We start from the raw sequence: 55092 nt of genomic DNA, 5'->3' as shown, positions 1-55092 counted from the left end.
ACTTCGCCGACCGTTCGCTGCTGCAGTTCGTGCCGGGGCCGCAGCCGCGCTACCTGATGCTGGAGACCGTCAGGGAGTACGGCCTGGAACGGCTCGCGGAGTCCGGCGGGCTGGCGGAGGCCAGGGCGGCGCATGCCGCCTACTTCGCCGAGCTGGCCGAACACGCCGAGCCGCGGCTGCGCGGGGCCGGACAGCTCACCTGGGTCCGGCGGCTGCGGGCCGACCGGGACGATCTGCTGGCGGCGGTGCGGTTCGCCGCGGATTCCGGGGACGCGGCCACCGCGTCGCGGCTCGGGGCCGGCCTGCGCTTCTTCTGGACGATCGCGGAGGATCCGGGCGAAGCGGCAGCCCTGCTGCGCGGGGTGCTGAACGTGGCGCCGCATCCGGAGGTCGCGGCGGCGTACCTGCTCAATCTGGTTCTGGCCGCGGAAGGGGGCCGCGCCAAGGGCGAGGCCGGCGGGCTGCTCGCGCTCGCGGCCGGGTGCGAGCGGCCCGCGACCAGGGCGATGATCGAGGCTCTTGTCGCGCTGATCACCGGTGACGCCGCGTCCGGGCTGGCCGCGATCGACGCCGGTCTGCCCCGATCCGCGGCGTGGGATCGGGGGGTGTTGTGGTTCGTGCGGTCGTTCCTGGACGGCGGCCTCGGGGACATGGAGGCGATGCGCACCGATCTCGGGCAGGCGGCGACGGCGTTCCGCGCCTGCGGCGAGCACTGGGGACAGGCGACCGCGCTGAGCTACCTGGCCTTCGCCCGCACCACGCTCGGCGACTTCGAGGCGGGCGCCGCGGCGCTGGAGGAGTCGATCGGGCTGGCGCGCGACCTCGGGACCGGCGACGGACAACGGGTCTGGCTGGCCATGGTCCGCAGCCACACCGGGCAGACGGCCGCGGCCCGCGCGGAACTGCTCGACGTCCTTCGCGGCAACCCGCCCGCGAGCCGGCTCGGGCTCGCCCGGGTCCAGCTGGCCAACCTCGCCCGCTTCGACGGCGACCTCGACGCCGCCGCCCGGCACCTGGCCGAGGCGGCCGTGAGCAGAGACCCGCTCTTCCTCCTGGCCCGCGCCCAGCTGGCGGTGGCCAGAGGCGAGGACGCCGGGCCCGACCTGGCCGAGGCGTTCGCCCTGGCCCTGGAGATCTGGGACATGCCGCTGGTGGCCATGGCCGCGGTCGCCGTGGCCTCCTGGCGCCTGGCCACCGACGCCTCGGAGGCGGCCGGAGTGCTCGGCGCCGCGCACGCGTTGAGAGGCGGCCCCGACGCCCGCCACCCCGACGTCGAACTGCCGGCCCGCGTCCTCCGCGCCGAACTGGGCGAGCCCGCCTACCACGCGGCGTACGAGCACGCCCGCCGCCTCGACCGCGCGGTCGCGATCTCCCTCGTCAAGGCCGCGCTCGCTCACACGCGCTGAGCGCTCCTGCGAGGGATCTGTGGGCGGTCTGCGAGGACCGCCGGGCACGGTGGCCCCCATGACGTACGCGTTCCAGGCGGAAGGCCTGGTCAAACGGTTCGGGAAGACGACGGCGCTGGCCGGCGTCGACCTGGCGGCCCTGCCGGGCACGATCTTGGGCGTACTCGGCCCCAACGGCGCGGGCAAGACGACGGCCATCCGGGTGCTGGCCACGCTGCTGCGCCCCGACGAGGGCCGCGCCGAGGTGGGCGGCCTCGACGTCGTCAGGCACGCGCCGCGGGTCCGCAAAATGGTCGGCCTGACCGGCCAGTACGCCTCGGTGGACGAGGACCTGACCGGCACGGAGAACCTCGTCCTCCTCGGCCGCCTCCTCGACCTGCGCAAACCCGAGGCCGAACGGCGCGCGAGCGAGCTGCTCGGCCGCTTCGGCCTGGCCGAGGCCGCCGGCAAGCGGGCCGGAACCTACTCCGGCGGCATGCGCCGCCGCCTCGACCTGGCCGCCGGGCTCGTCGGCGAACCGAGCGTCGTCTTCCTCGACGAGCCCACCACCGGCCTCGACCCCGGCCGCAGGGAAGACCTGTGGCGCATGATCCGCACCATCGCCGACGGCGGCGGCACGGTCCTGCTCACCACCCAGTACCTGGAGGAGGCCGACGCCCTGGCCGACGAGATCTGCGTGATCGACCACGGCCGGGTCATCGCCCAAGGCACCCCGGCCGAGCTCAAGCAGGTCGTCGGCGGGCAGACCATCGTGGTACGGCCCAAGGATCCGGCCGAGCTGGCGCGGGCGGCGGAACTGACCGCCAAGGCCACCGGCCGCGAGCCCGCGAGCGTGGCCGCAGGAGTGCTGACCGTCGCCGTCGACGGCGGCGCCGCGTTCACCGCCGTCGTCGGGGCGCTGGCCGAGGCCGGCATCGAGGTCGCCGAGCTGTCGCTGCGGCTGCCCAGCCTGGACGAGGCCTTCTTCGCACTGACCGGAGCCGCGTGATGCCGTTCGCCCTGCTCCGGCACAGCCTGCTCCTGGCCGGGCGCGGTCTGCGCAAGACTCGCCGCAACCCGGGCATCCTGTTCGACGCGCTGTTCCTGCCGATCGTCTTCCTGCTGATGTTCGTCTACCTGTTCGGCGGCGCCGTCGCCGGGTCGCCGCAGGCGTACCTGCAGTACATCTTCCCCGGCACGCTGGTGATGTCGACGCTCATGGCCGGCCTGCTGTCCACCGGCGTCAGCCTCAACGTCGACATCAAGAAGGGTGTCTTCGACCGGTTCCGCAGCCTGCCCATCGGCCGTTCCGTGCCGCTGATCGGCTCCGTCGTCGGCGATCTCATCAGGTACGGCGTCGCGCTCGTCACCCTGTTCCTCCTCGGCTACCTCCTGGGCTTCCGGGTCAGGACCGACCTGGTGTCGGCGCTGGCCGCCTGCGCCCTGGCGGTCACTCTCGGCTTCTGCATGAGCTGGATCAACGTGCTCGTCGGAGTGCTCATCAAGGAGACCTCGATCGTGCAGAGCGTCGGGTTCCTGGGGATCTTCCCGCTGGCCTTCGGCACCAACATGGTCGCGCCCACCGAGACACTGCCCGGCTGGCTCCAGGCCTGGGTCAACGTCAACCCCGTCACCCACGCCATCGACGCCACCCGCGGCCTGCTCCTTGGCGGGCCGGTCGCCACCGCGGCGAGCACCACCCTCATCTGGTCGGCCGGTTTCCTCGTCGTCTTCGTCCCCCTCGCCGTCATCGCCTTCAGGAGGCGCAACCAGTGAACATCGTCGAATCCCGCTCCCTCGACCCCATGGACCCCCTCGACGACCTCGAACCCCTGCTCGACCTGGTCGGCGACGCCCGGGTGGTGGCGATCGGCGAGAGCTCCCACCATGTGCGCGAGTTCTACCTGCTGCGCCACCGCCTGCTGCGCCTTCTCGTCGAACGCCGCGGCTTCACCGTCTACGCGCTCGAAGCCCCGTACACCGACGCGCACACCATCGACGCGTGGGTACGCGGCGGACCCGGCACCGTCGAGCAGGTCGCCTCCGCCGGCATCGACCACGGCATGGGCGACTGCCGGGAGATGCACGACCTCCTGCGCTGGATGCGCGAGCACGAGCGCCCCCTGCGCTTCGCCGGCTGCCTGGCCGGCGTCCCGCGCACCGCCCTGCGCGCGGTCGCCGCGTACATGAAGGAGGCGGACCCCGACGCGTACCCCCTGGCCGACCGGGCCTTCCGGCTGGCCGGCGGCGACCGCGAGGTGCCCAGCATGAAGGCCATGATGGACCACGCCCGCCGCCCGATCGCGGCGCAGGACGAGCTGACCGTGGCGATCAGCCGCCTGCTGGCGCGCATGGAGACGATGGCCGGATACCAGCGCGGCCAGGGCCGCGCCGCCCAGCACGCGGCCGCGTTCCAGCATCTGCGCAACGCCTGGTACCTGGACCACGGGGGCCGCGACCTCGGCGGGCGCGGCATGGCCGTGGGCACCGCGTGCCTGGACGCCTTCGGCGCCGAGAGCGTGCTGCGGCTCGTCGACGAGGGCGCCCGCGTCGTGGTGGCGACGCACAACACCCACATCCGCAAGACGGTGATCGAGCACGAGGGCGACTTCGGGCTGTTCCCGCAGGGCTACCACCTGGCCCAGGCGCTCGGCCCTGACTACGTCTCCATCGCCGCCACCAGCCTCGGTGGCCGCACCTCCGCCGGGCGGGTCGCGCCCGAGCACCCGCTGGGCTTCGAAGCGGTCGACGTCGAACTGCCCGCTTTGGCCGAGGGCAGCGTCGAGACGCTCTTCGACGGCGGCGCGCCCCTGGCCATCGCCGACCTGCGCGGCCACGACCCGGAGGCGTTCACGCGGATCAGGATGCTGGACTACTTCATGGACGTCCCCGTCGTCCGGGCCTACGACGCGGTCGCCTGTGTCCCGGAGACCCGGTCCGCCGAGACCTTCAGGCAGGCGTGAAAGTCGTCGAGCGCCCGAGGCACCCCCGGACAGGCTGATCCCGAGCGTTCAACCAACCTCTGGAGTGCCGATGACATCGCGACAACGCCGGCTGGCCGTCGGCGTCATGCTGGCCACGTTATGCACGTCCCTGCTGCAGGCCTTGCCGGCCGCGGCGGGCACCCCCACGATCGACAGGCAACCGGCGTCACCCGGGATCGTGCTCTCCGCGGCCGACTGGGATCGGATCCGCGCGGACCCGTCCCCTGCGGCAAGCCCTTCAAAGGACACGTCCCCGCTGCTGCCGAAGCGCGGCATCGCCGCCGTGGCCAGGGAGTCGCGGATCAACGCCGCACGCATGGAGGTGAACGGCCCGCGAACGGCGAAGACGCCGCTGGCGCCCCCACCGATCGGCGAGAACCCCGACCCCAAAGCGCTGGCCGACTGCTTCACCCCGGCGGCGGACAGCCGCACCGGCCACATCCTGAACCGCTTCGTGTTCTGCCAGCGCGTCAAGGCGGAAATGCCGGTCGACGTCTTCCAGAACGGCCGGCTGGTCCGCATCGGAACCACGAAGTTCACCTACGAGTTGATCACCCAGGGCGACAATCACCAGCGCAGGACCCGTATGTTCGGCCGCATCCAGAAGGGTTCGGTCCGTCATGAGGGGACGTTCTTGTGGCGGACGATCGCGCCCGCCTGGCCGTTCTACCTCGTCGGCAAGTGCGAGCAGAGCGGCGTCGCCTGCCCGGTCGCCCACGCGCCGGTCGTGTTGCCGTTCCGCCAATGGGACGATGAGACCCTCTGGTGGAAGTGGGACACCGTCAACCAGGCCGCCAACGCGGAAGGCCGGGACCGGATCACCCTGCACGACTCGTGGCTGGAGCTCGGCTCCGCCATTTCCGGCGGCCTCGTGACCCGGCCCGGCCACAGCGCCCCGCGCATCGTCCGCTGCGACTCGGCGGATTACTTCCGGCTCGGCGGCGGCCATTACGAGGCGGCGTGCGTCTTCGCCGAGACGACTCCGCGCCTGACGTGGGAGATCGGGAAGGCCCCCCACGCGGAAGTGGCCCTTCATATCGCCAACGCCCAGGACTTCCCCAACGCCACCTGGCCCCGCCTGGTGCCCGATGGGCAGCCCCCGCCCCGAGACAAGATCATCCCCGGCAAGTACAAGCCCGGCGACCCTGACGCGCCCGGCCTGCACCGCATCAGGACCGAGCAGTCGGGGACGATACCGCCCGACCCCGAGCACAGGAGAAACGGCGAGCGCAAGACCGGCGCCTGCTACGGAGAAGGTCCATACGCCGCCGAGTACTTCGGCCTGGGCCTGCCCGTCCGGCCGCGCCCCGGAGAGCAGTGTGACGAGTACCCTCCGGCCTCCACGTTGGAAGGCGCCGACCATCCTGAGTACGACTTCTCCGTCCGCGCAGTGCTCACGGACGGCAACAGCCGTGCCGGCATCGCGCTTCGCGACTACTACGTCCATGACCGGATGCTCCTGTGGGACGTCAGCCTTCCTCTGGAGCGAAACGACCGCTTCTACTTCGAGATCCTGACCCCGGCCAAGTGACGCGCCCCCACGGCCTCATTGATCCAGCCAGGACTTCCAGTCGATGCCGGGGTCCTCGGTGAACAGGTGGTGGGAGGCGATCATGGGGCCGTGGAAGCCGCGGATGAAGCGGTACAGGGCGGTGGGCGTGCGGACGGCGACGTTCTGGGAGTTGACGAAGTAGACGACTCCGTCCTCGCCGGCCAGCCGTACCCGATCGCCCTTCCGCGCCAGGCGGGGCAGGCCGAGCTTCTTGGCGAGGTCGTGCCAGGCCTGCTCCCAGCCGGGCACGGGCGGGCCGAAGACGGTGAGGGGGGTGGCGGTGCGGCCGGGGAAGTGGGTCAGGTACTCCACCAGCGTGGCGAAGAACAGCTCCAGGCCCGCCGACATCGCCTCGAACTCGTCCTGCCAGTCGTCGCCCGGCAGGAAGCCGCTGGTGACGGCGCGCAGCACGGTGGTGCCGCCGGACTGGGCCTCGATGAGGAACTCGTAGGCGACGAAGCGGCCGTCGGGGGCGGTCTCGGTGCCGTGGGCGAAGCGGGCGCCGGGGTCGGCCCCGGTGATGCGGGTGGTGGGGGAGTAGTCGCCGAACACGGTGGTGACGGCGCCGTCGGCGACCTCGTTGCGGCCCATGAACCAGGAGTCGATGCCGGGCCCGGTGGAGATGGCCGCCCAGATCTCCCCGGGCGTCGCGGGCACCTCGGTCCGCTGCTCGATCTCGAACTCGTGGCCCATGCTCACGACTCCCTCGTGCTGGGGTGGACGGCGACCACGATGCGATGGTCCCGCCCTGATGCGGCCTCTTCGTCGTGGTATTTCGAGACCAGCGTAGTGACGGCCTGCGTGAGCTCCTCCGCGAACGCCGCCCGCGCGGCCGGGGTGGCGAAGCGCACCTCGCCGTCCAGCGCGAACGTCGCCACCCGCTTGCCCGCCTTGGCCGAGCCCGTGATGAGCGCGCCCACGTCACGGACCAGCCGTGCGGCCAGCGCCAGCAGCCAGCGCGCCGACAGCCGGTCCGGCGACTGGGCCGGATCGGGCTGCACGGCGGCCAGCGCGACGGGGGAGATCACGTAGGAGGCCGCGGTGGCACGCAGCAGCCGCTCGGTCGCGTTGCCCTTGCGCCGTTCCTCGACGAGTTCGACCAGGCCGTGCCGTTCGAGCGTGCGCAGATGGTAGTTGACCTTCTGGCGCGGCAACCCGACGCGGGCGGCCAGCATCGCCGCGGAGGCGGGCTGGGCGAGCTCGGCCAGGAGCCTGGAACGCATGGGATCCAGCGACACCTCGGCGGCGGCCGGGTCCTCGATCACGGTCACGTCGAACATGCCTCTACGATCTCACCGACAACTAAATCTGACAAGACGGTGAAGATTGTCGGTACTACCAGGCGTACGCCTCGGGGGCCGGGCCGCCGGGACCCGGGAAGATGGCGTCCAGCGCGGCCAGCCGGTCCTCGTCCAACCGGATCGTCAGCGCCTTCAGCGCGAGCGTCAGCTGCTCGACCGTGCGGGCGCCCGCGATCGGAGCCGTCACGCCCGGCTGGTGCAGCAGCCACGCCAGGCCGACGGCCGCGGGATGCTCCCCGATCTCATCACACAGCCGCTCGTAGCGTTCCACCCGGTCCCTGTCCTCGCGCAGACCCGCCTCGGCGCGGCCCGCCCTGCCCCGCGCGATCTCCCGCTTGCGCAGGATGCCGCTGAGCAGACCGCCGTGCAGCGGACTGTACGGCAGGACGCCGATCCCCAGATCACGGCACGCGGGCAACACCTCAAGCTCGATCGTGCGCCGCATGAGGCTGTAGATGCTCTGCTCGACGACGAAGCCGAACTCGCCGAGCCGTTCGGCCGCCGACTGCCCGCGCACGATGTGCCAGGCCGCGTGGTTGCTGGTACCGAAGTACAGGACCTTGCCCTGCCGGCGCAGCAGCGACAACGCCGCCCAGATCTCCTCCCACGGCGTCGACCTGTCGACGTGGTGCAGCATGAAGATGTCGAGGTGGTCGGTGTTGAGGCGGCGCAGCGACTCCTCACACGCCCGGCGCAGGCGCCGCGCCGACAGCCGGATGTCGTTCACGCCCGGCCCCATCGCGCCGTAGGCCTTGGTGGTCAGCACGATCTGGTCACGGCGGGACGGCGTCTTGGACAGCCAGGTTCCGATGATCTCCTCGGTCCTGCCCTTCTCCGGCTCCAGCCCGTACACCTGCTTGTTGGCGTCGGCGCCGTAGACGTCGGCGGTGTCGACGAGGTTGACGCCGCTGTCCACGGCCAGGTCGAGCAGCCGGTGGGAGGTCGCCTCGTCGGTCAGCGGGCCGAAGTTCATGGTGCCGAGGGCCAGCCTGCCGACCTGGAGACCGGAGCGGCCGAGGTGGGTGTATTCCATGGTCATGCTCCGAAGCGGGTGGGGGAGAAGGCCGACAGGTCGAACTCCGAACCGCCGTCGAGGGCGAGCTGGGCGCAGATCTGGCCGACGGCGGCCGCGTGCTTGAAGCCGTGGCCGGAGAAGCCGCCGGCGAACACCACCCGGCCACCGGCGCCCACCGGGCCGATGACGAAGTCGCCGTCGGGACTCTTGGAGTTCATGCAGGCCATCGCCTTGCTGACCCGCGGGACGAGGCCGGGGAAGGCGGTCGCGCAGTACTCCTCGATCGGCGCCAGGTCCTCGCGCGCCGGGTCGCGCCAGTTGTCCTCGGGCCGTTCCAGCCACGCCTTCTTCGCCTGCGGGCCGCTGATGCCGACCTTGACGCCGACGCCGTCCACGTCCGGGATGCCCCAGCCGTGCGCCTCATGGCTCTCGCGGACGAACGTGGGGAATCGGCCGGGGCGATACTCCGCCGCGTCCCCGCGCGCCTTGAACCACGACAGACACGAGCGCTGGGTACGCAGCGGCAGCGACACCTCCGGCAGGAGATCGAGCGTCCAGGCGCCGGAGGCGAGGATCACCCTGGCCGCCGTGAACCGTTCGCCGCCCACGGTCACCGCGACCCGCCCGTCCTGCACGCGCAACTCCGAGACGGGCACGCCGGTGCGGATGTCGGCGCCGGCCCGCCGGGCGGCGCGCACCGCCGCCGTGACGCACGCCTCCGGCCGCAAGACCCCCGCGCCCGGCTCGAAGATCGCCACATCGTCGTCCAGCACGGCATGCTGCGGATAGCGCGCGCGCAGGTCGTCGGGCGTCAGCCACTCGTGGGCGACCTCGCCCGCGGCGGCGCTGGCCAGCGCGTCCTCGATGAGCTCGCCGCCGTCGGTGCCGATCACCAGGCCGCCGGACGGCTCGAACAGCCGCCCGCCGTCCCGCTCAAGCTCCTTGATCAAGTCGAGGGTACGGCGGGCCAGCGGCACGTACTCCTTGCCCTCGAAGAGGATCTGCCGGTAAATACGGGACCCGCCGTGCGAGGACCCGCGCGCATGGCCGACGTCGAACTGCTCGACGCCGAGCACCGAGGCGCCGCGCGCGGCGGCCTGCCAGGCGGCCATGGAGCCCATGGCGCCCAGCCCGATCACGATGACGTCTCTCATGGATGTGCTCCCATCTGTCACAACACCTTGGACAGGAATGTCTGGGTACGCAGGTGCCGCGGCCTGGCCAGAACCTCGCGCGGGTCACCCGACTCGACCACCACGCCGTCGTCCATGAAGACGAGCGTGTCGCCGACCTCCCGGGCGAAGGCCATCTCATGGGTGACGACGATCATCGTCATCCCCTCGCGGGCCAGGCCCCGCATGACGTCGAGCACCTCGCCGACCAACTCGGGATCCAGCGCGGAGGTCGGCTCGTCGAACAACATGAGCCTGGGCCGCATCGCCAGCGCCCTGGCGATGGCCACGCGCTGCTGCTGGCCGCCCGACATCTTGGCCGGATAGCTGTGCAGCTTCTCGGCCAGCCCCACCCGGCGCAGCAGTTCTTCGGCGTGCGCGGTGGCGGCCGCCTTGCTCTCCTTCTTCACCAGGCAGGGGCCGAGCACGACGTTCTCCAGCGCGGTGAAATGCGGGAACAGGTTGAAGCTCTGGAAGACCATGCCGATGCGGGCGCGCTGGCGGCAGACCTCCTTGTCGTTGAGCTCGTGCAGCGCCTCGCCGCTCTGCCGGTAGCCGATGAGCTCGCCGTCCACCCAGAGCCGGCCTCTGTTGATCGTCTCCAGGTGGTTGACGCAGCGCAGGAACGTGCTCTTGCCCGACCCCGAGGGGCCGACCAGGCACATCACCTGCCCTTCGTCCAGGGACAGGTCGATGCCTTTGAGCACGTGGTTGCGCCCGAAGTGCTTGTGCACCCCCTCCGCGCGGACCAGAGCGGACATCAGCGGTCCTCCTTGACGTGGGCGCGGCGGGCGGCCAGGTTGCGGCGCAGGCGGGAGCCGTACGAGTCGCCGGGGTCGCGGTCGGGGGAGAAACGGCGCTCGATCCGGGTCTGCACGGAGGTCAGGATCGAGGTCGCCAGCAGGTACCAGATGCTGGCCACGAGCAGCAGCGGGATGGTCTGGAAGTTGCGCCCGTAGATGATCTGGACGCTGTAGAGCAGTTCGGGGATGGCCAGCACGCTGATCAGCGAGCTGGTCTTGAGCATCGCGATCGTGTTGTTGCCCGTGGGCGGGATGATCACCCGCATGGCCTGCGGGAGCACGATCCTGCGCATCGTCATGCTCTTGGACAGGCCCAGCGAACTGGCCGCCTCCAGTTGCCCCTTCGGCACGGACACGATCCCCGCCCGGACGATCTCGGCCATGTACGCGCCCTCGTTGAGCGCCAGCCCGAGCACGCCCGCGATGAACGGGGTGATGAGCGTGTTGGCGTCAAGGGTGGCCAGCGTCGGCCCGAACGGCAGGCCGAGCTGGATCGTCGGGTAGAGCGCGCTCAGGTTGAACCAGAAGATGAGCTGGACCAGCAGCGGCGTACCACGGAAGAACCAGATGTAGGCCGCGGCCGTCCACGACAGCACCTTGTTGTCCGAGCTGCGCATGACCGCGAACAGCACGCCCAGCACGATGCCGAGGACCATGGCGATCGCGGTGAACTGCAGCGTGAGCAGCAGCCCGTTGAGCACGCTGCCGTCCAGCAGGTACCTGGCCACGATCTCCCACCGGTAGCGGGGGTTGGTGACCATGGACGTCACCAGCAGCGCCAGCAGGCCCAGCACCACCGCCGTGGCGACCCACCGCCACGGGCGCCGCACCGGGACCGCCTTGATGTCGGCGTCGGGCCGCCGGCTCTTCCGCACGGTGCCGGTCGCCATCGCTAGGCACACCCTTCCTTGATCGCCTGCGGGAAGATCTCGTCGCCGTCCTGCACCTGCGCGGGGTCGGTGAAGATCTCCGACTTCTCGATCGCGCCGTCCACGACGCCCCACTTGCCGGCTATGCGGGTGTAGTGGCCCTGCTGCAGCAGCCTGGTCATCGCCTCCTGCAGCACCGCGTTCATCGCGGAGTTGCGCTTGGGTACGGCGATGCCGGACAGGCTGTGCGGCGTCCGGTAGGTCCCCGTCACACAGAGCGTGCCCTCCGACTGCTTGGCCGCCCACTCCACAGCCGGCTTGTCGGCGCTCACCACGTCGGCGCGCCCGCTGGACAGTGTCAGCACCGCCTGGTTCTGGTCCGGGATCCTGATGATCTGGACGGGCTTCCTGCCCGCGCCCTTGCAGTAGGCGTCGGCCTTCTCCAGCCGCTCCACCTGCGAGGTGCCGCTCTGGACGCTCACCCGCAGGCCGCAGACGGTGTCCTTGAAGTCGTTGACCTTGATGCCGCTGCCCTTCTTCACCAGGAAGCCGCCGCCGTTGAGGTAGTTGGAGACGAAGTCGACGACGCCCAGGCGTTCCTTCTCGATGCCGAACCCGGCGATCCCGATGTCGTACCTGCCCGCCTCAAGGCCGGGGATGATGTTGTCGAAGGAGGTGTTGCGCCACTCCACCTTCAGGCCGAGCAGCCTGCCGATGGCGTCGCCGGTGTCGATGTCGAAGCCGACCAGCGTCTTGTTGTCCTCGGCGAAGAACTCCAGCGGCGCGTAGGGCGCGTTCGTGCCGATGATGAGCGTCCCGCGGTCGCGGATCTCCTTCGGCACGCCGGCGGCGAGCTTGTCGTCCTTGGCGATGTCGACGGCCTTTTCCGCCAGGTCCGGCGCTGTGTTGACGCCGCACGCGGTCAGCGGCAGCAGGGTCACGAGGGCGACGAAGAAGATGCGGTTGTTCATGGTGTCACCAACTTGCTGTGCGCGGTTCAGGGGCTGGGTGCGCCGGCCGACGGCGCCCGCCGTACGGCGGAGTCGTGGCCGGTCAGTGAGAGCGCGCTCGCCGTGCGAACCGTGAGGTCGCCCCCGATCAGGACCAGCTCCGCGGCGTGGATGGCCGACGACTGTCCCGACGTCGGCACCTCCTCGCCGAAACTGTCCCGTCCGGTCTGCGCGTAGTAGAGGATGGCCGCCCGGTCGTGCGCGACCGGATGGATGTACGGCTGCCGCGGCGCGTGGCCGGGCACGGTCAGGGCGCCCCGGTGTTCCCATCGGCGCAGGTCGGGCGAGCGGTAGACGGCCGGACCGGCGCGGGTCTCGGCGACCATCCACCCCTGGCCGCCCAGCGTGAACACCGCCGGGCCCTCGTGCCAGTCGGCCAGCGCCCGCTCCTCGACCTTCCACCCGTCGAGGTCGTCGCTGACGGCCAGCCAGACGGAGCCGCCGCGGTTCTCGTCCTTGAACCAGAGCCCGAAGCCGCCCTCGGGCAGCGGGTGCACGTGAGGGTCCACGGCGTGGTCGGTGCCGAGGTCCACGCGTCCCGCGTGCGACCAGGTCCACAGGTCGGGGCTGGTCAGGTGGTGGATCTGGCGGTGCCACGGGCTCGGCCTGCCGTGGGTGTCCCAGGCGGGGTCGTCGGGCACGCCTCTGATGAACGTGACGAACATGTGGTGCAGGCCGTCGTGCCGGATCACGTCGGGGCCCCAGAAGGTGTTGAGACCCGGTTCGACCGGGAGGTCCAGGGTGCCGCGGTAGAGCCAGCTCCCACCGCCGTCGGCCGAGCTGGCGGCGGCGACCCGGCCGCCGTGACAGCGGCCGATCCTGGGTGCTCCGCCGATCCGCGTGTTGGCCCGGCGGTGGACGAACAGGCACCACCACGTGGACTCGGCGCCGTTCCAGACGAGCACGGGATCGGTGGCACCGTCGTGGATCGGGTCGGTGATGAGGGTCATGGGGTGCCTGCCGCGTGGTTCAGGTCGGTGATGGGTGAGGGTTCCAGGGGAAAGTGGGTGACGGCGTAGGCGTGGCCGTGCTCGACCGCCGACTCCACCGCCTCGCGCAGGGAACCGCGCAGGTTGTCGCGGACCGCGTCCTCGTTCCACGCCATCCCGTCCAGGCACCGGGTGGCGAACAGCAGGGCCACGCGTTCCAGACGGCGCAGGCCGCGCAGGAGTTCCGCGGTGACCACCGGGGCCCAGGGGGTGACCTCGAGTTCGCCGGCCGCGCAGGCCAGGTGGACGGTGTGGGCGCCGCCTTCCAACTGGAAGGAGACCTGCATGACCAGTTCGGGGATGACCGGGTTCACCTTGCCCGGCATGATCGAGGAGCCTGCCTGCATGGGCGGCAGCCGTACCTCCGCCATGCCGCCCACCGGGCCTGAGGACAGCAGCCGCAGATCGCTCGCCACGCGGGCGAGCACGCGTCCGCCTCTGGCCATGGCGTCGGCGACGGAGGCCAGGCTCTCCAGCGATGCGATGCCCTCGGACAGGTTCGCGGCGGGCTCCAGGGCGAGTCCGGTCTCCTCGGCCAGCCGTTCCAGGGCCAGCTCCGCGAAGCCGGGCGGGGCGCCGAGGCCGGTGCCGATCGCGGTCGCGCCGAGCGGCACCCCCCGCAGCTCACCGGCCGCCGACTCCAGCAGCCTCGCGGCCGACAGGACCGCGCTCGCCTGCCCGTCGTGCACAAGTCCAGCCGGTACGGGCACCGCGTCCTGCAGGCAGGTGCGTCCCAGTCTGTCCAGCGACCGGTAGCGCGCGGCCTGGCGGCGCAGCGACTCGGCGACCACCCGCAGGGACCGCACGGTCGCCTGGGCCGTGGTCAGGACGGCGAGGTTGAGCGCGGTGGGCATCACGTCGTTGGTCGACTGCGACCGGTTCACGTGATCATGCGGATCGACCCGCATTGCGTGCCCGCGCGGCTCGCCGCCCGTGGCCTGGCCGTACGGATCCGCCCGCGCTTGGTGTCCTCTCGGACCCTCGTGCGCACCATGTCCTCTCGGACCCTCGTGCGCGCTGTGGTCTTTCGGACCCTCAAGCGTGTTGCGGCGGCCCGGGTCAGCCTCCGTGGTGTCGCCGCCCGGGTCAGCCCCCGAGGTGTGGCCGCCGGGGTCAGCCTCCGTGGTGTGGCCGCCGGGATCAGTCCACGCGCTGCCGTCGCCCGGATCCATCCTCGTGGTGTGGCCGCCCGGGTCGGTTTCCGTGGTGCGGCCCTCCAGGCCGGTGCCCGGAGTGCGCCCGTGCGGATCCATCTGCGTGCGGAGGGCCCCTGGGCCGGTCCGCGTGTTCTGGCTGCTCGGGTTGACTTCCGTGGGGTGGTCTCGCGCATCGGTCCACGGGTGTTCGGGTGGGGCGGCCGGTGGCTGGCGGCCGTCTGGGTCGGCGTGCGGGGTGTGGCTGTTCGGGGTGGGTTCTGGTGCTGTGGCGAGGAGTTCGGTGGCGCGGGTGGCCAGGACCTCGTTCATGTTCATGTTGGTCGAGGTGCCTCCACCTCCCTGCACCACGTCGAGCGGGAAGTGCTCGTGCAGGTCACCGGCGGCGATCTCCGCGGCCGCGGCCATGATGGCGTTCCCGATCTCCTCGGGCAGCACGCCGAGCTTGACGTTGGCCCATGCCGCCGCGCTCTTGACCTGCGCGAGCGCGGTCAGCAGGGCGGGGAACTGGCGCAGCGACTCGCCGCCGAGACGGAAGTTCTCGCTGGCCCGCGCCGTATGGATGCCGAACAGGTCGTTCGAGGAAAGTCTGATCTCGCCGAGGAGGTCGTGTTCGACACGGTTCTGATCCATAGCATCACCCCTCACTTGAAAGGTTGCCTGGTAGGTAGACAGCCAGACTCCATGGGGAAAGAGGGCGTGTCAATCCCTAAATATGCAGACAACGGACACCCTTGACAGGATTTCAGGCGTCAGGCAACCTGCCAGGCAACCTGACCTGTTCGCCGAAGGAGTGCCTGTGACCTTCCAGACGTTCGAGCTCGAGAACTGGCAGTCCGACCACGAGCAGACCGTGCGCTTCAACCTCGCCGACTCGACCGTCGACCCCGTCACCGTGGCCGACCTCGTCGAGGACGGCGAGGACCTGGAGCGGATCATGTCCGTGCCGCTCTACTACCCGGAGGTCAACGGCGAACGGTCCCTGCGCGGCCTCATCGCCGGTCTCCACGACGGCGTCGGCACTGACGACGTGCTGGTCACCGTGGGCGCGTCCGAGGCCAACGCCGCGATCGTCGACGCGCTCTGCGAGCCGGGCGACCGCGTCGTGGTCATGGAACCCGGCTACCGCCAGGTCTGGGGCCTGGCCCGCAACCGCGGCTGCGACGTGGCGGCGTTCGAACTGCGCGCCGATCGCGGCTGGGCGCCCGACCTGGAGCAACTCCGCCAGGTCGCCACCCCCGGCACCAGGCTCATCTACGTGTGCAACCCCAACAACCCGACCGGCTACATCCTCACCAGGGAGGAGATGGCCGAGATCGTGCGGATCGCCGAGGACTGCGGCGCCTGGCTCGTGGCCGACGAGGTCTACCGGGGCAGCGAACGCCTGACCGACGACGAGACGCCGTCGTTCCTCGGCATGACCGACAAGGTCATCGGGGTGGGCAGCCTGTCGAAGTCCTATGGTCTGTCCGGTCTGCGCATCGGCTGGGCCGTATGCGCTCATCCTGAGCTCGCCGACCTGTGGCGCCGGCACGAGTACGTCGCGATCGCGACCGGCCGCCTCGACAACCTCCTCGCCGAGTGCGCGCTCAGGCCCGCGGCCAGGCGGCGGCTGTTCGAGCGCAACCGCGCCTGCGTGCGCAGAGGTTACGACCTGTTCTCCGCATGGGCGAGGCGGCAGGACGGCAAGCTCGCCGCGCTCCCGCCGATGGCCTCCGCGCTGGCGTTCGTCCGCTATGACAGCGACCTGTCGTCCGTCGAGGTCGGCGACCTGTTCCGGCGCGAGGCGAGCGTGCTGGTCGCGCCCGGCGTGTTCTTCGGCAGGGAAGGATGGTTCAGGATCAACATCGGCATGGACACCGGCTACCTGGCCGAGGCCCTCGACGCGCTCGCACCCGTCGTGGCCGCCCTGCCGCCCGCCTCGGGAAGGTGAAGGACATGGAACTGCTCCTGCTCGCGAATGAGTACTCCGTCTGCCGGCTGCCCGCCACCACCTCCCCGCCCCCGCCACCAGTGGCGGCCGAGCTCTACACGCTGACGGTCACCGCCGAGGAGGTCTCGGTGGTGTGCCGCTCCGGTGCGGAGCCACCCGGGGCCAAGGTGGAGAGCGGCTTCAGCGCACTGCGGGTGGCCGACGCGCTGGACTTCTCGCTCGTCGGGATCCTGGCGTCGCTGACCGCGCCGCTGGCCGAGGTGCGGGTCTCGGTGTTCGTCCTGTCCACGTTCGACACCGACTATCTGCTGGTACGCACCGTCGACCTCCCCACTGCCAAGGCGGCACTGGAAGCCCACGGCCACGTGATCGGCACGGGAACCTGATCGCCCCCGACCCGCCTGGCCCCGACCGCTACCGAGGTCGGGGCCGTGGGAAGACCTGATGGCACGACCGGTGACCGCCGGCCGGCATGGCCGTGTTCCGTCATGCCGGCGGGCGGTGGCTCAGGCGAGATCAGTGGGCGGTTCGCCGAACCAGCGGGAGAGGTGGTCGTCCAGGTCCCGCTGATCGTCGCCGATCCAGGCGACGTGACCGTCGGGGCGGAGCAGGACGCACGGGACATCCAGCTCCGCGGTGGGATCCGCCAGGTGATCGACCCGGTCTGACCAGCCGCCGACGCTCAGCCGTTCGGTGCGGTCCAGCAGCAGGCCGCGGCCGCGATGCAACAGACCATAGAGGTGGCCCTGTTTGACGCCGATGTCACGCAGGCGGCGGCCGAGCAGGTCGGGACCCTCGCCGAAGTCGTAGCGGATGCCGGTCGCGGTGATCTTCTCGATCAGACGGCGGTTCACCTCGTCGAGGTCCATCAGTTCGGTGAGCAGCCTGCGCACGGCCTGCGCGCCCGGTTCGGCGGACAGCAGTTGCGTCTGGGCACGGGTGTTGTCCAGCACGTCCTCGGCGACCGGATGGCGTTCGGCGTGGTAGGTGTCCAGCAATGCTTCCGGCGCCCAGCCGCGGACCTGTGCGGCCAGTTTCCAGCCGAGGTTGAACGCGTCCTGAACGCCCAGGTTGAGGCCCTGACCGCCGATGGGCGGATGAATATGCGCCGCGTCGCCGGCCAGCAGCACCCGACCGACCCGATAATGCTCGGCCAGCCGGGTGGCATCCCCGAAACGCGACAGCCAGCGCGGAGAATGCACGCCGAAATCGGTTCCGGCGATGGCGCGCAACCGTCGTTGGAAATCCTCAAGGGTGGGCGCTTCCGCGCGGTCACTGACGCCCGCGGCGGGAACCACGACGCTGTAAACCCCTTCGCCGAAGGGCCTGAGCCAGAATCGCTGATGGGTCTGACCGATCTCGGCCACCTTGGCGGCGATCTCCTCCTGCGACATGCCTGCTTTCATCTCGCCCATGAGCGTGTCGGACCGTGAGGGCTCGCCGGGGAAAACCGACGCCGAGCAACTTGCGCACCGCACTGCGCGCGCCGTCACAGCCGACGAGATAGCGCGAACGCAGCCTTTCCCCGTCGGCCAGCTCGACGGTCACACCCTCGTCGTCCTGCTCGAAACCGGCGACCGCGCAACCGCGCCGGACCTGCGCACCCAGTGCGATCGCATGTTCTTCAAGGAGATTCTCGATGACCGGCTGCGGAATACCCAGCAGATAGGCGTACGCGGAATCCAGGCCCTTGGGCGCGGGTTTGGGGATGGCGGCGAAGACACCGCCGACCGGACGCTGTCTTCCCTGCCGGAGCAGGCGATCCAGCAGTCCGCGCATCGCCATGAGCTCGAGACTGCGAATATGCAGACTGACTATGCGAACGAACGACGTGGGCTCGGTCTCCTTCTCCAGAACGAGTACCCGCACGTCGTGCAGCCGCAGTTCGGCGGCCAGCATCGCACCGGTCGGCCCGCACCCGGCGATGATCACGTCGTGAAGGAGCGGCGCGCGCCCGGCTCCGGAGACCGGCGACCGGAGAACCTCGCCCGCCCCGTCGTTCGACGGTGGCTCGGCGATGGGCTGCTGAGAGTGCATAGGTGTTGCCTTTCGGGAGTGCCTTGTTGGCGAGGCGCTCCCGGCGACACCTACGTCAATCGCCCGACCGTGACGGTAAGGGGGAGCACCCACATCGCTTTTGCGTTCATGGGTCTCACCTCCTCGGACGGCGTCACGATCACCTGCAAGCTACAAGCCCGAGCATCATCCCGTCCAACCATTTCCCGGCCACGTGATCACGATTCCGATCGGGCCCGGGCGGTCGCAGGGCTGATCCGGCGTAGCGCACGATTGGTCCCGGCCTCCCCGCCGGGCGCTGCCCGATCTCCACGACCTGCCCACCGCCCTGATCACCCCTGTGAGGCAGTTCCAGCACGGCCTCTCCGGAGCCGGCGATCCAGCACGTTCTCGATCTCTGAAAGGGGCGCCGTCAGATTGAATGCCTGCTCGTCAGCGGCCCTTGGAGGCTGCTCAGCCGGCTTGGGCGACGATCACGCGTGCTTCGGTCAGGCGGGCGGGGAGCCGATGATCTCGCTGCGGTAGAGGAGGAGGTGCTGACGCCACACGTCCGCCGCCTCTTCAGCCCGGCCGGCCGCGATGTGCTCGAACACCAGACGGAACTCGGCCACGTGCCCGCCCCGCGCACCCGGCGCGGACAGCGCGCGGCGGCGCAGCTCCGACCACAGCGGGCCGTCGAGGTGGCGAAGCGCCTCCTCCAGGGACTTTTCGAGGATCGGGTTGCGGGCCGCGCGGGCGATGGCGCGGTGGAGGGGCAGGTCGCTGACGTACGCGCCGGTCCGCGCGTATTCGTCCTCCAGCTCCGCCAGCGTCGACTCCAACGCGTTGAGGTCCTCGGGATAGCGCTTCTCGGCGGCCAGTGCCGCCAGGGCCGGTTCGATGGCCAGCCGGGCCTCGAACACCTGCGGCGGCAGCACCTCGACACCCCACGTGGCCACGACGGCCGACGATCCGGTGACGATCGTCCCCCTGCCCTTGTGCGACTTGGCCAACCCGGCAAGCTCCAGCGCGGCCAGCGCTTCCCTGATGGTCGGGCGGCTGACGTCGAAGTTCTGCGCGAGCTCACGTTCGGGCGGTAGCTTGTCACCCGGCTTGAGATGCCCGTCGCGGATGGCCACCACGAGCTGGTCGGCCACCTGCACCGCCGCGCTCTTCTTGACCACAGGGGTCACCTCGAACTTCGAGCCGCCCGTCGCCATCGCCTGAAACCCCTCGTCGTGTGGCCGCCGTTGTTCGATCGCCATCCTAGCGTGCGGCTAGGCAACCTGACACCTTCTTGACAGGCCGATCCTCCCATCCAGCCCGATCCCGCGAACCGGACGCACCCGTTCAACGCTCGACATCCCGGGGGTCCGAGCCCTTGTGTGGCGGCAATCCGGGGCCTGAAGCGCCGCTCGGTGCTCGCCCATCCCGGGGTAGCACCTCCGCGCCGGGCCCGAAGGTTGCCTGGCCGCGCTGGGCCGTGTGGCAATGCACGTCGCGTGGCTATGCACATTGTGTGGCCAGGCAGGCAGGCCAACACACCTGCTTGGCCCGCCGCAGCGTGCGCCAGGGTGGTCACGCCACAGCTCGCCACGGGGTCGCGGCGCGTGGCTGCGGCGGGGATTGTGGCCCAGGAGGCTGGGGTGGTGGCCCAGGGGTGTGGTGAGGGACCGAGCCAGCGTGGCGAGCGCACGGGCCAGAGCGGGCCATGGCGCAGGCCAGGGGCGGTGAGGGCTCGAGAGTCGGGGTGGGGGCGCCGATCGGGATGTCGTGTCTGCTCGGGTCGGGTGGGGGCGTGAGGGTTCTGGCTCGGGTCGAGGTGTGGGGCGTGCGGGTTCGGCTCGGGCCGGGGGCGGGTGGTGACTCGGGGGTGCGTCTTGAGGTGGGGCGGGTGTCGGGGTTGGGGGCGTCTGGGCGGGTGTTGAGGCGGGTGGGTGCGGGCGGGGTCCCTTGACTTGGGTGTTAGCGGTTCAGGTTGGTGAGCATGGTTCGGGTGATGCGGTCGAGGGTGGCGGTGTCTTCGGGGGAGAGAGTGGTGGCCAGGCGGGTCAGGGTGGCGGCGTGTTCGGTGAGGGTTTCGTCGATCACGCGGCGGCCCTCCTCCGTGAGCGTGATGCGGAAGCTGCGCCGGTCGGCGACGTCAAGGGCGCGCTCGACGAAGCCGGCGGCCTCCAGGCGGTCGAGGCGGTTCGTCATGCCGGCGCGCGACATCATCAGCACCGCCGCCAGTTCCGACGGGATCAGCGTGTACGGCGGGCCGGATCGCCGTAGCGCCGCCAGCACGTCGAACTCGCCCTGCCTCAGCCCGTGCCGCGCGAACACCTCCTCGACCGCCGCCTCGATCCGCCGTGTCACCCCGGCGAGCCGTCCGAACACCCCGATGGGCGAAAGATCCAGATCGGGCCGTTCCCGTTGCCACGCGGCGAGGATGCCGTCGAACACGTCCATGCCGCGCAGTTTATTCGAGGCCCGATAGTCGGAAGCCGAAGCGTTGACACACTTTACTATACGGTTTAGTTAATCGGCCTGATCTGAGAGAGGACTGACCATGAACGTGCAAGGCACTGTTGAGGCCGGTTCTGAAGGGGTGCGCGAGGAGTTCGCGCGGGTGGCGAGTGCGGACGGCGCCCAACTGGCCGTCTACGCGCACGGACGGCGGGTGGTCGACCTGTGGACCGGGGTCAGGGGCGACTCACTGCACGCCCTGTACTCCTCGGCTAAGGGCGCCGCCCACCTGGTGACCGCGTTGCTCGTACAGGAGGGCGTGCTCGAACTCGACCAGAGGGTGGCCCACTACTGGCCCGAGTTCGCCGCGAGGGCAAGGCCGGGGTGACGTTGCGCCAGGTGCTGGCCCACCAGGCGGGCCTGGTCGGCGTGGAAGGCGGATTCACGGCCACCGAGCTGGCCGACGACCGGCTGATCGCCAAGCGGCTGGCCGGGCAGCGGCCCTTCTGGGAGCCCGGCACCGGCTACGGCTACCACGCCTTCGTCATCGGCGCCCTGACCGGCGAGGTGGTACGCCGGGTCACCGGCGCCTCCATCCAGGAGCTTTACGAGCAGCGGGTCCGGGCACCGTACGAACTGGACTTCTACCTCGGCCTGCCCGAGGCGCAGGAGCCGCGCTACGACCCGGTACGACCAGCGCAGCGGCAGCCGGAGCTCCACCCGCGCGCACTCATGGCCGTGGCCTTCAACGTGCCCACCGACCTGGTCGCCTTCGCCAACACGCGCGAGACGCGGGCGTTGGGCAGCAGTTCGGCGGGAAGCGTGGGTAATGCCAGGGGTCTGGCCGGGATGTACGCGGCGGCGATCGGCGTCCTGGACGGGCGGCCGGCGTTGCTCGCGCCGGGGACCGTCGCCGAGTTCAGCCGCGTGCACGCCGAGGGCGGCGACCTGGTGACGGGGGAGTCGCGGCCGTTCGGACTGGGGTTCGTGCCGATGGCGGCGCGCTACCCGTTCGCGGACCGGCGGGCATTCGGCCACAGCGGCGCGGTCGGGGCCCTGTCCTTCGCCGACCCCGGCCGTGGGCTGGCCTACGCCTACACCCGCCGCCGCTTCTCACCGGCAGGCGGCGCATGGGGCGCCCCGGAGAACGACGCCCTGGTCACCGCCCTGTACAACGCCACGACCTGACCGCATCGGTGCCGCTAAAGCACGGCACCAACAGCGGCACCGCTGAATTCACCCGGCCGTACGTGGGTACCCCGCACGCGCGTCCTTCTCCCGCAGTCCCGCCATCTCGGCCCGCGACAACACCGCCGTGAACACCCCGGGACCCGTCGCGGCCTGGGTGATCCGGGTCCCGTCCGGATGCCATGCGCCACTGCCCCCGCACGACACCCACCCCGGCCCGCTCCCGGCGTGATTGGCCACCACGGCGAACATTCGATGGTCCATCGCCCGCGCCCCGAAATGCAGGTCGATCCGGCGCGTCTCCTCCAGGGTGTACAGCGCCGAACCCGCATAAACCTCTGCACCCCGCCGAGCCGCGTCCTCCGCATGCCCAGGCACACCGGCGTCGTAGCAGATGGCCAGCGCGACCCGCCACCCGTCCACGTCGAGCAGCGCCCCCGGCCCGGCGGCCCGGAACAGCTCCCGCTCACGCCCGTGCAGATGGCACTTCCCGTGAACATGCGCACCGTCCGGCGAGAACGCCAGCGACGCGAGCCACGCCGTCCCGTCGGGGTGCCGGTAGGCCGCACCGACAACCGCCGTCAGCCCACCTTCCTGTACGGCCCCGCGCACGTCATCCAGCCGAGGGTCATCCTCACTCACCCAAGCGCCGGAATCATGGAGAAGGTCCAGGTCATACCCGATAAGAGACAGCTCAGGAAACATGATCAGACTCGCACCGGACGCGGCAGCGGCCTTGATCGCGACAGCGGCGTCACGAGCGTTGGCGGCCACGTCACCGGGCACGGCGGAGGTCTGGGCGAGCGCGACGGTCAAGATCTCATACGACACGCGGGCATCCTACTTGTCACCTTGGACTCGCCCCGTGACTCCAACGATGCCCCAGAGCGAGACCACCATCCCGGTCCTGCCGTGCGTGTCCCTCGACGAGACGCTGGAGTTCTCCCAGTCGCTCGGGTTCGAGATCACCTACAAGATGACCTGTACCTGGCGCCGCGGTGGAGCAACGTCGAGCTCCACGTCGGCAAGCCGCCCGAGGGCGTGGACCCGGCCAAGGAGGACGGCGGCGGCCGCCTCGTGATGATCGACGCGAGGGCGCGCAGGCCGTGGACCGTGCGCCGGCCCTGGCCACGATGATCGAGCCGGCCATCGCCCTGGACGAGCGCCACATGTCGACCTGAAGGCGCTCGCGCTGACACCGGAGGAGCGGGCCCGCGTCGCCGCCGAACTCCAGGAGGCCGGGAGTCCTGGCTGGGGGGACTAGAGGCGTGGTCGCACGCGGCTGTTGTGGAAGCTGGTGAACAGCCAGCCCTCGTCCGTCCGCACGGCCACGCGGGTCTGCTGGGACAGGTCCTCGGTCCTGCACTGGGTGGCGCCGTCGCGCAGGACGCAGTTGCCGATCGTGATCATGACGGCGGTGCCGGGGGCGGGGAAGCGGATGTGGGTGTGCTGGGCCTCTGACATGCGGGTGCCCTTCATGAAGCCGTCGAAGCCCTCCTGCATGCTGAGCGCCAGCGCCTCCCGGGTCTGGATCAGCTCGCCGTTGGCCGCGATGAAGTCGGCGTCGTGGGTGAAGGTGCCGGCGAAGGCCCGACCGTCGCCGTCGGCCCAGGCGGTCAGCTGCCGGTGCGCGAGGTCCTTGATCGCGTTCTCATCGTCAATCGTCATGAACCCGACCTTGCCGGGTGGCGCTCTCAGATCGCTCTCAACCGGCTTCCGCCCACGCCTGCCGTACCTGATCGGTGATGTTCAGGTCGTGGGCCAGGGCGAGAGCCTGGGTGCGGGCGGCGCCGGCCTCGTGGTGGTCGCCGGCTCTGGTGTGTTCTGCGGCGAGGTAGGCCAGGGCCATGGCCGCCTCCCAGCCGCCGCCTGCCTCGCGGAAGGCTCGCGCCGCCGCGGCCAGGTGGTGGCGCATCGCGGGGGCGTCGCCGGCGCGGTCGTGCAGCATGGCCTCCACCACCGAGAGCCTGCCGCGCGTCCACGGATCGGGATGCGGTCGCCCGCGCGCGAGGGCGGACAGGTCGCCGGTCGTCAGCGCGTGGATGATCGTGTCCTCCACCCGGCCGTTCGGGGACGGGGCCGGGGGGAGGTCCGCGGCTCTGGCGGGTTGTTCGCACAGGTGGGCGTGGAACAGGCACCAGGCCGTCGCGGCCGCTCGCGCGCTTTCTGGCGCCGGACCCGGCACCAGCAGGGCGGCGCGCAGGCGCGTGGCGGTCTGGGCGTGGTCGTCGTGGCCGGCCCAGAACGCCTCCAGTGCCAGCGCCAGGCGGAGCGCTGTGGCGGCGTCGCCGTGTTCGCGGGCGTGGTGGAAGGCCAGCAGCAGGTTGTCCCGGTCGGCGGCCAGGTCCGCCGTCCACCGGCGCTGCCCTGGGCCGCGGAGGTGCGGGGCGGCGCGTTCGGCCAGGTCCAGGAAGCAGGCGGCGTGCTCGCGCTGCGCCTCCTGCAGCTCGCCGCGCTCGTCCAGGCGTTCGCGGCCGTAGGCGCGGATCGTGTCGAGCATCCGGTAGCGGCCGGCGTGCGCGGCGATCAGCGAGCGGTCGGCCAGCTCGGTCAGCGTCTCCGCGGACACGCCCAGCCACGCCGCGCTCGGCTCGGAGAACGTCCCGGCGAACACCGCGAGCCTGGCCGCGTGATGGCGCTGGGGTTCGTCGAGGAGGTTCCAGCTCCAGTCGACGACCGCGCGCAACGTGCGGTGCCGGGGCGAGCCGGTACGGCTGCCGCCGACCAGCACCCCGAAGCGGTCGCCCAGGCGGGCGGCCAGCTGCTCCAAGCTCACGTGCCGGAGCCGGGCGGCGGCCAGTTCGAGCGCCAGCGGCAGCCCGTCCAGCTCCCGGCAGACGCCGACCACCAGGGCCAGGTTGCCTGACAACAAGGCGAAGTCGGGGTCGGCCTCGGCGGCCCGCTCGGCGAACAACCGCACGGCGGGACTGGCCGCCTCGTCCTCGCCCGGCCCGGGAACGGGCAGGGGGCGCACCGGCCACAGCGCCTCCCCGGCCAGGCCTAGCCGCTCCCTGCTGGTCGCCAGAACCGTCAGCCGGGGACAGCGCCCGAGCAGCTCACCCGCCAGCCGGGCGGCGGCGTCGACCACGTGCTCACATCCGTCCAGCACGATCAGCGCGGGCGGGCCGGCGAACGCCTCGGCCAGGCGCGCGATCACGTCGCGTACCGGGCTCGGCGGCAGTGACTCGCGCAGCCCGGCGGCGGTCGCCACCGCCGCGGGCACGTCGTCGTCACCGGCCACCGCACCCAGATCCGCCCACCACACGCCGCCGGGAAAGCCGGTGCGGAGATCCCCGGCCACGGCCGCGGCCAGCCGCGACTTTCCCACCCCTCCCGGACCGGTCAGCGTGACCAGCCGCGCGCCCGCCAGCCGCTCACCCACCCGGCGCCGGTCCTCCTCCCGCCCCACGATCGCGGTCAGCGGCGCCCGCAGGCTGCCACGCGCCCGCACTTCGGCGGCGCCGGGCGAGCCGCGCAACAACGCCGCGTGGATCGCCGCCAGCTCGGGGCCGGGATCGGCGCCGAGGTCGTCGGCGAGCCGTACCCGGAAGCGCTCGTAGGCCGCCAGAGCCTCGCTCGGCCGCAGGTCCGCGCGCAGCGCCCGCATCAGCAGCCCGTGCGCACGCTCGCGCACCGGGTGCGTGGCCGTGTGCTCCTCCAGCAGCGCCACCAGCCGGGACGGCTCCGCCCCCGCCACGAGCCCAGCCTCGATCCAGTCCTCCGTCGCCGTCAGCCGGGCCTCCCGCAGCCGCCGGGCCGCCGCACCGGCGAACGGCGAGTCGGCCACGTCGGCGAGAGCGTCACCCCGCCACAGCGCGAGCCCCTCGCCCAGGAGCCTTTCCGAGGTCCGCGCCCGGCCCTCCCGCAGCGCCCGGCCGCCTTCGAGGGCGAGCCGCTCGAACAGGTGCGCGTCCACCGAGGACGCCTCGACGTTCAGCCGGTACCAGCCCTGCCCGGACTCCAGGCCGTCCGGCAGCGCGCCGCGCAACCGCCACACCAGCGACTGCAACGCCCGCACGGGATGGTCAGGCAGCCTGTCCGGCCACACCGCCTCTGTCAGCGCGTCGACGGCCACCTGGCGGCCGGCGTCGAGCGCCAGCCGGGCCAGCAGCGTCCGGGGCCGTCCCGGCAGGGCGACGACCCCGGACAGGGTCGTCGGCCCGAGCAGGCCGATCCGGACGCCGGTCATCAGTAGGCGAGCGCCGCGGGGTCGCGTTCCGGTGCTCCGGAGGGCCACCACTCGCCCTCGCGCAGCGTGAACGGATACCAGCGGCCGTCCTTGCCCAGGCGCAACTGCAGAGAACCCAAAGTCCAGCGGTTGCGGGCGGCCTGGACGGGCGGCAGTTCCTCGCGCTGCCAGGCGGCCTCGGCCCTGGCCAGTTCCTGCCTGCCGGGGGTCCAGGCGTGTTCCAGCACCTCCAGGCCGGCCGGCCCGCCGTACTGCCAGGCGAGGACCGCGGGCGCGTCGCCGATGTCCAGGTCGTGCTCGGCGGCCAGCCGCACGCGGTCCTGGCGTTCGGTGAGGACGGCGGGGCTGCCGCCCGACAGCAGCTCGCGCGCCCGCGCGGACGCCGAGGCGGCCAGCACCTTCAGGGCCGCGACGTCCACGCCGGCGGCCTCCTCCAGCTCCAGCGGGACGTACTCCACCGCGACCGGCGGCGGCGCGGGCAGCGGCGGGACGCCGAGCGAGAACGCCGCCAACGCCGAGATGCCCGTCGCGGCGGGTGTGGGGGCGTCGCGCAGCTGAAGGGCCTCCAGCAGGTCGGTACGGCCCCGCCCCCGCAGCAGAAGCAGCATGAACGGATCGCCGTCCAGCAGCCAGGACGCCTGGTAGCACAAGGCGGCCGCGTGCTTGCACGGATGCCCCCAGTCGGGGCAGTCGCACTCCGGCTCCAGGTCGCCGACGGTCGGCAGCAGCGGGACGGCGGCGTCTTCGGCCGCTTCGACCAGGGCGTGCGGCACCTCCCCGTCCAGGAGCGCGGCGATGTGCCCGGACTGGGCGGCCACCTGGTCGAGGAAACGTTCCCATTCGGCGTCGGTGAGCTGGGCGACGCGGACGACGGTGTCGTACTCGCCCTCGGTCGTGGCGACCAGCCGTCCGGGTGAGACGGCGATGGGCCCGACCTGCCCGGTCTTGGCGTAGGCACGGCCCTTGCGCAGGAGTGTGTGGTCCAGGGAGGTGTCCTCCATGGCCTTGATCCACGCCCGGCCCCACCAGGAGGTGGCGAAGCGGGCGCCGGCGCGTTGCGGCGGGAAGGCGGGGAATCCCTTGACGGCGGTCATCTCAGCTCCACCAGGGTCGCGAGTTCGGCGTCGGTGAGTTCGGTGAGGGCGGCCTCGCCGCCGGCCAGCACGGCCTCGGCCAGCGAGCGCTTGGCGGTGAGCATCTCGGCGATGCGGTCCTCGATGGTGCCTTCGGTGATCAGCCGGTGGACCTGGACGGGCCGGGTCTGGCCGATGCGGTAGGCGCGGTCGGTGGCCTGGTCCTCCACGGCCGGGTTCCACCAGCGGTCGAAGTGGATGACGTGGTCGGCGCGGGTCAGGTTGAGCCCGGTTCCGGCGGCCTTGAGGGAGAGCAGGAAGACCGGGACCTCGCCGTCCTGGAAGCGCTGGACCATCTCCTCGCGTTTGGGCACCGGGGTGCCGCCGTGCAGGAGCTGGGTGGTGACGCCCCGTCCGGTCAGGTGCTTCTCCAGCAGCCTGGCCATGGCCACGTACTGGGTGAAGACCAGTACGGCGCCGTCCTCGGCGGTGATGGTGTCGAGCAGTTCGTCGAGGAGCTCCAGCTTGCCCGAGCGGCCGGTGAGCTGGGGCGCCGCCTCGTGCAGGTACTGGGCGGGGTGGTTGCAGATCTGCTTGAGCCCGGTCAGGAGCTTGACGATCAGCCCGCGCCTGGCCATGCCCTCGGCGGACTCGATCTGCGCCATGATCTCGCGCACGACCGCCTCGTAGAGCGCGGCCTGCTCGGTGGTGAGCGGCACGGGCCGGTCGGTCTCGGTCTTGGGCGGCAGTTCGGGCGCGATGCCGGGATCGGACTTACGGCGCCGCAGCAGGAACGGCCCGACCAGCCTGGCCAGCCGCTCGGCCGCCACGGAGTCGCCGGACTCGACCGGCTTCGCCCAGCGGGCGCGGAAGCGGGCCAGCGAGCCCAGCAGGCCGGGCGTGGTCCAGTCGAGGATCGCCCACAGCTCGGACAGGTTGTTCTCGACCGGGGTGCCGGTCAGCGCGACACGGGCCGCGGCGGGGATGTCGCGCAGCGCCTTGGCGGTGCTGGAGGCGGGGTTCTTGACGTGCTGGGCCTCGTCGGCGACGAGCAGGTCCCACGGGTGGGCGGCCAGCTTCTCGGCGTCCAACCGCATCGTCCCATAAGTCGTGAGAACAAAGCCTTCGTCAGACAAATCGCGATTAGTACCGTGATAGCGCCGCACCTGGACCCCCGGCGCGAACCGGGTGATCTCCCGCTCCCAGTTGCCCAGCAACGAGGCCGGGCAGACCACCAGCGTGGGACCACCGCCCCGGTGCAGGTGAAGAGCGATCAGCGTGATCGTCTTGCCCAGCCCCATGTCGTCGGCCAGGCACGCGCCCAGGCCCAGCGAGGACATCCTGGCCAGCCAGCGCAGGCCGCGGAACTGGTAGTCACGCAGCGTCGCGGCCAGCCCGGCCGGCACGCCGATCTCCTCCGGCTCGGCCAGCCGGTCGCGCAGCTCCAGCAGCCAGGCGCTCGGCTCGACCTCGACCTGCTCGCCGTCGACCTCGACCGTGCCGGTCAGCGCGGCGCCCAGGGCGTCGATGCCGTTCAGCGGCTTGAGCTCGCGCTGGCGGGCCTTGAGGGCGACGTCGGGGTCGATGAGCACCCATTGGTCGCGCAGCCGGACGACCGGGCGGTGCGACTCGGCGAGCTGGTCCATCTCGGCCGCCGTCAGCCGCTGCCCGCCGAGCGCGAGCTGCCAGTTGAAGCTGGTCAGCTGGGCACCGCCCAGGTAGGACGGCAGGTCGGAAGGCGCCTGCTCGCTCTCGCCGAGCACGGCGCGGGCGCTGAGCCCGCGCACCATCGACCTGGGCCAGTGCACGTCCACGCCGGCGCCGGTCAGCCGGGTGGACGCCCCGGCCAGCAGTTCTTCGACGTCACCGTCGGTCAGGATGAGCTCGTCGGGGACGGCGCTCTCCAGCAGTCGTTCCAGCCGGGTCCAGGCCTTGGCGGCACGGCGCACGGCGATGAGCGTCTCGATCCTGGCGCGGGCGCCGAAGCCGGGGTCCTCACCGGCCCACAGGTCCGCCGCGTCGACCACGAGTGAGGGGTCGGCCAGGCTGTGGAGCTGGACCACGGCGCGGAACTCCGATCCGGCCGGGTCGTCGCACTCCAGGCGCAGCGACAGCCGTACCCCGGAGTCGAGGCCCGCGGCGACCTCCTCCGCCCACGGGCGCAACTGCGGCACCTTCACCGGGCGCAGCGCCGCGAACGCGGAGGTTCCCGTCGCGCGCACCGCGCCGGGCGAGCGCGGCATCGCGTCGGCGACCGCGTCGAGGAAGGCCCGCACGAGACTCTCCGCGTCGGGCAGCACCGGCCCTTCAGGGCCTTCCTCCAGTGGTACGGCGCGCGCCGCGGCGGGCATGGCGTCGGCAAGTTCCCTGACCCTGGCCACGTCGGCGGCGTCGAACGGCCCCGCCCGCCACGCGTCGTGGTCCCCGGCCGACACCCCGGGCAGGATCCGCCCCCTGGTCACCAGCTGGAGCGCCACCAGCGCCGCGGCGCCCCAGAAGCGGGCCGCCGGGTGCGCCTCGTGGTCGGTCCTGGCCCTGGCGAGCACGGCGACCGCTTCCGAAACGGGAATTCTGCGCGCCGGAACCCGGAGCGTCCGCACCGCGCCGCCATCCTGCTCGGCCACCGTGACGCCGTCTTCGCCGTCGGGGACGAGGAAGGCCATCGTCCCTGCTCGTGGGGGATCGCCGGGCTCGAAGACGACGGCATGCCGTACCAAGGAAGTCACAGCCGTACAGTGTACGGTACGCGGACCTGTGGTTTACCCCACCACGATTCGGGAGTACGCCTCATTCTCGCTTTACCCGGATCTTGCCTAGCCTTCATGACATGACGGACTGGGTGGTTGACCTCATGGAGACCCTGGGCGCACCAGGGGCGGGCCTCGCGATCGCGCTGGAGAACCTTTTCCCACCGCTGCCGAGTGAGGTGATCCTGCCGCTGTCCGGTTTCACCGCCAGCCGTGGTGAGATGGATCTCATCGACGCGCTGGTCTGGACGACGCTGGGCTCGGTGGTCGGGGCGCTGGCGCTGTACTGGGTGGGCGCCATGCTGGGCCGCGAACGCACCCTGCGCCTGGCGGGCAAGCTGCCGCTGGTGAAGATCTCCGACATCGAGAAGACCGAGGCCTGGTTCCAGAAGCACGGGAAGAAGACGGTCTTCTTCGGGCGGATGATCCCCATCTTCCGCAGCCTCATCTCGGTCCCGGCCGGTGTGGAGCGGATGCCGCTGCCCACCTTCACCCTGCTCACGCTGGCAGGCAGCGCGATCTGGAACTCCATCTTCGTGCTCGCCGGCTACTACCTGGGGGAGAGCTGGCACCTGGTCGAGGCGTACGTGGGGATCGGAAGCAAGGTGGTGCTCGGCCTCGCGGTGCTCGCCGTGCTGATCTTCATCGGCATGCGGCTCAGCGAGCGGCGGAAAGGCAAGCATGGGGCGCGTCGCTGACGCGCTGCGCCTGCTCTGGGAGATCGCGCTCGGCACCCTCACCGCGGTGGCCGAGCTCGTCTTCCTGATCGTCGGCGCGCCGGTCCGCGCCTTCCGGAAGGTGGGCGGGGCCACCTCGCCCACCGCGCTGGACCGGGCGGCGTTGTGGCTCGCGCGGGCCGAGGCGCGGCGGCTGCGGGTGCCGGTGGACGAGATCGCCGACGCCGGGCGGGCCATGGCCTATCTGGCGGCGAGGGTGCCGCTCGGGCTGCTCGGCGGCCTCGTGCTGTCGCTGCTGGAACTCGGAATCGCGACCGGGCTCCGCGCGGGCTGGGCGTGGGCGCACAACGAACCGTACGACGGGATGCTGCCCACGGTCCCGCTGCTGCTCTACCTCGGCCTCATCGGCATCGTCCTGCTTTTCCTCGATATTTCGGGACTTGTGGGCGTGCGCGTGGTCGAGCGCCACCTGGCCCGCAGAATGCTCGCCCCCGACCCCACCGCCGCGCTCATCCGGCGCATCGAGCAACTGGCCGAGACCAGGGCGGGCATCGTGGCCGCCGTCGACGCCGAGCGGCGCAGGATCGAGCGCGACCTGCACGACGGGCTGCAGCAACGCCTGGTCGCGCTGTCCATGCTCATCGGCCGCGCCCGCCGCGGCGGCAAGACCGACCTGCTGGCCCAGGCGCACGAGGACGCGCAACGGGCGCTGGCCGAACTGCGCGAGGTCGCCTGGCGCGTCTACCCCAGCGGGCTGGACACCCTCGGCCTGGCAGACGCGCTGGCCGGGGTCGCCGAACGTTCGAGCGTCCCCGTGCACATCCGCTGCGACCTGGCCGTGCGCCCGCCGATGGCCGTGGAGACCGCCGCCTACTTCGTCGTCTCGGAAACGGTGACCAACGCCGCCAAGCACGCCGCGGCCACCGGGGTGAGCGTGGAGATCCGGCAGGACGGGACAATGGTCGTCGTGCGTATCGAAGACGACGGGTGCGGCGGAGCCGTACCCACGGGCGGGGGACTGTCCGGGCTGGAGCGGCGCGTGGCCGCGATCGACGGCAGGCTCCTCGTGGACAGCCCGGCCGGCGGGCCCACCGTGATCACCGCGGAGCTGCCATGCGGGTGATCCTGGCCGAGGACTCCACGCTGCTGCGCGAGGGCCTCGTACGGCTGCTGCACGAGGAAGGCCACGAGGTGCCCGCGGCCGTCGGCGACGGGCAGGCGCTCATCGAGGCCGTCGAGAAGCACGAGCCGGAGATCGTCGTCGTCGACGTGCGCATGCCGCCCACCCACACCGACGAGGGCCTGCGCGCGGCGCTGGAGATCCGGCGCCGCTGGCCGTCGGTCAAGGTGCTGGTCCTGTCGCAGTACGTCGAGAAGAAGTACGCCACCGAGCTCATGACCGGCAGCGTCGACGGCGTCGGCTACCTGCTGAAGGACCGGGTGGCGCAGGTGGCCGACTTCCTCGACGCGCTGGAGCGGGTGGGGGAGGGCGGCGCCGCCTTCGACCCGGAGGTGGTCCGCCAGCTTCTGGCCCGCACCAGCCACACCGACCCGCTCTCACGCCTGACCGCGCGCGAACGGCAGGTGCTGGAGCACATGGCCCAGGGGCTGACCAACGCCTCGATCGCCCAGGCGCTGCACGTCTCGCAGAGCGCCGTGGAAAAGCACGTCAACGCCGTCTTCGACAAGCTGAGCCTCTCCCACACCACCGGCTACAGCCGGCGCGTGCTGGCCGTGCTCAGCTATCTGCAGTCGTGACGGGCAGGCTCGCCCGCACCTCGTAGCCGCCGCCGGGCAGCGGACCGGCCTCGACGCTGCCCCCGGCCCTGGTCAGGCGTTCCGACAGGCCGCGCAGGCCGCCGCCCGGTGGCCGGTCCTGATGCTTGGGCGCGCCGTCGTCGCGGACCGTGAGCGCGGCGCCGGAAACCTCGAAGACCGCGTGGGCGGCCGTGCTGTGGCGCAGGATGTTCGTGGCCGCCTCGCGGGCCACCCACGACAGCAGCGCCTCGGCCTGCGCGGAGCGCGGCGCGCCGTCGCGGCGCACGACCACCTCCACGCCCGCCGCCCGCAGCGCCTCGCGGACGCGTTCCAGCTCCGCCGCCAGGCTGACCTCGCGGTAGCCGGTCACCGCCTCGCGTACCTCGGTCAGCGCCTGCCGGCCCACCGACTCGATGTCGGACGCCTGCCGCGCCGCCTGCTCCGGATCGCGTACGGCCAGCCGCCGCACCGCCTCGGCCTTCACCACGATCACCGAGAGCGTGTGGCCCAGCAGGTCGTGCAGATCCCGGGAGAAGCGCAGCCGTTCCTCGGCCACGGCCGCCTCGGCCAGCCGTTCCCGGGTGCGGTTCAGCTCGGCGATCACGACGTGCAGTCGCAGGAACGCCGCCATCACCACGCCCGTGCTGAACGACCCCCAGGCGAAGCCCATGATCGGCCCGATCCCCTCACCGCCGCGCCACACCGCGAACGCGGTCACGGCCGCCAGCGCGCCCAGCGCGAGATGGACGGCCCGGCCCTGAAGCACCAGCGCGCAGGCCAGCGCGAGCAACGGGAACAGGTAGAACCAGCCGTTCGCGTAGACCAGCGCCATGCCCGTCACCACGGCCGCCATCGCGCCCACCACCCAGCGGGCGGCGGCGACCGGCAGCGGAGCCAGGATCAGCAGCGCGTACAGGCCCAGCGTGAGCGCCAGCCCCGCCCAGGCCGCCCACACCGGCTGGTAGACCCCGGCCAGGCAGTCCCAGAGCACGCCCACGCCGAGCAGGCCGAAGCCGAGAAACCCCTTGAGTCCGGGCTGGCGATCTCCTTGCATCCATCCACCGTAGGCTGGGTTGATGAGCCTCAGGTACGCCGCCGTGGCCGTCGAGCTGGACGCACCGGCCGAGGACGTCTTCGCCCTCATCACCGACTGGCCACGCCACCACGAGTGGATGTTCATGACCGACGCCTGGCAGGCCGGGTCGGACATGATCGAGGCCTACACCGGGATCAGGCCATTCGGCTTCCTCGACACGATGACCATCACCGAGTGGGAGCCGCCGCACCGGGTGCGGGTGGAGCACACCGGGACGGTCGTGCGCGGGGAAGGCGCCTTCCGGGTACGGCCGCTCGGCCCGCGATGGTGCCGGGTGGTGTGGGCCGAGCGGGTCCAGGTGCCCCGGTGGGCGCTGCCGGGCTGGCCGGTGGTGCACGCGGCGACCGTGTTGCTGGCCCGGCGGTCGCTGCTCAGGCTGGGGGAGCTGGCTCAGCGCTGAGGTACGTCCTCGTTCGGCAGGGGCCCCTCGTCGTCCTGTCGCGGCTCTTCGTCGTCCGACGGCTCTTCGTCGCTCGTCGGCTCGTCCTGGCTGGGCGGCGGCTCGCCGCCGCCGAAGCGGGCGGTGTTGAGCGGCGTGAACGGCGTCTGGGGCACCCCCTTGAGCGCCTCCACCATCGTCTCCTGCCAGATCGGCCCCGAGATCGTGGCCCCGGCCACCAGGCCGTAGTACCGGCCGCCGATCGTGACGCCGGTCAGCTTGTAGCGCTGCGCGCCGCGCAGGTCGCCGATGCTGACCGCGGCCGCCAGATCAGGGGTGAACCCGGCGAACCAGGCGGCCGCGTAGTCGTCGGTCGTGCCCGTCTTGCCCGCGGCCGGACGTCCGATGCCGCCCACCCCGCGCATCGTGCCCTTGGTGAACACCCCCGACAGCACGTGCGCGGTCGCGTCGGCCACCTCGGGGTCGATCGCCTGGCGGCATTCCGGCTCGTAGGCCGTCTTCTTGCCGTCGCGGTCGGTGATCGCGGTGATGGCCATCGGCGCGCAGTACTTGCCCCGGGCGCCCAGCGCCGCGTACGAGGCGGCCACCGTCACCGGGTCGCTCTCGTTGATCCCGAGCGTGAACGTCTGGTACTCGCCCAGCGGCTTGCCGTCGGCCCGCTTGCTGCCGAGCGCCTTGGCGGTCTTGACCGTCTCGCAGAGCCCGACCCGCTGCTCCAGCTCCAGGAAGAACGTGTTGACCGAGCCCCACGTCCCGGTCTGCAGCGTCTTGTACCCGCCGGAGCCCTCGTCGTTGGTGACGGTGTGCGTGGGGTCGCCGACGTTGCCGCCCTTGCAGTTCTTGAACGTGGAGTAGCCGGGCGCGCGGTAACCGGCTCCCACGGTCATCCCGTCGTTGACCCGCATGCCCTGCTGCAACGCGGTGACCAGCGTGAACGTCTTGTACGTCGATCCAGGCTGGAAGCCGGTCCCGCCGCCGTGGGCGACGTCGGCCACCAGGTTGTAGGACATCTGGTTCTTGCCGCTGCCGTACTCGCGGCTGGCCGCCATCGCCTTGATCTTGCCGGTGCCCGGCTGGACGAGCGCCTCGGCTGCCACCGGGTTGTCGGTGGCGTACACCCGCTTCTTGATCGCGCGGTCGGCGGCGGCCTGCATGCGGCGGTCGAGCGTCGTGCGGATCGTCAGCCCGCCGCGCTCCAGGAAGTGCTTGCGGGCGGTCCTGGTCTTGCCGAAGGACGGGTCGTTGAGGATCTCGTTGCGCGCGTACAGGCAGAAGTAGGCGTACGAACTGGACTCGCAACCGCCGGGCAGCGGCACGCCCTTGTAACCGAGCTTCTTGGCCTTGGCGGCCGCCGCGTCCTCCTTGGAGATCCTGCCGAGGCCGGCCATCCGGTCCAGGACGACGTTCCTGCGTTCCAGCAGCCGCGCGCGGTGGGCCTTGCTGACCGAGGGGTCGGTGTTGCTCGGCGACTGTACGGCTCCCGCCAGCGTGGCCGCCTGCCCGAGCGTGAGCTTGGCCGCCGGGACGCCGAAGAACCGTTTGGCGGCGGCTTCGACGCCGTTGGCACCGGCACCGAAGTACGCGATGTTCAGATATTTCTCGAGAATCTGGTCTTTGGTGTACTTCTGCTCCACGGACATGGCGTAGCGCAGCTCGTTGAGCTTGCGGGCGTAGCTGGTCTCCAGGGCCTTGGCCTTCTCCTCCTTGGTCCGGGCCTGGGTCAGGAGCACCTGCTTGACGTACTGCTGGGTGATCGTCGAGCCGCCCTCGCTGACCCCGCCCGCCGACAGGTTCTTGGCCAGCGCCCTGGCCATGCCCTGGAAGTCGATCGGGCCGTGCTCGTAGAAGCGGAAGTCCTCGATCGCGATGATCGCCGTCTTCATCGTCTCGGCCACGTCGGCCAGGGGAACGATCTCGCGATAGACCTCATAGAACTGCGCGATGGGCTTGCCCGCAGCGTCCAGAAGCGTGGACTTCTCCGCCAGCGGCGGCTCCTTGAGCTCCACGGGTTGCAGTTCATCGGTGGCCGCCATGATCGCCATACCCGCGCCCCCGACGGGCAGCGCCCCAAGCCCCGCCGCGACGACCCCCGCCGCCAGCCCCACCCCCGCCAGCTGCGCGACGCTCCGACCAGCCCGCTTCCCCACCCCGTGCCCCCCGTTCCCCGAAATTGCGCATCAAATAAGACCAGATCGGGCAGGGACATGTCCAAGACCGATATCCGCCATCCGGCGATGACGAAACGGCTATCGTCGCAGGTCTTTCAATGGTTCCCGATGCCTCGATGCAACCTTGGCCCCCGAATGCCAGCAGGTTACCCACCCCCACCCCAGCCCTCGCCAACAGCAGACCCCACCCACCCCCAGCCAGCCCCACCACGAGCCTGCCTTGCCGACCAACGCCATGCCCCCGCCAGACGGGTTGTCAGGCTGCTCGGCCACCCATGCTGCCCGGCCACCCATGCTGCCCGGCCACCCATGCTGCCCGGCCACCCATGCTGCCCGGCCACCCATGCTGCTCGGCCACCCATGCTGCCCGGCCACCCATGCTGCCCGGTCACCCCGCTGCTCGGCCACCCGCTGCCCGGCGTCCCCCGCTGTCAGGCTGCCCCGGCAGACGACATCACGCCCGATGGTCCGGCTCCCTCGGCGGGCGGCTTCACGCCGGGTTGTCCGATTTCCCGGCCACCCCCGCTGTCAGTCCGCACCGGCAGACGACGTCACGCCCGGTTGCCCGGTTGCCCGGCAGGGCGGCTTCACGCCCGGTTGCCCGGTTGCCCGGCAGGGCGGCTTCACGCCGGGTTGTCCGGCTTCCCAGCACCTGACACGGCCAGGCCACTCCGGTGGACGCTTACCAGGTTGTCCGGCACGTGGTTGGGGCGGCGGTCGTCCGGCGTGCGGGTTGTCAGGTTGCCAGGGAGGCGAGTGCGGCCTGTCGATTGCCGGGTCGTTCGCCCGTCGGACAGGATGCGAAGATGCGCTTTTCGATCAACATCCCGAACTTCGGGGAGTTCGCCGACGCCAGGAACGTGGCCAAGGTCGCCGCGGCTGCCGAAGAGTCCGGCTGGGACGCGTTGTTCGTCTGGGACCACGTGGTACACCGCAAGCAACGCACCCCCTTCGGCGACCCCTGGATGCTGTTGACCGCCGCCGCACTGGCTACGACCCGCCTCCGGTTGGGCACCCTGGTCACCCCGGTGGCCAGGCGCCGCCCCCAGCAACTCGCCCGCCAGGTCGCCACCCTCGACTCCCTCAGCACCGGCCGGGTCATCTTCGGCGCGGGTCTGGGCGCGCCGATCGAGGATGAGTACGGCGCGTTCGGAGAGAGCACCGACCCGATCGAACTGGCCGCACGCCTCGATGAGGGCCTCGACCTGATGGCGCGCTACTGGAGCGGCGAGCCGGTCACCCACAAGGGCCGCTTTTTCGAGGCTCACGACGTGGCGCTGCTACCGGCCACCGTTCAGCAGCCCCGCCCGCCCGTGTGGGTGGCCGGCTACTGGCCGAACCGCCGCCCCATGCGCCGCGCGGCCCGCTGGGACGGCGCGGTCCCGCTGTTCGAGTCCGCCAGACACGGACAACCCCCACACGTACAGGAGGTACGCGACCTGATCGCCTTCACCCGCGAAGAACGCGCCCGCCTGAACCGGACCGGCCCCTTCGACATCGTCGCCGGCGGCGTCACCCCCACGGACCCCACGCAGGCACGGGCCGTCATCGCGCCCTTGGCCGAGGAGGGCGTCACCTGGTGGGACGAACGCCAGCACATCGGCGGTGACACCCTGGACAAGCTGGTCCCGGTCCTACGCCGCATCGAACACGGCCCACCGGCCACCTAGCACCAAGAAGCAGCGGCCTTTAGCAGCCAAGCGGTTACACCCTGGGCAGCACCAGGCACGGCGCTCAACCCTTCCTTCCCCGGCAGCGACGGATACACAGCGACCGGGCGGTCGGGAGAAGGCGGACGACGTGTCACCCCTGGTAGCGCCGATCGGGATGCTGAACTCCTCACCTCAAGCAGTGACAGAGGCGAGGCGAACGCCTCACGACCTGTCGGTGGGGAGTTCGAGCTCCGGCAGTCAAGGCGCCGAACCTTTCGTGGCCGGGCGGTGTAGGGCAGGTGTGAGGACGACGCGACGTGAACTGCTGGCCGGGGGGCTCGCCCTGGCCACCCTGCCCGCCCTGTCCGCCTGTGCCGCAAGCCAGGCCGAACCCGCGGCCGCCAAGCCCGTGAGTCCACCACCGCCCGCCAGGACGACCGGACTCGCGGGGACGCTGTATGCCAGCACCGCGTCCGGGCTGGTCGCCGTGGACCTGGCCACCGGCAAGCAGATCCGCGAGTACGGCGAGGCCGTACCGGATGCCGGTTGGGAACGACTGCACCAGGTGAAGGACGGGCGGCTGCGCGTGCTCGACCTCCCGAGCGGCAAGGTGCGCCGCGAGGCACCTGTCAGCGGCACGCAGGTCAAGGCGGTCTCCCGCTCGGGAGAGCTCGTCGCCGTCGGCCCGCCGCCCGGCCCGCGTACCAGCACCCTCATCTCCCTGGCCGGACCGGACGGCGGGCGCGACCTCCGGCTCGGCGGCAACGTCGAGCCGGAGGCCTTCTCCACCGACGGCCAGGTCATGTACGTCCTGGAATACCTGCCACCCGACAAGCCAGACCGCTACCGGGTACGCGTGCTGGACCTGCCCTCGGGCACCCCGAAACCCCTCAACACGCGCGACAAGAAACCCGTGCCGGAGGGCAGGGAGGAGGAGATGCGCGGGCAGGGCCGCCAGGCGGTCCTGGACGCGGACGCGGGGGTCCTCTACACGCTCTACACCCATCAGCCCGACCACCTGCACACCCGCGACCTGATCGCGGGCGGCGACTCCGCGCCCGGCGTGCATGCCTTTGTCCACGTCCTCCAACTGGACCAGCGGTGGGCGTACTGCCTCGACCTGCCACAGCCGTTCGGCCTGGGCCCACCGAAGGCGCACACCCTGGCGCTCAGCCCCGACGGCCGCACCCTCTTCGTCTACGACGCCACCAGCGGCCGCATCGCCCAGGCCGACACAACAGACCTCACCGTGAAACGCACCGCCTTCGGCGCCAAGCACACAGGCGAGGCATACGCGCTGGCCGACGACCAGCACCTCTACCTCGCGGCCGGCACCTCCCTACAACTGGCCGACCCGGCCACGCTGGCGCCGCGCGGAACCTGGCAGTTGCCTGGCCCCGCGCGTGGCCTGGCCACACTGAACGGGCAACTGCTGGCCGGCGTCGGCGACCGCGTAATCGCCCTGGACGAAAAGGGAACCCAGCAAGCCGGCATCCCCGTCCCAGGTCTCCGATCGCTCCACCACGCCGCCCATCCCTGACAGGCCACCGGAGTCGACCACCCACCCTGCCTGATGCCCCGCGAACCGAAAGGCCACCAAGGGAGTAAGCACCGAGAGGCTCTATCATTCGTTGCCCCATGGGATGACACAGGAACTCCAGAAAAAGTCCTTGACGAGAACGTGAGCGGGGCGCACGATGCATTTCTTGTTTCTCCGTGGCGACGAAGGAGTCGACGTGACCGACGGTGTACAGGAACGTTCCAGCCGCACCATCTCGCAGGCGATCACCACCTTCAAAACCTTCGACTGGAGCGCGTGGACTTTCGACTCGCTACGCATCGCCGAAGGTAAGACGCGTACGGACGGCGGCAGCGGGGACCAGTCCTTCCTGGAGGGACTCCAGTACAAGATCAAGGGAAAGTGGTACAACGGCCACATCAGCCTCAGCCCGCTGGACGGCTCGGACGAGAGTTTCTATTTCAACAGCGCCCATCTCACGATTACGGGCAGCACCTACAACGGAAACTACTTCTTCACCATCAACGAAACCGAGGCCAAGCCGTCCGAGGCGCCCAAAAAATTCAAGGGAAAGTACTCTCTCTCAGGAAGTGACCTGCCCGACAGCGAACTCAGGGCGGACGTCATCAAGCTGCTGGAGCTGATCGCCCTGTTCGGCGACGACTGAGCCACTCCAACCCGGCGCGGACCGCGAAGTCCTCGCGCAGCCGAGTGCAGCGCGAGGACTTCGGCGTCGAGGGCGGCAAGCCCGCGCCGGACCACTCTGCCGGCCATCGCCACAGGCGAGATGCGCACGCGAGCTACGCATTACCGGCGGCCATAGGTGAGCCGCCGCAGCGCGGCCTCGGCCGGTCCCCGTCGCCCGCCCGGTGCCAGCAGCGCGGCGAGGACCACGGTGCTCAGCCAGGTCAGCACCGCGATGCCGGAAGCCGCGGCGTCGCCGACCCGGTTGCCGAGACCGCCCGCGTACGGCGCGAAGAGTGCCACGAAGACCACGGACTGGAGGAGATAGCAGGTCAGCGACCACTGGCCGCACGCTGCGAGCGCCTTGACCACCGGACCATCGCCTCGACGACGGCCGGCGACCAGGCCAACGATCGCCGCGTACGCCAGACCACCGGCGACGCCGCTCACGCTGTGCAGCGCGTACGCCGACACCGCCACCGGATCCGACGGCATCCAGAGCCCGGTGTCGACCAGCACCAGCGGCGCTCCGCCGGCCACGGCCACAGCGGTGCCCACGACGGCGACCCGCGTCAGCAGGTCCCGGTGCGCGGCGGGGTCCTCCAGCACGCGGCGCCTGGCCGCCCAGATCCCGAACAGAAGGGCCGGCACCACGCTCGCGGCGAAGTACGTCGGCGTCATCCCGAACCACCCGATGAGCCGCATCACCACCGCCGCGATCGGGTCGGCCATGGCGGCAGGCGTATCGCCCTTGGGGGCCGAGGCGGTGAGCAGCCCGAAGCCGAACATCACCACGACATGCAGCGCCAGCCCGACGGCGGCGGCCCGGAGCACTGACCGGTCCGTGCGCCGGACGAATCCGACGAGCACCAGCCCGACCAGCCCGTACGCGCCGAGGATGTCGCCGAAGAACAGCAGCAGCGCGTGGCAGAACCCGAACGCCAGCAGCCACAGGCTCCGCCGGCGCAGGACCTTGCGCGCCTGCGTCCAGTTCCTGCCGGTGGCGAGTTGCCGGTCGGCGAGCCGCACGAGGCCGTAGCCGAACAGGGCGGCGAACATCGGCAGCGCACGGCCGTCCACCAGCAGGATCTGCGCCCCGGCGACCAGCCGGTCCAGCACCCCGCCGTCGAGGGCGTAGCCGCGAAAGCCCGTCGCGTGACCGGACAGGTACATGTGCGCGTGCGCTAAGGCGATGAGCAGCAGCATCAGCCCACGGGCGAGATCGGGCGCGAGCGCGCGCTGGGTGATGGGGGTGGCTCCCACGACGGGAGGCGGTGGGGCGATGGACATGGGTGTCCCCTCGACTTTAGATACACGACTGTAGCTGAGCTACAAGGTAAGATACAAAGGCGTAGCTAATCAAGGGGTGGTAATGGGTGATTCCCGGACGCGCCGTCGCGGCGAAGAGCTGATCAAGGCCATTCACGACGCCGCTCTGGACGAGGTGCTGGAGGTGGGCGCGGGGCGGCTGACCATGGACGGCATCGCCCGGCGCGCGGCGACACCCCGCACGACCCTCTACCGGCGCTGGTCCGATCCCATCGAAGTGCTTCTCGACGCGCTCTACCACCAGCATCCGGTCGAGGAGCCCACGCCCGGGGCCGACGACCTGCGCGGCGACCTCGTCCGCGCCCTGCGGCTCATGGTGGAGTGGGCCTTCAGCCCGGCCGGCCGGGCGGTCGCGGCCATCCTCACCGACCCCAGAAGCGCGGCGCTGATGTCCGACGCCCTGTTCGAGCGGGTCTTCGCGGGTCGCGGCGGCACGTTCACCCGTACCGTGCTGGAACACTACGCCGAACGGGGCCACTTCCCCGCCGAACTGCTCACCCCGGTCGTGGCCGACATCGGCGAGGCCCTCGTCACCAAGCGCCTGATCGATGCCGGGGCGCCGCCCACCGACGAGGACCTCGCGGCGATCGTCGACCAGGCCATCCTGCCCGCGATCGGGCTCGGCCCTCGGGCGTGAGGCGGAACCCCACCTGACGGTCGCCATCGCCGCACTCGCCCACGCCGGCGGCCCAGAGCCGGATCCGCCCACGGGACCGCACGTCACCCTCTCCCATTCGGCCCCCGAGGCAGGCTCAACCGCCGTAACGCCGATGGCCACCCAAGCGTCTCCGAGAGGGAACCTTCGGCCCTTCAGGTTCTGCTCAGCGTGAGGTGGCGCCGATGATGGTGTCGAGCATCGTCCGGGCGGTGGACAACTCGGTGATGGAGCGGCTGATCCGGTCCCGCTCGCGGCGCAGTTCGGGCAGGAGGCCAGGACATGCCGCGGCCAGGCCATCGCCGGTGCCGACCGTGCACGGCAGCACATCGGCGATCGTCGTGGTGGGGAGCCCGGCCGAGAGCAGGACGCGGATGCGTCGCACCTGTTCCACGTCGCCCTCGCCGTACTCGCGGTATCCGCTCGGCCGTCGCCGCGGCCGCAGCAGGCCCTGCTCCTCGTAGTAGCGCAGCAGCCGTGGGCTGACGCCGGTCCGCCCCGCCAGCTCTCCGATCCGCACCGCGCCTCCGGTTGACTCTCACATCCATGTGAAGGTCTAGCCTAACCACGCGAAGGGCGCCCAGGAGGAGTGATGAGCGTGCGTACGTCGGTCATAGGGTTGAACCCGCGAGGTGCGGCGCTGGCCAAGGCCCTCGCGGCGGCAGGTCACGATGTCGTGGTCTGGGACGAGGCCGGCGCACCGGCCGAGCCCGTCGAGGACGTACGGCGGGCGGCGTCGCCGCAGGTCGCGTTCACGGCTTCACTGGTGCTGATGTGCCTGGACGACTACGACGGCGTCCGGCGCGTGCTGGGCCGGGCCGAGCCGTACATCGTCTCGGCCGACCTGATCAACCTCACGTCCGGAACGAGCGAGCAGGCCGAGCAGGCCGCCGGCTGGGTGCGGGCCAGGGGCGGGCACTATCTCGACGGTGCGTTGATGGCCCATCCCGAGCATGTCGGTCAGCCGGAGACGGTGCTGGTCTACAGCGGCTCCCGCGAGGTGTTCGAGCGCCATCGAAGCTCGCTCGCACACATCGGCGGCGCCACCTATCTGGGCTCGGCCCCCGGCACCGCGGCTCTCCATGACGTGGCGATGCTCAACTTCGCCTGGGCCACCCTGATCGGCTTCCTGCAGACCACCGCCCTGCTCGGCACCGCCCAGGTCCGGGCCACGACGGTGGCGCCCCTGCTGACCCACTGGCTGTCCACGACCGTCACGGAAGTGATCACCGACTACGCCCGCCAGATCGATGACCACCGCTACCCCGGCGACCAGGAATGGCTGGAGCTGGATGCCCCGCTCATGGACCACCTCATCAACGCCGTCCGAGCGCGGGGCCTCGATACCGCCCTGCCCGAACTCATCAAGTCGCTGACGGCCCGGGGCATCGAGGCCGGCCACGGTAAGGACAGCTTCGCCAGTCTCGTCGAAATCCTTCGCGGCCAATAGGGCTGTTTCGGCGGCGAGGTTCTGACAGGGATCTGTGCGGGATCTGCCAGGGCCGCCGGTCACGCTGGCGGTCATGAACGCATTCGAAGCCGAAGGGCTGGTCAAACGCTTCGGCAAGACCACCGCCCTGGCCGGAATAGACCTGGCCGCCCGCCAGGGCAGTGTGCTGGCGGTGCTCGGTCCCAACGGCGCCGGCAAGACGACCGCCGTGCGCATTCTGGCCACGCTGCTGCAGGCCGACGCCGGGCGCGCCACCGTGGGCGGGCTCGACGTGGTGCGCCACTCCGCCCGTGTGCGCCGCCTGATCGGCCTGACCGGCCAGTACGCCTCGGTCGACGAGGACCTGACCGGCCGGGAGAACCTGGTGCTGATAGCCCGCCTTCTCGACCTACCTGGCAACCAGGCCAAGCGCCGAGCGGCCGAGCTGCTTGCGGAGTTCGGGCTGGAGGCGGCGGCCGACCGCAGGTGCAAGACCTACTCGGGCGGCATGCGACGCCGCCTCGACCTGGCCGCCAGCCTGGTCGGCCGTCCCGACGTGATCTTCCTTGACGAGCCGACCACCGGCCTGGACCCCGCCAAGCGCGAGGACGTCTGGACGATCGTGCGCGATCTGGTCGAGGACGGCGTGACCGTCCTGCTGACCACGCAGTACCTGGAGGAGGCCGACGCGCTGGCCGACGACATCTCGGTCATCGACCACGGCAAGGTCATCGCGCACGGCAGCCCGGCCCAGCTCAAACGTGTCGTCGGCGGCCAGACCGCCCTCGTACGCCCCACCGACCCCGAACGCCTGCCCGAAGCCGAGTCGATCCTGGCCCGCCTGTCCGGCCGCCGGCCCGAGCGCCCCGCCCGCGGCGTGGTCACGGTCCCAGTGGCCGGCGACGCCGCGTTCGCCGAGATCGTGGCCGCGCTGGCCGCGTCCGGCATCACCGCGGCCGAGCTGTCGCTGCACCTGCCCAGCCTGGACGAGGTCTTCTTCACCCTGACCGGACGACGAGAGGCCGCCGCATGACCCTCACCGTGGACGAGCAAGCTCCCGCACGCGCCCAGCCGCGCCCTTTCGCGCTGGTACGGCACAGCCTCGCCCTGGCCGGGCGCAGCGTCACCAAGACCCTGCGCACTCCCGAGCAGCTGCTCGACGTGACGGTCCAGCCGCTGATGTTCCTGGTCATCTTCGTCTTCCTGCTGGGCGGGGCGGTGTCGGGCTCCACCGGCGCGTACCTGCAGCTCGTCCTGCCCGCGATGCTGGTGCAGGTCATGCTGATCGCCGCCATGTCCACCGGGGTGAACCTCAGCACCGACATCGACAAGGGCGTCTTCGACCGTTTCCGCGCGCTGCCCATCGGCCGCTCGGCGCCATTGCTGGGGTCGGTGCTGGGGGATGTGATCAGGTATGTGGTGGCGACCGCCTCGATGCTGGGCTTCGGCACGTTGCTGGGGTTCCGGGCGCAGACCGGGCCGCTGGGCGTGCTGGCCGCGTGCCTGCTGACGATGTTCTTCGCGTTCTGTGTGAGCTGGGTGTTCGTGCTCTTCGGGATGGTCGCCAGGACGCCGGGGGCGGTGCAGGGGCTGTCGTTCCTGGTGATCTTCCCGCTGACGTTCGGCACGAGCATGACCGCGCCCAAGGGCACCATGCCGGGCTGGTTGCAGGTGTGGCTGAACGTCAATCCGGTCGAGCGGGTGATGGACGCCTCGCGGGCGCTCATGCTCGGCGGTCCGGCGGGCGGGCCGGTGCTGGCTTCGCTGGCGTGGGCTTTGGGGATCGTGGCGGTGTTCGCGCCGCTGGCCGTGCGGGCCTATCGGCGACGCGCCTGAGCGCTGTCGATTTCCGGATGACCTGCGCGTCATCGGGGTAAGGAGGACAGAAAATGAAGTTCGCACTGCTGTTGTTCGACCCCGAGGGCTACTGGGACGCCGTCTCCACGGAGGAGATGGCGTCGGCGCTGGCCGCGCACCAGGCGTTCGCCCGCTATCTGGACGGACGCGGAGTCGCCTACACCGGGCAGGCGCTGCACCCCGAGCGGGAGGCCCGCACCCTGCGACCGGCCGCCGACGGCCCCGCCGCCACCGGTGGTCCCTTCACGCCGAGGCGCGCGGAGTTCGCCGGCTTCTACGTCGTGGAATGCACCGACCTCGACGAGGCCGAGGAGGTGGCCCGCAAGTGCCCGATCGGCGCCGGCATCGAGATCCGCCCGATCTGGGAGGTCCCGTGACCATGCGCTGAAGATTCTTTCCCGGCGATGTCGAATCCCCCGGTGCCCCGTTCGTCGGTGGGCGAAGCCACGTACCGAAGGAGGAGACTGACCATGAAGGACAACCTCAGCGAGCCGACAGCCCTCGCCCGCAACGCGCCGAGCATGCCCGCGGCCGTCGACCGGGCCACTTTCCAGGCCCAGGTGGACGAGTTGCGGGCCCGGGAGAAGGCGCACACACGCGAGGGCGACGCGATCGCCGCCGCCCGGCGCCGGCTGCCCATGGTCGAGGTGGACCCCACGACCGAGCTGGTCGGACCTGACGGGCCGGTCACCCTGCTGGAGACGTTCGAGGGACGGCGGCAGCTGCTCGCGTACTACTTCATGTGGCGCGACGGTCATCCGGCCGCCGCGCAGTGCGAGGGCTGCACCTGGTGCGGCGGCCAGATCTCGGAGCTGTCCTACCTGCACTCGCGCGACATCACCTACGCCGTCTTCTGCCAGGGCCCGTACCGGGAAAGCCGCCGTTATCGCGACTTCATGGGCTGGGACATGCCGTGGTACTCGGCGAAGGCCTCCGTCGGCACGCTGCTCGTCGGCCGCCAGATCGGCTCGATGCAGCTGGTGAGCTATCTGCGCGACGGCGAGCGCGTCTTCGAGACGTACTGGACGACGGGCCGCGGCGTGGAGGCGATGGACTACAGCCTCGCGCTCATGGACCTCACCGTGTACGGACGCCAGCACCCGGGCGAGGACTCGCCTCCCGGCTGGCCGCAGGCGTGGCGGGAGGAGGAACCCACCCAGTTCTGGCGGATCGACGGGCGCCCGCTCTCGCAGTGGTCGCGCATCGAGGCTGGACGCTCCGACGACCTCACCACCGCGCCGTGATCGCGCGAGTGGGCGTGCCATAGTGCTGTAGATGAAGTACGCACTGGTCATCTGGCACGGTGAGGAACACTCGGAATCGCCCCAGGAGATCCATGCGTGGCCGGAGCACGAGGCCTGGTTCGCCGACCTCGAGGCCCGCGGGGTCTACCGGGGCGGCAACCGCCTGCGGCCGACGGCCACCACGAAGGTGCGGGTGCGCGACGGTGAGACGCTGATCTCGGACGGCCCGTACGCGGAGACCAAGGACCTGATCGGCGGGTTCCTCGTGGTCGAGTGCGAGCATCTGGACGAGGCGATCGAGATCGCGGCGGGACACCCGTTCGCCGCGTTCGGCACCATCGAGGTGCGGCCGGTGTGGGAGTGACCGATGCGGCCGGGTCGGCGGTGGCCGAGGCGTTCGCCGCGGAGTGGGGACAGGTCGTCGCGACACTGATCCGGGTGACCGGTGACTGGGACCTGGCCGAGGACTGCGCCGCCGACGCGTTCACGACGGCCCTCGATCGGTGGCGGCACGACGGAATTCCCGACAACCCGGGCGCCTGGCTCACCACGACGGCGCGTAACCGGGCCATGGACCTGCTCCGGCGCGAAGCCGTCGGCACCGCCAAGCTGCGCCAGGCCGCCGTGCTGGCCCGCGCCGCCGAGCAGCCGGGGGAGCCGGACGAGGTGCCCGACGACCGGCTCCGGCTGATCTTCACCTGCTGCCATCCGGCGCTGCCGTTCGACGCGCGGGTCGCGCTGACGCTGCGGACGCTGGCCGGGCTGACGACGGCGGAGATCGCGCGGGCGTTCCTGGTGGCGGAGCCGGCCATGTACCAGCGGCTGACCAGGGCGAAGAAGAAGATCCGCGAGGCGGGCATCCCCTACCGGGTCCCGCCCGCGCATCTGCTGCCCGGCCGCCTGCGGGCCGTGCTCGCGGTGCTCTACCTGCTGTTCAACGAGGGGTACGCGGCCAGCGCCGGCGCCCGTCTCGTCCGGCAGGACCTCGGCGCCGAGGCGATCCGGCTGGCCCGCCTGCTCGTACGGCTGCTGCCCGAGCCGGAGGCGCGAAGCCTGCTCGCGCTGATGCTGCTGCACGACGCGCGGCGGGCGACCCGGGTCGACGAGGCGGGCGTCCTGGTCACGCTGGAACGCCAGGATCGATCGCTCTGGGACAGATCCAAGATCACGGAGGGGCTTCGGCTGCTGCCCGGCACCCCCGGCCCGTACCAGCTCCAGGCGGCGATCGCGGCCCGCCACGCGACGGCCCCGAGCGTCGAGGCGACCGACTGGCCGGAGATCGTCCGGCTTTACGATGACCTGCTGGAGCTGGTGCCCGCACCCGTCGTCCGGCTCAACCGCGCGGTCGCCGTCGCGATGGCCGACGGCCCCGAGGCCGGGCTCGTGCTGGTCGAGGAGCTCGCCGCCGCGGGCGAGCTCGCCGGCTACCACCTGCTCCCGGCCACGCGGGCCGACCTGCTGCGCAGGCAGGGCTCGTACGGGCGGGCGGCGCTGGCGTACCGTGAGGCGCTGGATCTGGCCCCGACCGACGCCGACCGCGCCTACCTGCGGGGGCGGCTGGAGGAGACCGAAGGTCTCAGGCCGGGAAGACCGGAGCGTGGCTGATCTTGAAGTTGACCGAGTTGGCGATGAAGCACATCTGGTGGGCGCGCTCGTGGAGCTCCAGCGCGCGTGCGGCCGTGGCGGGGTCGGCCAGGGTCGCCTCAGGCCGCAGCACGACCTCCTCGAACCGGCCGCCGCCGTCGGGCGACTCGACCATGGTGCCCTGAGGACGGTCGGTGTAGCCGGTCACCACGATCCCCTCGGCCGAGCACAGGTGCAGGAACCAGAGCATGTGACACTGCGACACCGCCGCCACCTGCAGCTCCTCCGGGTTCCACCGGGCCGGGTCGCCGCGGAAGGCCGGGTCGGAGGACCCCGCGATCACGTCCTTGCCCGGTGCGGAGACGTCATGGTTCCGCTTGTAGTCGCGGTAGCCGCTGGTGCCGGTGCCGGTGTTGCCGGTCCACGTCACCTGAACCTCGTACTGGTGCGTCCTGGCCATGGGGTCACGATCCTTTCTCGACGGTTGTGCCGTGGTTCGCCGCATCGACATCGGGTACGGCCAGCGCGGTGGCACGGGCGTGCCCGGCGGCGATCCGGCCGGCGCGTTCGGCTTCGCCGTCCGCGATCGCGCGGACCAGCAGCCGGTGCTCGGCCACGACGGCGTCGGGGCGCTGCGGGGGAGTGAGGGAGGCACGCGTGGAGACGACGATCTGGTCCCAGAGCCGGTCGAGCATCTCCAGCGCGATCGGGTTGGCCGCGAGCTCGGCGACCCGCCGGTGGAAGCGGCGGTTGAGCAGCATCGCCTGGTCGTAGTCGCCCGCCCTGGTGATCTCGGCCAGCAGCGTGTTGTCGCGGCCGAGGTCGGCCAGGTCGGCGGGGGCGATCCGCCCGGCCCGCTGCCGTGCTGCCGCGGTCTCGGCGGTGAGCGCCTCCAGCGAAGCCCGGACGGCGTAGGCATGGGCCAGCGCCTCGCCGCTGAGCGCCGCCACGATCACACCCCGCCCGGCGCTGCGAACCAGACCGTCGCCTTCCAACCGCCGCAACGCCTCCCGCACCGGGGTGCGGCTGACTTCCAGCGCGGCGCTGACGGACAACTCGGTGAGCCGTTCGCCGGCTGTGTACCCGCCGGTCACGATCTGCTCGCGCAGCCGCCGATACACGGACTCTGTCTGCATGCCACCTCCTGATTGCATGCACAGCATACATTGCATACAAACCTGAATGTCGCCGGGCCTGCCTTCGACGGCGGGCCAGGTAGAGCGCGGCTGCCCGTAGCCCCGCGCACGCGGCTTCCGGGCCGCGGTGGACGAGGTGGCGTGCGCGGGTCTTGTTCGGCGGGGTGAGTGCGTGACGGGTCGCGAAGAATTCGTCGCGTTCCGGGTGTCGAGAATGTGGCGGTGGCTTCGTCCCAGGTACACCAGTGGCCACGACCGGGGCCGCGTGACGAAGGAGAACCACCATGACGCTCAAGCGGATGGACAACATCGGCATCGTCGTCGACGACCTCGACGTGGTGATCGCGTTCTTCACGGAACTCGGCATGGAGCTGGAGGGCAAGGCGCTCATCGAGGGGCCGTGGGCAGCGCGGCTCGTCGGGCTCGACGACCAGCGCGTCGACATCGCGATGATGCGGACCCCGGACGGCCATGGGCGGATCGAGCTGGCGAAATACCACACGCCGGAGGCGATCGGCGGGGTGCCGCAGGACGCTCCGGCGAACACGCTGGGCATTCGCCGCATCATGTTCGCGGTCGACGACATCGACGACGTCCTCGCCCGCCTGCGCACCCACGGCGCCGAACTCGTCGGCGAGGTGTCCCGGTACGAGGACAGCTACCGGCTCTGCTACCTCCGCGGCCCCGAGGGCATCGTCGTCGCACTGGCAGAGGAACTCGGCTGACGGCCCGGCACATCCCGAGAACCACGACCGGAGGAAACGACCATGCGACCGAACGAGATCACCGAGGTGCTGAACCGGCCGATCAGCCAGGAGCTCCTGGCTCGCGACATGACCCGCCTGGCCTACGTCGCCCAGGACGGCACACCGCGTAACATCCCGATCATCTTCGCCTGGAACGGCTCGCAGATCGTCATGTGCACGCCGAAGAACGCCCCGAAGCTCCGGGCCCTGAGCGAGAACCCGATGGTCGCGCTGACGATCGACACCGAGGTGCACCCGCCCAAGATCTTGCTCATCCGGGGCCGGGCGGAGCTGGACTACGTCGACGGCATCCCGGACGAGTACCTCCAGAAGACCAGCACCTACGAGATGACGCCCGAGCAGCGGGTCGTGTGGGAGGCGGAGGTGCGTTCGCTCTACCACGACGGCATGGTCCGGATCGTCGTGACCCCGACCTGGGCGAAACTGATCGACTTCGAGACGACGCTGCCGAGCCCGGTCGAGGAACTGATCCGGCAGCGGGAGGCGCGTCAGCGCGCGTGAACGTCGGAGAAAGTCCGCCAAGAAGGTGTCGAGAACCCGCCCGCGGCTCCGTCCCCGGAGCGAACACGGCCACAATGGGCCCAGAACACACCAAGGAGAAACACGATGGCCAAGTACCTGCTGCTCAAGCACTACCGGGGCGCGCCGGCATCGGTCAACGACGTGCCGATGGAGCAGTGGACGCCGGAGGAGGTTTCGGCCCACGTGCAGTACATGCGTGACTTCGCCGCCCGGCTGGAGAGCACCGGCGAGTTCGTCGGCGAGCAGGCGCTCTCGCCGGAGGGCACGTTCGTCCGCTACGACGGTGAGGGGCGGCCGCCGGTCACTGACGGACCGTTCGCCGAGACCAAGGACCTGATCGCCGGCTGGATGGTGATCGACGTCGAGAGCTACGAGCGGGCGCTCGAACTGGCCGGCGAGCTGTCCGCGGCTCCGGGCGCGGGCGGCAAGCCGATCCACGAGTGGCTCGAGGTGCGCCCGTTCTACGGCGAGCCGTGCGTGGTAACCGAGTGAACGAGTCGCTGCTGCGGGAACTGGTGCCCGCGGTGATCGGTGTCCTCGTCCGTCGCGGAGCCGACTTCGCGGCGGCCGAGGACGCCGTGCAGGACGCCCTGGCCGAGGCCGTGCGCGTGTGGCAGGACGACCCGCCGCGAGACTCCAAGGGCTGGCTGGTCACCGTGGCCTGGCGCAAGTTCCTCGACGCCGCCCGCGCGGACACCTCACGGCGGCACCGCGAGGTACGCGTGGACGCCGAGCCCGCGCCCGGCCAGGGCGAGGCGGTGGACGACACGCTCCAGCTGTACTTCCTGTGCGCGCACCCGTCCCTGACACCCGCTTCGGCGGTGGCGCTCACGCTGCGCGCGGTCGGCGGCCTGACCACACGTCAGATCGCGCGGGCCTACCTCGTGCCGGAGGCGACCATGGCCCAGCGCATCAGCAGGGCCAAACGGACCGTCTCCGAGGTCCGGTTCAACCAGCCCGGTGACGTCGCCACCGTGCTGCGCGTGCTCTACCTGGTCTTCAACGAGGGCTACTCCGGCGACGTCGACCTCGCCGCCGAGGCGATCCGGCTCACCCGCCAGCTCGCGGCCAGGACTCACCACGAGGAGGTCGCGGGCCTGCTCGCGCTCATGCTGCTGCACCACGCCCGGCGCCCGGCACGGACCGGCGCCGGCGGCCGGCTCGTGCCGCTCGCCGAGCAGGACCGCTGCCTGTGGGACACCCGCCTGATCGCCGAGGGCGTCGACATCCTGCAGGCGGCCCTCGCCCGCGACCGCCTGGGCGAGTTCCAGGCTCAGGCCGCCATCGCCGCGTTGCACGCCGACGCCCGGACGGCGGGGGAGACCGACTGGGTGCAGATCGTCGAGTGGTACGACGAACTGGTGCGTCTCACCGACAGCCCGGTGGCCCGCCTCAACCGGGCTGTCGCGGTCGGCGAGGCCGACGGCCCGCGGGCCGGCCTGGCCGCCCTGGCCGGGCTCGACCCGGCGCTGCCCCGCCATACCGCCGTCCTGGCGTACCTGCACGAGCGTGACGGTGACGCGGCGACCGCGGCGCGGCTCTACGCCGATGCCGCCCGGTCGGCGCCCAGCCTCCCCGAACGCGAGCACCTCACGCGACAGGCCGCCCGCCTCAACGCGCGACTGCGCGGTTGAACGGCGGGCGCCGGGCATTCTCTTTTCAGGCGCGCGGTTCCCAGCGAAACAACCGCACGGCCAGCCCGATCGAGACCGCGGCCGTGACGAGGGCGGCCGCCGCCGCGGGCAGCACTTCAGCCACCAGGTGCGACTCGCCCCACGCGGCCCGCGTCAGGTGCGCCAACGCGCCCCCCGGGATGGCCAGCCCGATCCAGTCGACCTGGCCGGACGGCCGGTCGATGACCCAGATCGTGCTGCCGATCAACGACAGCATGAACGGCATCGTCGTGACCTGGGCCATCTCAGGAGACGAGGTGAAGGCCGCCGTCAGGAACGCCACCGCCGCACAGGTCACGGAGCCGATCACCAGGGCGAGGAGCAAGGTCCACGGGCGTTCCGGCCACTGCCCGCGATAGACGCCGGAGACTCCCAACAGCAACCCGGCCTGCACGATCACCACCACGAACAGCGGCGCCGCCAGTCCCGTCACGATGCTCATCGTGGACGCCCTCGAGGTTCGCAGGCGCTTCAGGTAGAGCCCTTGCCGCCTGGCCGTCAGGGTGGTTGTCGCCGTGCAGTACACGGTGAATGCCAGCAACGTCGCGATCTGCACCATCGCCCGCACCGGCGGCGGCATGTCGCCGTCGGACCCCCCGAACGCGAACACGGCCCCGAACGCCAGCGGGACCAGCAGCGCGATGGCGGCCACGAGCTTGTTGCGCAGAATGAGCCGCAGTTCTGTGGCCGCGATGACCAGCCAGGGCGCCCTCATCGTGTCTCCTCCTGGCGGCTGATCGCCGCGAAGACCTCGGCCAGGGAGGCCTCGGTGACGCGCAGGCGACCGAGTGCCACACGTTGGCGCCGCGCCCAGTCGAGCAGCCGGTCGAGGTCGGCCTGCGGTTCGTGTGTGAGCACGTTCAGCTCGTCGCCCAGGACGGTCGGCCGGCCCGTCAGCCGGGGCAGTTCCCGTCCGGCTCCGCCCGGCAGCACGCAGCGGATGCGGGCGGGGTAGCCGGCGATCACCTCGGCCTGGGTGCCCGACACGACCACCGTGCCTCCGCTCATGATCGCGACGCGGTCGGCCAAGGCTTCGGCCTCCTCCAGGTAGTGGGTGGTGAGCAGGATGCTGCGGCCCTCGTCGAGCAGATCGCGCAGGACGTTCCAGGCGCGTTCGCGTGAAGCGGGGTCCAGGCCGGTGGTGGGCTCGTCGAGGAACAGCAGCGACGGGCCGGTCGAGATGGCCAGCGCCAGGTCCAGCCGCCGCCGCTCGCCGCCCGACAGGCGTTTGACCTGGATGTCCCTGTGGCGGTCCAGGTCCACGACCGCCAGCGGATCGGCGGGGCCGGAACGTCCCGCATGCAGCTTTTGCCACATGCGCAAGGTCTCGGTGACGGTCAGCTCGTCGGCCAGACCGGCCTGCTGGAGCATCGCCGACACCTCTCCGGCCAGGTGACGGCGCTCGCGGTAGGGGTCCTTTCCGAGCACCCGCACGTCCCCGGCGCTCGGCCGGCGGTGGCCGCCCAGCGTCTCCAGGGTGCTGGTCTTGCCCGCTCCGTTGGTGCCGAGGAGCGCCAGGAGTTCGCCCTGGCGTACCTGGAGGTCGATGCCGTGGACGGCGGTGAAGCCGCCGTAGACGACCCGGAGCCCCCGGACGTCCACGGCGAGGGTGTCGTCCCCGGTGGTTGGTGTTCGCATGACCTCAGCGTCGGCCGGGCGCGGCCGGTGCGTGTAGTGCCGGACGACCACGTGACCACAACCGGATGTCCTGATTTTTCGTGACACATGTCATGCCGCCTACCAGGCACAATACGAGACATGAGTGCTCCATCACTGACCGGTCTACGGTGGTTCACCCAGGTCACGTTGGTCAGCGGGGTGCCGCTCCTGTGGGTGTTCGCCGTAGTGATGCTGGGCGTGTCCCATGGGTGGGGACCGCTGACGTTCGCGCTAGCCGCCGGTGGCGGGGCGGTGGCCGGGCTGGCGGGGCTGCTGCTCGTACGTGCGGTCCTCGGCGCCGCCGTCACCCCTGGGGAGCGGATGGCGACCGGCGTGGCGGGCGTCATGGCGCTGGCCGGTGTCGGCGCCGCCGCCGGGTGGGCGAGCACCAACGACCTGCTGGCCGCGGGCGGGATCGCCGGACTCGTGTGCTCGGGCGCCGGGCTGCGGGCGCGGGAGGGGCGGCGGCTTCCGGCCACCGTTCTCGCCCTGGTGGCGGTGGCCGCGGTGGCCGCCGCGGCGGGCGCGCCGCGGGGAGACTTCTTCTCCTTCGTCCTGCCCGCCCTGATCCTGCCGCCCGCGATCTGTCTCGTCGTGGTGGCGCAGACCTGGACCTACGAGGTGGCCAGGCGGCTGGAATCGGCCCGGTCCGTGGCCGGTGAGCTGGCCGTGGCCGAGGAACGGGTCCGTTTCGCCGCCGACCTTCACGATATTCAGGGACATCATCTGCAGGTCATCGCGCTCAAGAGCGAACTGGCCGCGCGGCTGGGGCCCAGCCGTACCGGAGAGGCGACCGCGCTCATGCGGGAGGTCCGTCAGCTCGCGCACGACGCGCTCGCCGACACCAAGGCCGTGGTGGGCGGGTATCGGCGGGTTTCGCTCCGCACCGAACTCGCCAACGCCGGCAAGGTGCTCACCGCCGCCGGCGTCCTCGCCGAGACGCACGTCACCGCGACGGTCGCCGGTACGGCGGAGCCGCTGCTCGGCCTGGTGGTCCGCGAGGCCACGACCAACATCCTGCGCCACTCGACGGCGTCGGCCGTACGCCTGTCGCTGACCACCTCGGACGGCACGACCTTCCTGACCGTCACCAACGACGGCGTCGACCGCCCCCACGGACTTTCCGGCGACGCCGCCCGGCAGGCGCCGGGAGAGGCGGGCAGCGGGCTGCGGGTGCTGGCTGAGCGGCTGGAGCAGGTCGGTGGACGGCTGAGCTGGAAAAACACCGGCGATCGCTTCACCGTGACCGCGACCCTGGCCGCCGCATGATCCGCGTGCTCGTCGCCGACGACGAGGCCCTCATCCGCGGCGCGCTGGTGGCGCTGCTCGGCCTCGAACCCGACCTGTCCGTGGTCGCCGAGGCGGACACCAGCACCGGCGCCGTGACCGCCGCCGCGCTCAGCAGGCCCCACATCGCGGTGCTGGACCTGGAGATGCCCCCGGCCGACGGACTGGTCGCCGCCGAACGCATCCTGC

At 71.2% G+C, this 55092-nt stretch carries 53 protein-coding genes and 2 pseudogenes (2 of these 55 cut by a window edge); 30 read left to right on the top strand and 25 right to left on the bottom strand.

From position 1 onward, the window contains the following. The 5 genes from ACIBHY_RS46410 to ACIBHY_RS46390 all read left to right on the top strand — a co-directional run. On the top strand, window positions 1-1406 hold the final stretch of the coding sequence (locus tag ACIBHY_RS46410) for a BTAD domain-containing putative transcriptional regulator (protein WP_397310086.1). Its footprint begins 1594 nt before the window's first position; 1406 of the gene's 3000 nt are visible here — the last part of the coding sequence; its start codon lies off the left edge, out of view; the stop codon is at window positions 1404-1406. A gap of 58 nt (window positions 1407-1464) precedes the next feature. After that, window positions 1465-2394: an ATP-binding cassette domain-containing protein gene (locus tag ACIBHY_RS46405; RefSeq protein WP_397310085.1), complete on the top strand. Its 930-nt coding sequence runs from the start codon at window positions 1465-1467 to the stop codon at window positions 2392-2394. Continuing rightward, window positions 2394-3161 carry an ABC transporter permease gene (locus ACIBHY_RS46400; RefSeq protein WP_397310084.1) on the top strand — a complete coding sequence of 256 codons (768 nt, stop codon included), beginning with the start codon at window positions 2394-2396 and terminating at the stop codon, window positions 3159-3161. The genes ACIBHY_RS46405 and ACIBHY_RS46400 overlap by 1 nt, the downstream gene beginning before the upstream one ends. After that, the gene (locus ACIBHY_RS46395; protein WP_397252923.1) at window positions 3158-4348 is read left to right on the top strand and encodes an erythromycin esterase family protein; all 1191 of its coding nucleotides are present in this window, start codon (window positions 3158-3160) and stop codon (window positions 4346-4348) included. The genes ACIBHY_RS46400 and ACIBHY_RS46395 overlap by 4 nt, the downstream gene beginning before the upstream one ends. Window positions 4349-4418: 70 nt before the next feature. Next, entirely contained in the window at window positions 4419-5900 is a 1482-nt protein-coding gene (locus tag ACIBHY_RS46390; protein WP_397310083.1) for a hypothetical protein, read from the top strand. 15 nt (window positions 5901-5915) lie between these two features. On the opposite strand, the gene ACIBHY_RS46385 is transcribed toward ACIBHY_RS46390, so the two are convergent. The 9 genes from ACIBHY_RS46385 to ACIBHY_RS46345 are packed head-to-tail and all read right to left on the bottom strand — an operon-like array spanning window position 5916 to window position 14867. Beyond that, complete coding sequence (locus ACIBHY_RS46385; RefSeq protein ID WP_397310081.1) at window positions 5916-6614, bottom strand: SRPBCC domain-containing protein; 699 nt, start codon at window positions 6612-6614, stop codon at window positions 5916-5918. 2 nt (window positions 6615-6616) lie between these two features. Next, on the bottom strand, window positions 6617-7201 hold the full coding sequence (locus ACIBHY_RS46380; RefSeq protein WP_397252926.1) for an ArsR/SmtB family transcription factor: 585 nt from the start codon (window positions 7199-7201) through the stop codon (window positions 6617-6619). Between the two features lie 55 nt (window positions 7202-7256). After that, complete coding sequence (locus tag ACIBHY_RS46375) at window positions 7257-8255, bottom strand: aldo/keto reductase (protein ID WP_397310080.1); 999 nt, start codon at window positions 8253-8255, stop codon at window positions 7257-7259. A 2-nt stretch (window positions 8256-8257) separates the two neighbouring features. Further along, window positions 8258-9391, bottom strand: coding sequence for an N-methyl-L-tryptophan oxidase (solA, locus tag ACIBHY_RS46370; RefSeq protein WP_397252928.1), 1134 nt, complete (start codon window positions 9389-9391; stop codon window positions 8258-8260). Between the two features lie 17 nt (window positions 9392-9408). Continuing rightward, complete coding sequence (locus ACIBHY_RS46365; protein WP_397252929.1) at window positions 9409-10170, bottom strand: amino acid ABC transporter ATP-binding protein; 762 nt, start codon at window positions 10168-10170, stop codon at window positions 9409-9411. Beyond that, window positions 10170-11102, bottom strand: a complete 933-nt coding sequence (locus ACIBHY_RS46360; RefSeq protein ID WP_397252930.1) for an amino acid ABC transporter permease — start codon at window positions 11100-11102, stop codon at window positions 10170-10172. Before ACIBHY_RS46360 ends, ACIBHY_RS46365 begins: the two co-directional genes overlap by 1 nt. A 2-nt stretch (window positions 11103-11104) precedes the next feature. Further along, window positions 11105-12052 carry an ABC transporter substrate-binding protein gene (locus tag ACIBHY_RS46355; protein ID WP_397310079.1) on the bottom strand — a complete coding sequence of 316 codons (948 nt, stop codon included), beginning with the start codon at window positions 12050-12052 and terminating at the stop codon, window positions 11105-11107. Between the two features lie 26 nt (window positions 12053-12078). After that, window positions 12079-13041: a hypothetical protein gene (locus tag ACIBHY_RS46350; protein WP_397252932.1), complete on the bottom strand. Its 963-nt coding sequence runs from the start codon at window positions 13039-13041 to the stop codon at window positions 12079-12081. Further along, window positions 13038-14867, bottom strand: a complete 1830-nt coding sequence (locus tag ACIBHY_RS46345) for a lyase family protein (RefSeq protein ID WP_397310078.1) — start codon at window positions 14865-14867, stop codon at window positions 13038-13040. Before ACIBHY_RS46345 ends, ACIBHY_RS46350 begins: the two co-directional genes overlap by 4 nt. 166 nt (window positions 14868-15033) lie before the next feature. Here ACIBHY_RS46345 and ACIBHY_RS46340 point away from each other — a divergent pair, with 166 nt between their 5' ends. Together ACIBHY_RS46340 and ACIBHY_RS46335 are read left to right on the top strand one after the other, a co-directional pair. Further along, window positions 15034-16167, top strand: coding sequence for an aminotransferase class I/II-fold pyridoxal phosphate-dependent enzyme (locus ACIBHY_RS46340; RefSeq protein ID WP_397310077.1), 1134 nt, complete (start codon window positions 15034-15036; stop codon window positions 16165-16167). A 5-nt stretch (window positions 16168-16172) separates the two neighbouring features. Then, entirely contained in the window at window positions 16173-16553 is a 381-nt protein-coding gene (locus ACIBHY_RS46335; protein ID WP_397252935.1) for an ACT domain-containing protein, read from the top strand. A gap of 120 nt (window positions 16554-16673) precedes the next feature. Here ACIBHY_RS46335 and ACIBHY_RS46330 read toward each other — a convergent pair. The 3 genes and pseudogenes from ACIBHY_RS46330 to ACIBHY_RS46320 all read right to left on the bottom strand — a co-directional run bounded on the left by ACIBHY_RS46330 (window position 16674) and on the right by ACIBHY_RS46320 (window position 20613). Beyond that, window positions 16674-18066: pseudogene (locus ACIBHY_RS46330) on the bottom strand (FAD-dependent monooxygenase). Window positions 18067-18671: 605 nt separating this feature from the next. After that, window positions 18672-19382, bottom strand: coding sequence for a FadR/GntR family transcriptional regulator (locus ACIBHY_RS46325; RefSeq protein WP_397310076.1), 711 nt, complete (start codon window positions 19380-19382; stop codon window positions 18672-18674). 745 nt (window positions 19383-20127) lie between these two features. Beyond that, entirely contained in the window at window positions 20128-20613 is a 486-nt protein-coding gene (locus ACIBHY_RS46320; RefSeq protein WP_397310075.1) for a MarR family winged helix-turn-helix transcriptional regulator, read from the bottom strand. A gap of 100 nt (window positions 20614-20713) precedes the next feature. Here ACIBHY_RS46320 and ACIBHY_RS46315 point away from each other — a divergent pair. Continuing rightward, window positions 20714-21798, top strand: a pseudogene (locus ACIBHY_RS46315) (serine hydrolase domain-containing protein). 48 nt (window positions 21799-21846) lie between these two features. On the opposite strand, the gene ACIBHY_RS46310 reads toward ACIBHY_RS46315, so the two are convergent. Continuing rightward, a complete protein-coding gene (locus ACIBHY_RS46310) occupies window positions 21847-22629 on the bottom strand; it encodes a carbon-nitrogen hydrolase family protein (RefSeq protein WP_397310074.1) in 783 nt (260 codons plus the stop codon). A gap of 34 nt (window positions 22630-22663) precedes the next feature. On the opposite strand from ACIBHY_RS46310, the gene ACIBHY_RS46305 reads away from it, so the two are divergent. Next, window positions 22664-22879 (top strand): hypothetical protein, encoded by a 216-nt coding sequence (locus tag ACIBHY_RS46305; RefSeq protein WP_397252941.1) that lies wholly within the window; start codon window positions 22664-22666, stop codon window positions 22877-22879. A gap of 179 nt (window positions 22880-23058) precedes the next feature. Here ACIBHY_RS46305 and ACIBHY_RS46300 read toward each other — a convergent pair whose 3' ends face one another. The 4 genes from ACIBHY_RS46300 to ACIBHY_RS46285 are packed head-to-tail and all read right to left on the bottom strand — an operon-like array spanning window position 23059 to window position 29786. Further along, window positions 23059-23466: an SgcJ/EcaC family oxidoreductase gene (locus tag ACIBHY_RS46300; RefSeq protein WP_397310072.1), complete on the bottom strand. Its 408-nt coding sequence runs from the start codon at window positions 23464-23466 to the stop codon at window positions 23059-23061. 37 nt (window positions 23467-23503) lie between these two features. Continuing rightward, on the bottom strand, window positions 23504-25987 hold the full coding sequence (locus tag ACIBHY_RS46295; RefSeq protein ID WP_397310071.1) for a BTAD domain-containing putative transcriptional regulator: 2484 nt from the start codon (window positions 25985-25987) through the stop codon (window positions 23504-23506). Continuing rightward, window positions 25987-27081 carry an SWIM zinc finger family protein gene (locus ACIBHY_RS46290; protein ID WP_397252944.1) on the bottom strand — a complete coding sequence of 365 codons (1095 nt, stop codon included), beginning with the start codon at window positions 27079-27081 and terminating at the stop codon, window positions 25987-25989. Before ACIBHY_RS46290 ends, ACIBHY_RS46295 begins: the two co-directional genes overlap by 1 nt. Beyond that, on the bottom strand, window positions 27078-29786 hold the full coding sequence (locus tag ACIBHY_RS46285; RefSeq protein ID WP_397310070.1) for an SNF2-related protein: 2709 nt from the start codon (window positions 29784-29786) through the stop codon (window positions 27078-27080). Before ACIBHY_RS46285 ends, ACIBHY_RS46290 begins: the two co-directional genes overlap by 4 nt. Before the next feature lie 101 nt (window positions 29787-29887). On the opposite strand from ACIBHY_RS46285, the gene ACIBHY_RS46280 reads away from it, so the two are divergent. From ACIBHY_RS46280 to ACIBHY_RS46270, 3 genes are read left to right on the top strand one after another with little or no spacing between them, the layout of a single operon-like run. Continuing rightward, window positions 29888-30505 (top strand): DedA family protein, encoded by a 618-nt coding sequence (locus tag ACIBHY_RS46280; RefSeq protein WP_397104894.1) that lies wholly within the window; start codon window positions 29888-29890, stop codon window positions 30503-30505. Beyond that, window positions 30489-31607 carry a sensor histidine kinase gene (locus ACIBHY_RS46275; RefSeq protein ID WP_397310069.1) on the top strand — a complete coding sequence of 373 codons (1119 nt, stop codon included), beginning with the start codon at window positions 30489-30491 and terminating at the stop codon, window positions 31605-31607. The genes ACIBHY_RS46280 and ACIBHY_RS46275 overlap by 17 nt, the downstream gene beginning before the upstream one ends. Continuing rightward, on the top strand, window positions 31598-32242 hold the full coding sequence (locus ACIBHY_RS46270) for a response regulator (RefSeq protein ID WP_397252947.1): 645 nt from the start codon (window positions 31598-31600) through the stop codon (window positions 32240-32242). Before ACIBHY_RS46275 ends, ACIBHY_RS46270 begins: the two co-directional genes overlap by 10 nt. Here the strand turns inward: ACIBHY_RS46270 and ACIBHY_RS46265 are convergent. Beyond that, entirely contained in the window at window positions 32223-33296 is a 1074-nt protein-coding gene (locus tag ACIBHY_RS46265) for a sensor histidine kinase (protein ID WP_397310068.1), read from the bottom strand. The two genes, ACIBHY_RS46270 and ACIBHY_RS46265, sit on opposite strands and share 20 nt — an antisense overlap. A 22-nt stretch (window positions 33297-33318) precedes the next feature. Here ACIBHY_RS46265 and ACIBHY_RS46260 point away from each other — a divergent pair, with 22 nt between their 5' ends. Further along, window positions 33319-33738, top strand: coding sequence for an SRPBCC family protein (locus tag ACIBHY_RS46260; protein WP_397310067.1), 420 nt, complete (start codon window positions 33319-33321; stop codon window positions 33736-33738). Here the strand turns inward: ACIBHY_RS46260 and ACIBHY_RS46255 are convergent. Continuing rightward, window positions 33729-35885, bottom strand: coding sequence for a transglycosylase domain-containing protein (locus ACIBHY_RS46255; protein ID WP_397310066.1), 2157 nt, complete (start codon window positions 35883-35885; stop codon window positions 33729-33731). The genes ACIBHY_RS46260 and ACIBHY_RS46255 overlap by 10 nt on opposite strands. Before the next feature lie 827 nt (window positions 35886-36712). Between ACIBHY_RS46255 and ACIBHY_RS46250 the strand changes: the two genes are divergently transcribed. The 3 genes from ACIBHY_RS46250 (at window position 36713) to ACIBHY_RS46240 (ending at window position 39744) form a co-directional block, all read left to right on the top strand. Next, window positions 36713-37576, top strand: coding sequence for an LLM class flavin-dependent oxidoreductase (locus ACIBHY_RS46250; protein ID WP_397310065.1), 864 nt, complete (start codon window positions 36713-36715; stop codon window positions 37574-37576). A gap of 283 nt (window positions 37577-37859) precedes the next feature. After that, window positions 37860-39098, top strand: coding sequence for a YncE family protein (locus tag ACIBHY_RS46245; protein WP_397310064.1), 1239 nt, complete (start codon window positions 37860-37862; stop codon window positions 39096-39098). A 196-nt stretch (window positions 39099-39294) separates the two neighbouring features. Further along, the gene (locus ACIBHY_RS46240) at window positions 39295-39744 is read left to right on the top strand and encodes a hypothetical protein (RefSeq protein ID WP_397310063.1); all 450 of its coding nucleotides are present in this window, start codon (window positions 39295-39297) and stop codon (window positions 39742-39744) included. Between the two features lie 140 nt (window positions 39745-39884). Here ACIBHY_RS46240 and ACIBHY_RS46235 read toward each other — a convergent pair whose 3' ends face one another. Beyond that, window positions 39885-41051, bottom strand: coding sequence for a DUF418 domain-containing protein (locus ACIBHY_RS46235; protein ID WP_397310062.1), 1167 nt, complete (start codon window positions 41049-41051; stop codon window positions 39885-39887). Between the two features lie 82 nt (window positions 41052-41133). Between ACIBHY_RS46235 and ACIBHY_RS46230 the strand changes: the two genes are divergently transcribed. Further along, complete coding sequence (locus ACIBHY_RS46230; protein ID WP_397252954.1) at window positions 41134-41727, top strand: TetR/AcrR family transcriptional regulator; 594 nt, start codon at window positions 41134-41136, stop codon at window positions 41725-41727. 184 nt (window positions 41728-41911) lie between these two features. On the opposite strand, the gene ACIBHY_RS46225 is transcribed toward ACIBHY_RS46230, so the two are convergent. Further along, window positions 41912-42265, bottom strand: a complete 354-nt coding sequence (locus ACIBHY_RS46225; protein ID WP_397252955.1) for a MerR family transcriptional regulator — start codon at window positions 42263-42265, stop codon at window positions 41912-41914. Between the two features lie 72 nt (window positions 42266-42337). Here ACIBHY_RS46225 and ACIBHY_RS46220 point away from each other — a divergent pair, with 72 nt between their 5' ends. The 7 genes from ACIBHY_RS46220 to ACIBHY_RS46190 all read left to right on the top strand — a co-directional run bounded on the left by ACIBHY_RS46220 (window position 42338) and on the right by ACIBHY_RS46190 (window position 47880). Beyond that, complete coding sequence (locus ACIBHY_RS46220; protein ID WP_397252956.1) at window positions 42338-43195, top strand: NAD(P)-dependent oxidoreductase; 858 nt, start codon at window positions 42338-42340, stop codon at window positions 43193-43195. A 73-nt stretch (window positions 43196-43268) separates the two neighbouring features. Beyond that, window positions 43269-44207, top strand: a complete 939-nt coding sequence (locus ACIBHY_RS46215; protein WP_397310061.1) for an ATP-binding cassette domain-containing protein — start codon at window positions 43269-43271, stop codon at window positions 44205-44207. After that, a complete protein-coding gene (locus tag ACIBHY_RS46210; RefSeq protein ID WP_397310060.1) occupies window positions 44204-45010 on the top strand; it encodes an ABC transporter permease in 807 nt (268 codons plus the stop codon). Before ACIBHY_RS46215 ends, ACIBHY_RS46210 begins: the two co-directional genes overlap by 4 nt. A 53-nt stretch (window positions 45011-45063) precedes the next feature. Beyond that, window positions 45064-45408: a YciI family protein gene (locus ACIBHY_RS46205; RefSeq protein WP_397252959.1), complete on the top strand. Its 345-nt coding sequence runs from the start codon at window positions 45064-45066 to the stop codon at window positions 45406-45408. A 93-nt stretch (window positions 45409-45501) separates the two neighbouring features. Further along, complete coding sequence (locus ACIBHY_RS46200; protein WP_397252960.1) at window positions 45502-46275, top strand: DUF899 family protein; 774 nt, start codon at window positions 45502-45504, stop codon at window positions 46273-46275. Between the two features lie 31 nt (window positions 46276-46306). Then, entirely contained in the window at window positions 46307-46639 is a 333-nt protein-coding gene (locus ACIBHY_RS46195; protein WP_397310059.1) for a YciI family protein, read from the top strand. Continuing rightward, entirely contained in the window at window positions 46630-47880 is a 1251-nt protein-coding gene (locus tag ACIBHY_RS46190; protein WP_397310058.1) for an RNA polymerase sigma factor, read from the top strand. Before ACIBHY_RS46195 ends, ACIBHY_RS46190 begins: the two co-directional genes overlap by 10 nt. Here ACIBHY_RS46190 and ACIBHY_RS46185 read toward each other — a convergent pair. Together ACIBHY_RS46185 and ACIBHY_RS46180 are read right to left on the bottom strand one after the other, a co-directional pair. Then, on the bottom strand, window positions 47852-48319 hold the full coding sequence (locus tag ACIBHY_RS46185) for an OsmC family protein (RefSeq protein WP_397252963.1): 468 nt from the start codon (window positions 48317-48319) through the stop codon (window positions 47852-47854). The genes ACIBHY_RS46190 and ACIBHY_RS46185 overlap by 29 nt on opposite strands. Before the next feature lie 4 nt (window positions 48320-48323). Next, complete coding sequence (locus ACIBHY_RS46180) at window positions 48324-48995, bottom strand: GntR family transcriptional regulator (RefSeq protein WP_397310057.1); 672 nt, start codon at window positions 48993-48995, stop codon at window positions 48324-48326. Window positions 48996-49294: 299 nt separating this feature from the next. Here ACIBHY_RS46180 and ACIBHY_RS46175 point away from each other — a divergent pair, with 299 nt between their 5' ends. The 4 genes from ACIBHY_RS46175 to ACIBHY_RS46160 all read left to right on the top strand — a co-directional run bounded on the left by ACIBHY_RS46175 (window position 49295) and on the right by ACIBHY_RS46160 (window position 51918). Then, entirely contained in the window at window positions 49295-49720 is a 426-nt protein-coding gene (locus ACIBHY_RS46175) for a VOC family protein (RefSeq protein WP_397310091.1), read from the top strand. A 42-nt stretch (window positions 49721-49762) separates the two neighbouring features. Further along, window positions 49763-50263, top strand: coding sequence for a pyridoxamine 5'-phosphate oxidase family protein (locus ACIBHY_RS46170; RefSeq protein WP_397310056.1), 501 nt, complete (start codon window positions 49763-49765; stop codon window positions 50261-50263). A 105-nt stretch (window positions 50264-50368) separates the two neighbouring features. Continuing rightward, on the top strand, window positions 50369-50776 hold the full coding sequence (locus ACIBHY_RS46165; RefSeq protein WP_397252966.1) for a YciI family protein: 408 nt from the start codon (window positions 50369-50371) through the stop codon (window positions 50774-50776). After that, window positions 50773-51918: an RNA polymerase sigma factor gene (locus ACIBHY_RS46160; RefSeq protein ID WP_397310055.1), complete on the top strand. Its 1146-nt coding sequence runs from the start codon at window positions 50773-50775 to the stop codon at window positions 51916-51918. The genes ACIBHY_RS46165 and ACIBHY_RS46160 overlap by 4 nt, the downstream gene beginning before the upstream one ends. A gap of 25 nt (window positions 51919-51943) precedes the next feature. Here ACIBHY_RS46160 and ACIBHY_RS46155 read toward each other — a convergent pair whose 3' ends face one another. Then, the gene (locus tag ACIBHY_RS46155; protein ID WP_397310054.1) at window positions 51944-52672 is read right to left on the bottom strand and encodes an ABC transporter permease; all 729 of its coding nucleotides are present in this window, start codon (window positions 52670-52672) and stop codon (window positions 51944-51946) included. Further along, window positions 52669-53595 (bottom strand): ABC transporter ATP-binding protein, encoded by a 927-nt coding sequence (locus ACIBHY_RS46150; protein ID WP_397310053.1) that lies wholly within the window; start codon window positions 53593-53595, stop codon window positions 52669-52671. Before ACIBHY_RS46150 ends, ACIBHY_RS46155 begins: the two co-directional genes overlap by 4 nt. 120 nt (window positions 53596-53715) lie before the next feature. Between ACIBHY_RS46150 and ACIBHY_RS46145 the strand changes: the two genes are divergently transcribed. Continuing rightward, window positions 53716-54885: a sensor histidine kinase gene (locus tag ACIBHY_RS46145; protein ID WP_397310052.1), complete on the top strand. Its 1170-nt coding sequence runs from the start codon at window positions 53716-53718 to the stop codon at window positions 54883-54885. Next, window positions 54882-55092: the beginning of a response regulator gene (locus ACIBHY_RS46140; RefSeq protein ID WP_397310051.1), read on the top strand. 410 nt of this gene lie beyond the right edge of the window; only the first 211 of its 621 coding nucleotides appear in the window; the start codon lies at window positions 54882-54884; its stop codon lies off the right edge, out of view. Before ACIBHY_RS46145 ends, ACIBHY_RS46140 begins: the two co-directional genes overlap by 4 nt.

It is taken from the genome of Nonomuraea sp. NPDC050547 (genome assembly GCF_044457345.1).
In the GTDB taxonomy this organism is placed as follows: domain Bacteria; phylum Actinomycetota; class Actinomycetes; order Streptosporangiales; family Streptosporangiaceae; genus Nonomuraea.
Note: the sequence above shows the minus strand (reverse complement) of the source record. Positions and strands in the feature narration are given on the sequence as shown.

Excerpts from the sequence above, each read along its gene's own strand:
- ACIBHY_RS46405 (WP_397310085.1), top strand. The coding sequence starts at position 1,465 with ATGACGTACGCGTTCCAGGCGGAAGGCCTGGTCAAACGGTTCGGGAAG.
- ACIBHY_RS46400 (WP_397310084.1), top strand. The coding sequence starts at position 2,394 with ATGCCGTTCGCCCTGCTCCGGCACAGCCTGCTCCTGGCCGGGCGCGGT.
- ACIBHY_RS46390 (WP_397310083.1), top strand. The coding sequence starts at position 4,419 with ATGACATCGCGACAACGCCGGCTGGCCGTCGGCGTCATGCTGGCCACG.
- ACIBHY_RS46385 (WP_397310081.1), bottom strand. The coding sequence starts at position 6,614 with ATGGGCCACGAGTTCGAGATCGAGCAGCGGACCGAGGTGCCCGCGACG.
- ACIBHY_RS46380 (WP_397252926.1), bottom strand. The coding sequence starts at position 7,201 with ATGTTCGACGTGACCGTGATCGAGGACCCGGCCGCCGCCGAGGTGTCG.
- ACIBHY_RS46375 (WP_397310080.1), bottom strand. The coding sequence starts at position 8,255 with ATGGAATACACCCACCTCGGCCGCTCCGGTCTCCAGGTCGGCAGGCTG.
- solA (WP_397252928.1), bottom strand. The coding sequence starts at position 9,391 with ATGAGAGACGTCATCGTGATCGGGCTGGGCGCCATGGGCTCCATGGCC.
- ACIBHY_RS46365 (WP_397252929.1), bottom strand. The coding sequence starts at position 10,170 with ATGTCCGCTCTGGTCCGCGCGGAGGGGGTGCACAAGCACTTCGGGCGC.
- ACIBHY_RS46360 (WP_397252930.1), bottom strand. The coding sequence starts at position 11,102 with ATGGCGACCGGCACCGTGCGGAAGAGCCGGCGGCCCGACGCCGACATC.
- ACIBHY_RS46355 (WP_397310079.1), bottom strand. The coding sequence starts at position 12,052 with ATGAACAACCGCATCTTCTTCGTCGCCCTCGTGACCCTGCTGCCGCTG.
- ACIBHY_RS46350 (WP_397252932.1), bottom strand. The coding sequence starts at position 13,041 with ATGACCCTCATCACCGACCCGATCCACGACGGTGCCACCGATCCCGTG.
- ACIBHY_RS46345 (WP_397310078.1), bottom strand. The coding sequence starts at position 14,867 with ATGGATCAGAACCGTGTCGAACACGACCTCCTCGGCGAGATCAGACTT.
- ACIBHY_RS46335 (WP_397252935.1), top strand. The coding sequence starts at position 16,173 with ATGGAACTGCTCCTGCTCGCGAATGAGTACTCCGTCTGCCGGCTGCCC.
- ACIBHY_RS46325 (WP_397310076.1), bottom strand. The coding sequence starts at position 19,382 with ATGGCGACGGGCGGCTCGAAGTTCGAGGTGACCCCTGTGGTCAAGAAG.
- ACIBHY_RS46320 (WP_397310075.1), bottom strand. The coding sequence starts at position 20,613 with ATGGACGTGTTCGACGGCATCCTCGCCGCGTGGCAACGGGAACGGCCC.
- ACIBHY_RS46300 (WP_397310072.1), bottom strand. The coding sequence starts at position 23,466 with ATGACGATTGACGATGAGAACGCGATCAAGGACCTCGCGCACCGGCAG.
- ACIBHY_RS46295 (WP_397310071.1), bottom strand. The coding sequence starts at position 25,987 with ATGACCGGCGTCCGGATCGGCCTGCTCGGGCCGACGACCCTGTCCGGG.
- ACIBHY_RS46290 (WP_397252944.1), bottom strand. The coding sequence starts at position 27,081 with ATGACCGCCGTCAAGGGATTCCCCGCCTTCCCGCCGCAACGCGCCGGC.
- ACIBHY_RS46280 (WP_397104894.1), top strand. The coding sequence starts at position 29,888 with ATGACGGACTGGGTGGTTGACCTCATGGAGACCCTGGGCGCACCAGGG.
- ACIBHY_RS46275 (WP_397310069.1), top strand. The coding sequence starts at position 30,489 with ATGGGGCGCGTCGCTGACGCGCTGCGCCTGCTCTGGGAGATCGCGCTC.
- ACIBHY_RS46270 (WP_397252947.1), top strand. The coding sequence starts at position 31,598 with ATGCGGGTGATCCTGGCCGAGGACTCCACGCTGCTGCGCGAGGGCCTC.
- ACIBHY_RS46265 (WP_397310068.1), bottom strand. The coding sequence starts at position 33,296 with ATGCAAGGAGATCGCCAGCCCGGACTCAAGGGGTTTCTCGGCTTCGGC.
- ACIBHY_RS46260 (WP_397310067.1), top strand. The coding sequence starts at position 33,319 with ATGAGCCTCAGGTACGCCGCCGTGGCCGTCGAGCTGGACGCACCGGCC.
- ACIBHY_RS46250 (WP_397310065.1), top strand. The coding sequence starts at position 36,713 with ATGCGCTTTTCGATCAACATCCCGAACTTCGGGGAGTTCGCCGACGCC.
- ACIBHY_RS46235 (WP_397310062.1), bottom strand. The coding sequence starts at position 41,051 with ATGTCCATCGCCCCACCGCCTCCCGTCGTGGGAGCCACCCCCATCACC.
- ACIBHY_RS46230 (WP_397252954.1), top strand. The coding sequence starts at position 41,134 with ATGGGTGATTCCCGGACGCGCCGTCGCGGCGAAGAGCTGATCAAGGCC.
- ACIBHY_RS46220 (WP_397252956.1), top strand. The coding sequence starts at position 42,338 with ATGAGCGTGCGTACGTCGGTCATAGGGTTGAACCCGCGAGGTGCGGCG.
- ACIBHY_RS46215 (WP_397310061.1), top strand. The coding sequence starts at position 43,269 with ATGAACGCATTCGAAGCCGAAGGGCTGGTCAAACGCTTCGGCAAGACC.
- ACIBHY_RS46210 (WP_397310060.1), top strand. The coding sequence starts at position 44,204 with ATGACCCTCACCGTGGACGAGCAAGCTCCCGCACGCGCCCAGCCGCGC.
- ACIBHY_RS46205 (WP_397252959.1), top strand. The coding sequence starts at position 45,064 with ATGAAGTTCGCACTGCTGTTGTTCGACCCCGAGGGCTACTGGGACGCC.
- ACIBHY_RS46200 (WP_397252960.1), top strand. The coding sequence starts at position 45,502 with ATGAAGGACAACCTCAGCGAGCCGACAGCCCTCGCCCGCAACGCGCCG.
- ACIBHY_RS46195 (WP_397310059.1), top strand. The coding sequence starts at position 46,307 with ATGAAGTACGCACTGGTCATCTGGCACGGTGAGGAACACTCGGAATCG.
- ACIBHY_RS46185 (WP_397252963.1), bottom strand. The coding sequence starts at position 48,319 with ATGGCCAGGACGCACCAGTACGAGGTTCAGGTGACGTGGACCGGCAAC.
- ACIBHY_RS46180 (WP_397310057.1), bottom strand. The coding sequence starts at position 48,995 with ATGCAGACAGAGTCCGTGTATCGGCGGCTGCGCGAGCAGATCGTGACC.
- ACIBHY_RS46175 (WP_397310091.1), top strand. The coding sequence starts at position 49,295 with ATGGACAACATCGGCATCGTCGTCGACGACCTCGACGTGGTGATCGCG.
- ACIBHY_RS46170 (WP_397310056.1), top strand. The coding sequence starts at position 49,763 with ATGCGACCGAACGAGATCACCGAGGTGCTGAACCGGCCGATCAGCCAG.
- ACIBHY_RS46165 (WP_397252966.1), top strand. The coding sequence starts at position 50,369 with ATGGCCAAGTACCTGCTGCTCAAGCACTACCGGGGCGCGCCGGCATCG.
- ACIBHY_RS46155 (WP_397310054.1), bottom strand. The coding sequence starts at position 52,672 with ATGAGGGCGCCCTGGCTGGTCATCGCGGCCACAGAACTGCGGCTCATT.
- ACIBHY_RS46150 (WP_397310053.1), bottom strand. The coding sequence starts at position 53,595 with ATGCGAACACCAACCACCGGGGACGACACCCTCGCCGTGGACGTCCGG.
- ACIBHY_RS46145 (WP_397310052.1), top strand. The coding sequence starts at position 53,716 with ATGAGTGCTCCATCACTGACCGGTCTACGGTGGTTCACCCAGGTCACG.